Source organism: Aeromonas sp. YN13HZO-058 (assembly GCF_001921245.1).
GTDB classification, from domain to species: Bacteria; Pseudomonadota; Gammaproteobacteria; order Enterobacterales; family Aeromonadaceae; genus Aeromonas; species Aeromonas allosaccharophila.
Map to the genome: position 1 here is coordinate 1 of NZ_MQSY01000007.1, position 57,671 is coordinate 57,671.

The window sequence follows — 57,671 nt, forward strand, 5'->3', positions numbered from 1 at the left end:
CTAGGAAGCTGGCTCATCAGTCCGGCGTGTTCCGCCGTGCTGGTAGGGGCGCATTATAGGGAGCCGCGCCGGGATGACAAGAGCAAAACTGCAAAAAATGGCACTTTTTGCAGTTTTCCGGTTCAACCGTTGCTTTATTAAACAAAAGCCCCGCATCGGCGGGGCTGTTTAGGGCAATAAACCCTGAATTTACATCACACTGCTACCTTTTTGACCAGAATTCGCGTGCGAAGCTGCGCACCTTTTCCCAATCGGTAAACTCGAGGTCCTTGCTGGTATCGGTGCTACCACCGGTGATCTTCATGATCAGCTGGATGATGCGAGTCTGCCACCAGTTATAGCGGGAGTACTGCAGCGCACCGGCAAACACACCCAGAGTTTTCGGCTTCCAGGGTGAGAGGCGCAGGAACTTCTTCATATAGGCATTGGTTTGCGGCGTCTGCTTCTCTGGCTTGCGGGCAGTCAGGTTGACGCAGAAGAAGGCCGCATTGGCCACCTCCAACTGCTCCTGATGGGCATGAATAAAGCTGAACAGGCTGGGGTGGAAGTTGCCATAACGAATGGAGGCACCGATCAAGACCTTGGCATACTTGCTGAGGTTGCACATCGGCAAGGTGTGCAGGTCATGCATCACCACTTCACATCCCGGCATCTGCTCCAGCATGACATCGACTATTTTGCGGGTTTGGCCATCCCGAGAGGAATAAAGCACCAGAATCTTGTCCATAACAACCTCAACTACGCCAGAATGCAGGAGTAAACAGTACCAGAAGCGTGAAAATTTCCAATCGGCCAAACAACATGGCCACCACCAGCACCCACTGGGCCGCAGGCGAGATATTGCCGAAGTTGGCAGATACCTCTCCCAGCCCCGGACCTACGTTGGTGAAAGCCGCCGCCACGGCGGTGAATGCGGTCACTTCGTTCAGTCCCGTCATCAGCAACAGCAGCATGAATATAAAGAAGAGAATGATATAGGTAGCGAAGTAGCCCCACACCGCCTCGACGATGCGCTCGGGCACCGCCCGATTCCCCAGCTTCAAGGTATAGATGGCTCTGGGGTGGACCAGCCGCTTCAGTTCGCGCATCCCCTGCATAAACAGGATCATGAAACGCATCACCTTGATGCCGCCGCCGGTACTGCCCGCGCAACAGCCGATAAAGGCGGAGAACATCAGCAGCATGGGCAGGAACGAGGGCCAGTCGGCATAGGTAGTGGTGCTGTAACCGGTGGTGGTGCCCAGAGAGACCGCCTGGAACAGCCCGTGGTTGAGCGCCTCTTGCCAGGTGGCGTAGTGTCCGTGGGTCAGCAAGGCGACAAAGCAGATCATCACCAGGGTCGCCTGAATGGCCAGGAACACCTTGAGTTCCGAGTCATAAAGATAGCGCCCGATCCGAACCGGACGGTGGGAGAAAACGGTAAAGTGGAGCGCAAAGTTCACGCTGGCCAGCAGCAGGAACACCACGGTAATCAGGTTGATGACCGGACTGTTGAAGAAACCGATGCTGGCGTCGTGGGTAGAGAAGCCACCGACCGACAGAGTCGAGAACGAATGGCACACCGCATCGAACAACGTCATCCCGGCCAGCCAATAGGCCAGCGCACAGAGTGCGGTCAGCAACAGATAGATGAACCAGAGCGCCTTGGCCGTTTCGGCGATACGCGGCGTCACCTTGGTATCCTTCACCGGCCCCGGGATCTCGGCACGGTAGAGCTGCATGCCCCCGATACCCAGCAGTGGCAGAATGGCCACCGCCAGTACGATGATCCCCATGCCCCCCAACCACTGCAGCAGTTGGCGATAGAACAGAAACGCCTTGGGCAGGTTATCGAGCCCGGTCAGTACCGTTGCGCCTGTGGTGGTCAGGCCGGAAAAAGATTCGAAGAAGGCTTCCGAGACCGACATGTCCGGCACGTCGCTCATGATGAAGGGCACCGCCCCCACACTGCCCAGCACAGTCCAGAACAGCACCACGATGAGGAAGCCCTCTTTCGAGCGCATCTCCTTCTTGTGATAGCGGTTGGGAAACCAGAGCACCACGCCGAGCAGCAGAGCGATCAGAAAAGAGCTGACGAACTCGGCACCACCACCATCCCGATAGCCGAAGGCCACCAGTGCAGGCAACAGCATGGTCGAACTGAACAGCGCAACCAGCAGGCCAACAATGCGAATAATGCTCAGGATGTGCATTACAGCTCCCTTTCCCCAATTAAAGAGCGATGGATTCTAGCCATCTAAGGGACTGAGGGATACCCGCCCATGAGTCCGGTCGGTCAATTCACGGTCCACCTGAGCCCAAACAGCGGACTCCCAAGCCACCTGCAAGGTGACCTGCTGACCGTAATCTGCCGCCAGCAATTCGCCATTATGGTTGCTGATCAGCGACTCGACCGTCCCCATGTCACCGTAATCGCAGTGAATGAGAGAGGGGGTGCGCGGCACCTTGAGCAGGGTTGGCAGCTGCTTGAGGGCAGCACCGACACCGCCCCCATAGGCTTTGACCAGTCCACCGGTGCCAAGCTGGATGCCGCCGTAGTAACGCACCACCACGGCGCAGATTTCACCAAGCCCCGAGCCCATCAACTGGGCCAGGATCGGCTTACCCGCCGTACCGGAAGGTTCGCCATCATCGCTGAAGCCATAGACCTGACTATCTTGCGGCGCGCCAGCCACAAAGGCCCAGCAGTGATGGCGAGCGGTCGGATGTTGGCGCTTGATCTCGTTGACCCACCCCTTGGCCGCCTCGACAGTCGGGGTGTGGGCAATCAGGGTAATGAAGCGGCTCTTCTTTATCTCTTCGGTCAACTCCAGCGGGGCAGCCGGAATGGAATAGGCTGCCGCCATCAGAGCCCTGCTTGTCTGGTCATGTTCTCCACCCCGTTGGCGTGCAGCACAATGTTGTCTTCGATGCGGATGCCACCAAACGGCCGCAGTGCCTCCACCTTGTTCCAGTTGACCCGTTTGCCCTGTTCGCCCTGACGCAGCGGCTCCAGCAGGCTGTCGATGAAGTAGAGTCCCGGCTCGATGGTGAACACCTGATCCACCTCCATCACCCGGGTGCAGCGCAGATAGGGGAACAGCTCGGGCGCCGCCAGATGGGTACCGCGCTCATCCTGCATAAAACCACCGGCATCGTGTACCTGCAAGCCAAGGAAGTGGCCGAGACCGTGAGGGAAGAAGACGTTGGTCACCCCGGTGTGGATCATCTCGTCCACCGACATGTCTACCAGCTCGGTGGTCTGCAGCAGGCGCGCCAGCTTGTGATGCATCTGCAGGTGCAGCTCGCTGTAGCGGCGACCCGGCTTGATCTCCTTGATGATCTCCTGTTGCTGCTCGTCGAGGGCTGCAATCAGATCGGCAAACTCGCCGCGCCGCCACGCCCAGGTGCGGGTGATGTCGGAGGCATAACCGTGAAAATCGACCCCCGCATCGATCAGGAAAGAGTGGCGTTCCACATCCGGCACCCGCAAGGCAGACAAATGGGTGTAGTGCAGGATGGCTGCATTGCGGTTGATGGCGACGATATTGCCGTAGGGCGCCTCATTGGCTCCCTGTCCGACCGCTTTCATGTAGGCCAGATTGATCTCGAACTCGCTCGCCCCCGCCATAAAGGAGTCCTTGGCGGCGATATGGCCGCGCACCCCGATCCGGTTCGCTTCGCGCAGACACTCCAGTTCGTAGGGGGTCTTGTAGGCGCGGTGATAGTGCAGGTAGTTGAGCACAGCCTCCGGATTGGGCTGGGTCAGCCCCAGCAGCTCGGCCACTTCCAGATGGCCGCCCAGGTAGGCCCATTCCTGCTTGTTGGCAGGCAGATGGTCGGCCACCTGCTCCGGCCTTGTCAGGAAACGGATATCGAAGAACTCGACCCAGAAGGCATTGGGCAGATCCGCCACCTTGTGCCAAAAATCCACCGGGCGATAGAACAGCAATACCGGTTTGTTCACCCCGTCCACCAGCAGCCAGCAGTGGGGGTTGTCCAGCACCGGCAACCAGGCCTTGAAGTGCGGGTTTACCTTGAACGGATAATCCTGATCATCGAGGAAGATGCGGTGGGTCTGGCCGGAGTGGATGGCCAGTCCGCTGAGCCCCTGTTGTTGCAGAATGTCGCGGGTGCGCTGCTGCAAGGTATCGAGGTGCTGGGCAAAAAGTTGGCTGTAGCTGCTCATGGCGTCCTGCTCCGAGGTGAATGTGATAGCAGCATAACACCAAGCTCGGGGCTGCTCGACCCGTCAAGCTGCCGCTTCGTGAGGTAACGCATGCGTTACAACCTGTTTGTTATCAACACAAAACCAAACATTAACAAATCAAAAACAATTCAATACACTGCCGGTAGATACATGAAGTCAGGGATTACTCATGGACAACCTCTGCCTGTGGCAACCGGATCCGCTCGGGATGCAGCAATCCAACCTCTACCGTTTTATGGCGGAGGTGAACCGTTTCCACAGCTTGCAGTTGCAGAACTATCCGCAGCTTTACCAATGGTCGGTGGAGAAGACCACCCGTTTCTGGCCGCTGGTGTGGCAACACTGCGGCGTCAAGGGCGAGCTCGGCAACATAGTGGCGGAGAATCGTCAGGATATGCAGCGCACCCGCTGGTTCCCCGACAGCCAGCTCAACTTCGCCGAGAACCTGCTGCGCCGACAGGACGAGAGCCCGGCCATCATCTCCCGCATCGAAGGAAGCCCAAGCCGCACCCTCAGCTGGCGTGAATTGAGTGATCTGGTGGCCCGGCTGGCTCAGTGGCTGCGCCAGCAGGGGATTGGTCGTGGCGATGTGGTTGCCGCCTATCTGCCCAATATTCCGGAAACTGTCGTTGCCATGCTGGCAACCAGCAGCCTCGGGGCGATCTGGACCTCCACCAGTCCCGACTTCGGTGAAGCCAGTGTGGTGGAGCGTTTCGGCCAGACCCGGCCGCGAGTGCTGTTTGCGGTGGATGGCTATCGCTATAGCGGCAAGGCTATCGACATTCAGGACAAAGTGGCAGGGGTCGTCAGCCAGATCGACAGCATAGAGCAGACGGTGATGATCCCCCTGCTCGGCAACCCGCTGCAGCTTGGCCACGACTGGCAGCAGTTGCTGGCGAGCCAGCACGGTGCCCAGCTCGCCTTCGAGCCGATGGCTTTCAACGATCCGCTCTACATCCTCTATTCGTCAGGTACGACCGGCAAACCCAAGTGCATCGTGCACGGCATCGGCGGCACCCTGCTGCAACACCTGAAAGAGCACCAACTGCACTGCGATATCAAACCGGGGGAGCGGATCTTCTACTTCACCACCTGCGGCTGGATGATGTGGAACTGGCTGGTGAGCGCCCTCGCCTCCGGCGCAACTCTGGTGCTCTACGACGGCTCGCCCTTCTACCCGGACGGCAACGTGCTGTGGGATCTCGCCCGCGACGAGCAAGTCAGCTTGTTCGGCACCTCGGCCAAATATCTCGATGCGTTGCACAAACAAGGCTATGCCCCCATCAAGACCCACGACTTGCCACAGCTACGGCTCGTCTGCAGCACCGGCTCCGTGTTGTCGCCGGAGGGATTCGACTACGTCTACCAGCAGATAAAGCAGGATGTACAGCTCAGCTCCATCTCCGGCGGCACCGATATCTGCTCCTGCTTCGTCATTGGCAATCCGCTCAGCCCGGTCTATCGCGGCGAGAGCCAGGGGCGTGGCCTTGGCCTCGCGGTACAGGTATTCAACGAAGCGGGCCAGCCGGTGCAGGGGGAGAAGGGCGAGCTGGTGTGCACCAAACCGTTCCCGGCCCAGCCCATCTACTTCTGGGGCGACGAGAACGGCGACAAATACCACGCCGCCTACTTCGAGCGGTTCGACAACATCTGGTGCCACGGCGACTGGATCGAGCTGACCCCGACCGGCGGCATTCTGTTCTACGGCCGCTCCGATGCCACCCTCAACCCGGGCGGCGTGCGGATCGGCACCAGCGAGATTTACCGCTACGTCGAGCAGCTCGACGAGGTGGAAGAGAGCATCGTCATCGGCCAACAGTGGCAGCAGGACGAGCGGGTGGTGCTGTTCGTCAAACTCAAGGCGGGCTGCAAGCTGGACGAGCCGCTGCGCGAGCGGATCCGCCAGCAGATAAAACAGCACTGCACCGCCCGCCACGTGCCGGCCCGCATCCTGCAGGTGGATGCCATCCCCCGCACCAAGTCCGGCAAGATCGTCGAACTGGCGGTGCGGGAGGTAGTGCACAACAGACCCGTCAACAACACCCACGCCCTCGCCGATCCAGAGGTGCTGAACCAGTATCGCAACCGGCCGGAACTGGCCAGTTGATAACAAACTCACATCCATCGGAGGCGCCGCAAGGCGCCTCTCTTTTGCCCGTTTTGTGATGAGGAGCTTTTACTCGAGAACTGTTAAACAAATGTTTTAAATAGGTGTTGAAAATGTCTCCTTTTGGATCAATAGTGAGCCTCGCCCCCTGCTGGGGATAAAGGAGCAACACCCCCCACTGAGTGGGAACAAGGAGACACTCTCATGATCTACCAAGGCGAAACCCTGTCGGTCAGCTACCTCGAAAACGGCATTGCCGAACTGAGGTTTGATGCCCCGGGTTCAGTCAACAAGCTTGATCGCGCTACCCTGCTCTCCCTGAGCGAAGCGATCGCCGCATTACAGCAACAAGCCGATTTGAAGGGTCTGATCCTCACCTCTGGCAAAGACGCCTTTATCGTCGGTGCCGACATTACCGAATTTCTGGAACTGTTCGATCTGCCGCAAGAAGATCTGCTCGGCTGGCTGAAAAAGGCCAACGACATCTTCAACGCCATCGAAGATCTGCCGGTGCCGACCCTCTCCGCCATCAAGGGTCACGCCTTGGGCGGCGGCTGCGAGACCATTCTCTCCACCGACTTCCGGCTGGCTGATACCACAGCCAAAATCGGCCTGCCCGAGACCAAACTCGGCATCATGCCGGGCTTTGGCGGCACCGTCCGTCTGCCGCGAGTGATCGGTGCCGACAACGCGCTGGAGTGGATCACCACCGGCAAGGATGTCCGCGCCGATGACGCCCTCAAGGTGGGCGCCATCGACGCCGTGGTCGCCCCCGAGGCACTGCAGAGCGCTGCGCTGCAGATGATCAAAGACGCCATCGCGGGCAAGCTGGACTGGCAGAGCCGTCGCGCCGCCAAAAAAGCCCCGCTGCGCCTCTCCAAACTGGAAGCCATGATGAGCTTCACCACCGCCGCCGGCATGGTTGCCGCCGTGGCGGGCAAACACTATCCGGCGCCGATGACTGCGGTGAAAACTGTCGAGGCCGCTGCTGGCATGGGCCGTGACGAAGCGCTGGTAGTTGAAGCACAGGGCTTTATCAAGCTGGCCAAGACCGATGTCGCCAAGGCGCTGGTCGGTATCTTCCTCAACGATCAGCACATCAAGGCGCTGGCCAAGAAGGCGGCCAAGCAGGCGAGCAAGGCCACCGGCCACGCCGCCGTACTGGGTGCCGGCATCATGGGCGGCGGCATCGCCTACCAGTCTGCCAGCAAGGGCATTCCGGCGGTGATGAAGGACATCAACGAGAAGGCGCTGGCACTTGGCATGGGCGAAGCCACCAAGCTGCTCAACGGCCAGCTCGAAAAGGGCCGCATCGATGGCATCAAGATGGGCCAGGTGCTCTCCGCTATCACCCCGACCCTCAGCTATGACAACGTCAAGCATGTGGATGTGGTGGTCGAAGCCGTGGTCGAGAATCCCAAGGTGAAGGCCGCCGTACTGGGTGAAGTAGAAGGGATCATTGGCGAAGACGCCGTGCTCGCCAGCAACACCTCCACCATCCCTATCTCCCTGCTTGCCAAAGGGCTGAAGCGTCCGCAGAACTTCTGCGGCATGCACTTCTTCAACCCGGTACACCGCATGCCACTGGTGGAGATCATCCGCGGCGAGCAGACATCCGATGAAACCATCAACCGCGTGGTGGCCTATGCCGCCGCCATGGGCAAGTCGCCGGTCGTGGTCAACGACTGCCCGGGCTTCTTCGTCAACCGCGTGCTGTTCCCCTACTTCTTCGGCTTCAACAAGCTGGTCGCCGATGGCGCCGACTTCGCGGCCGTCGACAAGGTGATGGAGAAGGAGTTCGGCTGGCCGATGGGCCCCGCCTACCTGCTGGATGTGGTCGGCATCGACACCGGTCACCATGCCGGTGACGTGATGGCGCAAGGCTTCCCGGCGCGCATGAGCAAGGAAGGCCGCACCGCCATCGACGTGATGTACGAAGTGAGCCGCTTCGGTCAGAAGAATGGCAAGGGTTTCTACGCTTACGAGCAGGACAAGAAGGGCAAGCCGAAGAAGGTGGCCGATGCCGCCAGCTACGAGCTGCTGGCCCCCATTGCCAAGCCGAAGCAGGACTTTGACAAGGAAGCCATCATCGCTCGCATGATGATCCCGATGATCAACGAGGTAGTGCTCTGTCTGGAAGAGGGCATTGTTGCCACGCCAGCCGAAGCCGACATCGCACTGGTCTACGGTCTGGGCTTCCCTCCCTTCCGCGGCGGCGTGTTCCGCTATCTGGACACCATTGGTCTGGATCGCTACGTGGCCATGGCCGACCAGTATGCCGACTTGGGCCCGCTCTACCGCGTCAGCGACAAGCTGCGCGAGATGGCCGCCCAGGGCAAAACCTTCTACTGATTGCGGAAAGGAGATCCATTCATGAAAGACGTAGTCATTGTCGACTGTATCCGGACCCCGATGGGCCGGTCCAAGGGCGGCGCCTTCCGCAACGTGCGTGCAGAAGATCTGTCCGCGCACCTGATGAGCTCCATCCTGCTGCGCAACCCCAACCTCGACCCGAACGAGATCGAGGATATCTACTGGGGCTGCGTGCAGCAGACCCTGGAGCAGGGCTTCAACATCGCTCGCAACGCCGCGCTGCTGGCCGGTATTCCGAAGCAGGTGGGGGCGGTCACCGTCAACCGTCTGTGTGGCTCCAGCATGCAGGCGCTGCACGACGCCTCCCGCGCCATTCAGGTGGGTGATGGGGACATCTTCATCATCGGCGGCGTCGAGCACATGGGGCACGTACCGATGAGCCACGGTGTGGACTTCCACCCCGGCATGGCCAAGTCGGTGGCGAAAGCCTCCGGCATGATGGGGCTGACCGCCGAAATGCTCGGCAAGCTGCACGGCATCAGCCGTCAGCAGCAGGACGAGTTTGCCGCCCGCTCCCATCGCCGCGCATATGCTGCGACCGTGGAAGGGCGCTTCGCCAAAGAGATCGTCGGGCTGGAAGGCCATGATGCCAGCGGCGCCCGCTTCTTCTACGACTACGACGAAGTGATCCGCCCGGAGACCACGGTCGATGGCTTAAGCCAGCTGCGTCCGGCATTTGACCCGGTCAACGGCACCGTCACCGCTGGCAGCTCCTCGGCGCTGTCCGATGGCGCCGCGGCCATGCTGGTGATGAGTGCGGATCGCGCCAAGGCGCTCGGCCTCACGCCCCGCGCCAGAGTGCGTGCCATGGCCGTTGCCGGTTGCGATGCCGCCATCATGGGTTACGGCCCGGTGCCAGCCACCCAGAAGGCGCTCAAGCGGGCTGGTCTGACCATCGGCGATATCGATCTGTTCGAGCTGAACGAGGCGTTTGCCGCCCAGTCCCTGCCCTGCGTGAAGGATTTGGGTCTGCAGGATCTGGTGGACGAGAAGGTCAACCTGAACGGCGGCGCCATTGCGCTGGGCCACCCGCTCGGCTGCTCCGGCGCCCGCATCTCCACGACTCTCATCAATCTGATGGAGGAGAAGGATGCCACCCTGGGCGTGGCCACCATGTGTATCGGCCTGGGTCAGGGTATCGCCACCGTGTTTGAACGGGTGTGATAACCAGCCGGATCGACGGGATGCACTACTGAGAGTTGTCCCTTTTCGGGGTCAGTCTGACTGGCCCCTTTTCAAGTCTGTGACGATCGCCACACGGGGTGATCGTCAGTGGTCAGAAGCTGTCTGTTGGCCGTCCCGTTTGGGTCGGCCTTTTTTCGTTTTAACCTTATCAATAGGCTGTTATTGCCTTAAACCTCACATTAGATGGGGGGCTTGCTTGCTTTTTACTCCCCCGACAGGTTCAATCTGCACAAAAAAATGGGTGGATGCACATACATATGTCAATGAGCAAACAACTGCTGATCGTCGATGACGACCAAGAGATCCGCGAGCTGCTCAATGAGTACCTGACCCGGGCGGGCTTTCAGGTATTGACGGCAGCGGAGGGTAACGAGATGCGCCAGCAACTCGCCCAGCACAGCCCGGACCTGATTATTCTGGACATCATGATGCCCGGCGAGGACGGTTTTACCCTCTGCCAGCAGATCCGTCGTGACTCCCAGGTGCCCATCATCATGCTGACCGCCGCCTCCGATGAAGCGGATCGGGTGATCGGCCTGGAACTGGGTGCCGACGACTATATCGCCAAGCCGTTCAGCCCCCGTGAACTGCAGGCCCGCATCAAGGCGCTGCTGCGCCGCGCCGAATTCCGCCAGCCGGAAAAAGAGAAAGAGCCTAGCCGCCGCCTGCGTTTTGCCGAGTGGACCCTCGACACCCTGAGCCACCAGCTGACCCATGACGATGGCAGCCTGCTGGATCTCTCCGGCAGCGATGCCATGCTGCTCGGCATGTTCCTGCAACAGCCCGGCGTGGTGCTGGATCGGGACACCATCTCCGATGCCACCCGTGGCCGCGAAAGCCTGCCGATGGAGCGCGGCATCGATGTGCAGATCAGCCGTCTGCGCCAGAAACTGGGGGACAACGGCAAGAGCCCGCGCATCATCAAGACTATTCGCGGCAGCGGCTACATGCTGATTGCCGAGGTGCACGAACTGCCATGAGCAACAAGTGGTCCTGGGGGGCGCTGGTGCCCCGCTCCCTGCTGTCACGGATGATCCTGCTGCTGTTGCTGGCCATCCTGCTCTCCCAGACCATTCTGACCGGCATCTGGATGCAGCAGATCCAGAAGCGGGAGCTGGAAGGGATGATCAGCACCACCCGCAACCTGGCGCTCTCCGCTGCGTCCACCGTCAACTTCTTCAAATCCCTGCCGCTGCAGTATCGCCATATCGCGCTGGACCAGCTGCGCAACATGGGTGGCAGCCGCTTCTTCGTCTCGCTCAACGAGGAAGAGATCCACATCAACGCCATCCCCGAGAGCGAACGCAAGACGCTGGTGCTGCAGGAGGTGCAGGGGGTGCTGACCCGCAAGCTCTCCGATGCCATGGCGATCAAGGTGGACTTCTCCCGACCCGACGACTTGCACGTATTCAACAACGACACCTTGCTGGCAGACCTGCCCTCCTCCTGGGCCCGCTACACCCTGTCGCTGGAACCGCTCAACCCGCCGGTGCTGGTGACCCAGATCGAAATTGAAAAGGGGGAGTGGCTCTATCTGGCGGCCCTGCTGCCCGCCCCCTACATGACCCTCGACGATACCGTGATGCCGAGCAATCAGGTGCGCTTTATCGCCCTGATGACGGTGTTCCTCTGCTTCTTCACCTTTATGCTGGTGCGCTGGCAGACCCGCCCGCTGCGTCGGCTCGCCAAGGCGGCGGTCAACCTCGGCAAGGATATCGACCAGCCCTCGCTCAAAGAGGAAGGGGCATCGGAAATCGTGGCGGCCACCCGCGCCTTCAACATCATGCAACACCGCATTCGCCGCTATATCGACGATAGAGAGCGGCTGTTCAGCTCCATCTCCCATGACCTCAAGACCCCCATCACCCGGCTGCGGCTGCGGGTCGAACTGCTCGACGACGAGGTGCAGATCGGCAAGTTCAACAAGGATCTCGACGAGCTGGAGCTGATGGTGAAGGGGGCGCTGCAGACGGTGAAAGAGACCGACATCCACGAGAACATCGAAGAGATCGACATCAACGCCCTGCTGGAGCAGATGGCGGAGTCGATGAACCTGCACGACGAGCGGCTGACCATTGAAGGCCACTGCAAATGGCCCTATCGCGGCAAGCTGCTGGCGCTCAAGCGCTGCATCGGCAATCTGGTGGACAACGGCATCAAATACGGCCAGAAAGTGCGCATCATCATCATGGATGACGAGGAGATGCTGATCCTCTTCATCATGGACGAGGGCCCCGGCCTGCCGGACGATCAGTTCGAGCGCATCTTCGAGCCCTATTACCGGCTCAGCACCGATCAGGCGGGCACCGGCCTCGGCCTTGGCATCGCCCGTAACATTGCCCACGCCCACGGCGGCGATCTGGTGCTGGAAAACCGTCCGCAAGGTGGCCTGCAGGCCACGCTCTCCCTACCAAGGCAGTAACCTTATGAAGTGGTTGTCTTTTTCTGTCATCGCCCTGCTATCACTACCGGCGTGCGCCTCTCAGGTGGAGGTGCTGCACTGGTGGACCTCCGGCGGTGAAGCCAAGGCCGTGGAGGTGCTCAAATCCGAGTGGACCGAACAGGGCAACCAGTGGAACGACTTCGCGGTACAGGGCGGCGGTGGCAAGAGCGCCATGACGGTATTGAAGAGCCGGGCACTGGCGGCCAACCCACCGGAGGCGGCCCACCTCAAGGGCTATGAACTCAAGGAGTGGGCCGGACTCGGCTTTCTGCGCGATCTCAGCCCGATGGCCGAACACCTCGGCTGGTACGCCAAAATGCCCCCCATGGTGCGGGCCACCCTCAGCCAGAGTGACGCCCTGATGGCGGTGCCGACCGGCATTCACCGGGTCAACTGGTTGTGGCTCAACCGCAAGGTGTTCGAGCAGCAGAAGCTCACTCCACCCACCGACTGGGCCCAGTTCGTCACCATCGCCGACCAGCTTAAAAAACGGGGTATCACCCCGCTCGCCATCGGCAACGAGCCCTGGCAGCTGGCAGTGTTGTTTGAAACGGTGGCGCTCGGTGAGGGCGGCAAGGAGTTCTACCGCAAGGCATTCCTCGAACAGGACAGCACCACCCTGACCGGCCCCGACATGGTGCGGGTGCTGACCCGCTTCCAGCAGCTGCGTGCCTATGTGCCGCAAAAATACGCCGGTCTGAAGTGGCATCAGGCCACCAATCTGCTGGAGAGCGGTGGCGCCGCCATGCAGGTGATGGGTGACTGGGTGAAGGGGGAGCTGAGCGCGGGCAACTACCGGCCGGGTGAGGATATCGCCTGCCTGCCGAGCCCGGGCAGCGCAGGGCTGTTCAGCTACAACCTCGACTCCATCGCCATGTTCAAGCAGCGGGATCCGGCCCAGCTACAGGCCCAGGGCGAGCTGGCCCAGCTGCTGATGACGCCAACATTCCAGGCAGAGTTCAACCGGGTGAAGGGATCGATCCCGGCGCTGACCAACCCCGACATGAGCAAGTTCGACCGCTGCGCCGTGCGCTCCTATCAGGATTTCCTGCTGGCGGAAAAGCAGGACAACCTGCTGCCCAGCATGGCGGAGGGGATGGCGACGCCGACCAATATGCGTCAGGCGATCATGGATGTGCTGAGCAACTACTTCAACGACCCCAAAGCAAACCCGCAGCAGACGGCGCTGCATCTGGAGCGGGCGATGCGCTCGACCCGCTGATCCGGGCAAATGGCCGAGCGGCAGAAATGACAAAGGCGGAATTGCTCCGCCTTTGTTGTTGAATCGTCATCCGGTTCAGGATTGATCGTTTTCGTCCTCATCCTCGTCATAGTAATCGCTGAGCTCGATCCAGAGCCCCAACCCCACCATCACCATGGAGCCGAACCAGGTACCGGTGTTCCCGATCGGGCTGCCCATCACTATCATGGCGAAGGACAAGAACCCCATGCCTGCATAGGCTTGTAATCTGCCGTAGGAGACCTGCATATTCACCTCCTTGTTGAATATGGTTCAATTTTTATATTACTCGTCCGGCGCAAGCTGGATAGGGCCGAATAACATTTCGGTTACATATGCTGGTTAATGGGTCGTTTGTTTGATTATTTTTTAGCCCTGAGTATCATTGGCAGCCGAATAGGTTGAAGGTTGATAATAGATGAGTGATTTATTCTGCGATGCAACCCATGAGTTGGATGCAATCGGGCTTCGTTGCCCGGAACCCGTTATGATGGTTCGCAAGAAAGTGCGGCTGATGGCGGATGGCGAGACCCTGCTGGTTAGCGCCGACGATCCTTCAACCACCCGCGACATCCCCAGTTTCTGCCGCTTTATGGATCACACCCTGGTCGCCAGCGAGACAGAGCAGGCCCCTTACCGCTATCTGATCCGCAAGGGTCAATAAGCCCCCGAACCGGAGCACTCCATGACAACCATTACCCGAATCGGCACCACCCAGCGTTGGTCAGACGTGGTCATCCACAATGGCACCCTCTATGTGGTGGAAGTGCCCGTCAGCGAAGAGGCCGATATCCACCAGCAGACCCGCGAAGTGCTGGCGAGCCTGCAACGTCTGCTGGAAGCCAACGGCTCCGGCGTCGACAAGATCCTGATGGCCAACATCTATCTCAAAGACATTCAGGACATCGCTGCCTTCAACGAGCAGTGGGATGCCTGGATCCCGGCTGGCACTGCACCGGTTCGCGCTTGCGTACAGGCCCGTCTGGCCCACGACGGCTACAAGGTGGAAGTGCAGCTGACTGCCGCTGTCTAAGAGGCGGTTATCCCCCTCATCCCCGCCCCTTCTCCCGCAAGGGGAGAAGGGAGCAAAGAATAAGGAGCCATTGCTAGCCACGGCTCCAATAGAAAGGCCCCGCCATTACTGGCGGGGCCTTTTCGTTACCAAAACCTGAACGACTTAGGCGGTCGGGGTCAGGGTAATGGTCACGCGACGGTTCTGGGCTTTGCCAGCCGCGGTGCTGTTGGAGGCGATCGGCTGATCCGGGCCTACACCGGTGGTGGAGATGCGGCTGCCAGCGACACCCTGACCAATCAGCTGGGCGGCAACGGCATCGGCACGCTCGCGGGAGAGCTTCATGTTCAGATCGCGGGAACCGCTGCTGTCGGTGTGACCGACCACGTTCAGGCGGGTCTTGTCGAACTCGGCAACCACCATGGCCACACCGGAGAGGGTGTTGGCACCGGCCGCTTTCAGCTGGGCGCTGGAGCTGTCGAAGGTGACGTTGTTCGGCATGTTGAGGATCAGCTGGTCACCATTGCGGGTGACGCTGACGCCGGTGCCTTGCAGCTTCTCGCGCAGCTTGGCTTCCTGCACATCCATGTAGTAACCGATACCGCCGCCCAGCGCCGCACCTGCCGCCACACCAGTCAGGATCCCCTTCTTGCGGTCACCCTTGCTGGAGGACATGGCACCGATTGCCGCGCCGGTTGCGGCACCGGCCAGCGAACCCCAGACCGCCTTGGAGGTCTGCTGCTCACCGGTGTACGGGTTGGTAGTACAGCCGCTCAGGGCCACGGCCAGCGCAACCGCCGGAACAATTGTCTTGAAATGCATGAAAAAAAACCTCTGAAAAAACCGACTCAAAACCACAAAGCGCGCATTCTACCCCAGCCGCGTGCCAAGGTGTGACGTCAGGATACGGATTGCGCCCTCTTCTGGCGGATGGCCGCCATTATGCCGGGGAGCACTGGACAAGAGCTGAACACCGGACCATCCCCCATGACCGAGCCCCCGGCCACAAACGACAGCGGGCTGGCTGACGCCATTGACTACTATTGAAGGCACCATCAATAGATCTTTGAGGTCTCGCCATGTTTGCACTGCTTCGCAACCTCTCGATCCGCCATCTGCTGTTGGGCGCGAGCCTGGTTATCCTGCTGACCATGGTGCTGGGCGGCATCTGGCGCAGCACCCTGACCGATCGGCTCGGACAACTGCCAGAACAGCTGATCACCAGCGCCAACCGGCAAATTACCCTGCAGGAGCTGCGCTATCACACCACTCAGGTGCAGCAATTTCTGACCGATGCGGCCGTCTCGGGGGAGCAGGACTCCGTTGCCGAGGCGGAGCAGCATGCCCAGACTGCCCGGCAGCTGCTCGACACCCTGCCGCAGTTGCAGAGTGCCCTCACCCCCTTGCTGGCTCGCCAGTTGGAGACAGGCAAACGGATGGTCGATGCCTACCTCAAGGAGGGACGCGAAGCGGGCAACCGCCTGATGAAACAGCCTGGCGAGGGATTTGACGCGATAACCGATAGCATCGCCACTCAGGTGGCAGGGGCGCTGGAGCAGCAACAACAACAGCTGATGAGTCAGGAGCGGGAGATCGCCAGCCAAAGCAGCGCCCTGCAAAGCCAGGATCTGCTGCTGCTCGTGGTCAGCCTCACCATCATCATGCTGATGTTGCTGCTGATCCATCTCAAGACTGTGCGGCCACTGCAACAGCTGATGACCCAGCTGGTCGAGCTGGCCAACCACAGCCACAACCTCACGTTCCGGCTGCGCAGCCGCGGGCAGGATGAATTCGCCTACCTCGCCACCGTCTTCAACCGCTTCCTCGACAATATCGACAGCCTGATCGGCTCGGTGCAGCAGGTCTCTCACAAGACCCACGACAAGATGGCGCTGCTGATGAACCATTCCGGCAGCACCCTGAGCAGCATGCAGCGGGCGCAGCAAAGTACCGACATGCTGGCGACCGCCATCAACGAAATGACCGCCACCGTCCACAACATCGAACACAATACCGAGCAGGCCAGTCAGGATACCCTGCTCACCCAGCAGCAGGCCCACGATGGCCAGCAGCAGGTGAGCCAGACCATCGCCCTGATCCGTCAGGTGGCCACCCATATCGAGCAATCCGCCGGTGAGGTGACCCGGCTGGATCAGGAGAGCAGCCAGATCGGCAACATTCTGCAGGTGATCAGCACCATCTCGGAACAGACCAACCTGCTGGCGCTCAATGCCGCCATCGAGGCAGCTCGGGCTGGCGAACAGGGGCGCGGCTTTGCGGTGGTCGCCGACGAGGTGCGTCAGCTGGCAACCCGCACCCAGGCCGCCACCGTCGATATCCAGCAGCGGATCGAAGCGTTGCAGAACAACACCCGCCATGCCGTCAGCACCATGCATACCACCCGCAACGTCAGCGAACAGGCGGTCAACCAGGCCGCGGGCACCGGCGAAACCCTCAATGCCATTGTCTCGGCCATTACCCGGGTCGCCGACATGAATGGTCAGATCGCCACGGCAGCCGAGCAACAGGCTCAGGTCGCGGAAGAGACCAATCGCAACGTCATGCAGGTTGCCAATATTGCTCGTGAATGCCTCGAGCTGGCCCGCGAGAGTCGGGCCCACACGCGCGACCTGAACCAGTCCAATGAGGAGATCAGCCTGATCAGCGACCAGTTCGAGGTGAGCCAGCAGCAATCAACGGGCCATGAACACGACCTGCTGCGCTGGAACGAAACGTTCATGGTGGGTGTGGCGAGCGTGGATCGTCAGCACCAGGGTCTGTTCGATGCGATGAACCGCTTCTACCACGCGGTCAGTGATAACAGTCCGGTGCAGGTGCGCAAACAGCGGCTGGACGAGCTGCTCAAGCTGGCGATTCAGCACTTTGCCGACGAGGAGCGCAGTATGGAACAGGCGCGCTACCCCGAGCTGCAACGCCACAAACAGGAGCATGCCAGGCTGCTGGCAGAGCTGGGCAACCTGATCCACCGCGAAGATGGCGACGAACAGGATCTCAACATGGAGATGATCATCTTCCTCAAGAGCTGGCTGCTCAACCATATCCTGAAGGTGGACAAGCAATACAGCGAGTGCATGGTAAAGGCGGGAGTAGCGTAAGCCGCCACCCGGCGACCAGATGCAAAAAGGCTCCCGTTTTCGGGAGCCTTTTTCTTGTCACACTGTTTGGCTGCCAGCGGTTGGCCAGATCGGGCCACTGCCATGAAGCGAGGATCAGCGGCGGCGGATATCCCGCGCATCTTCCCGCACATCCTGCTTGAACTGGCGCTTGTCCTGACGGCAGTCGACGTTGTTCAGGTACTCTTCCTGACGGCAATCCTGCTTCATGTCGCGAGCCTGCGGGCGGCCATCCTGACGCACATCGCGGGCATCCTGACGGGCGTCCTGATGACCGGTGTAACTATCCTGACGAACATCCCGTGCGTCGCTGCGGGCATCCTGACGAATGTCGCGCGCCTCTTTGACCGCCAGCGCAGGCAGTGAGGTCAGCAGGGTGGCGCAAGCCAGGATCAGGGCGCGGCAGGCGCGTCCGCGAACAGTGATGAAAGACATGAATGACTCCTTGATTGGGGAGCGCAATTCTGAACGGCCATCACTGTATCCCGACTGAACCGGATGCCACAAAGGGGCTCAATCCGGCTTCTTTTGCTGCTCTTTTTGGCACTCGGCGTGGCAAGGACAGCTGACCAGATGATCGTTCACCATCCCCACCGCCTGCATAAAGGCGTAACAGATGGTGCTGCCAACAAAGTTGAAGCCGAGCTTCTTGAGCGCTTTCGACATGGCATCCGACTCCGGCGAGGTCGCCGGAATATCGCCGTTGCCCTGGCGCTGGTTGACGATGGGGGCGCCACCGACAAAGCCCCACAGGTAGTCGGCAAAATCGATCCCCTGCTCCTGCAACGCCAGATAGGCGCGGGCATTTATGATGATCGATTGCACCTTGAGCCGGTTGCGGATAATGCCGCTGTCCTGCATCAACCGCTCCACATCCTGCTCGTCGAACCGGGCGATCAGCACCGGATCAAAGTCGGCATAGGCGCGGTAGTAGCTCTCGGTACGCTTCAGGATGGTGATCCACGACAGCCCCGCCTGCTGGCCGTCGAGGCAGAGCTTGGCAAACAGTTCGCGGGCGTCATAGACCGGCCTGCCCCACTGTTTGTCATGGTATTCAATGTATTCCGGGTCTTTGGTCACCCAGGCGCAGCGCAGTTCCATTTTCTCTCCCTTATGATTTCAGCGGCTTCCCCGACCCTGCCCACTCTGCTGGCGGCATCGCTCACATCCTGTACCGGACATCCCGCCCGACCAGCCAGGGCGCAGTGCCATCCCGTGAATCCGCTGCAATTTCGCCTATTATCCGACCATGCCAGACGGTATACTCCCTCGGTTCACATTCAGCAAATCTTGCTCTGATTTTCACTTCGCGCGAAAAAAATTATGCAAAAATTCGATGTCAAAACCTTTCAGGGCCTGATCCTGCAGCTGCAGGACTATTGGTCCCGCCAGGGCTGTACCATCATTCAGCCGCTGGATATGGAAGTGGGTGCCGGTACTTCCCACCCCATGACCTGTCTGCGTGCCCTGGGCCCGGAGCCCATCGCCTGCGCCTACGTGCAACCGTCCCGCCGTCCGACCGATGGCCGCTACGGTGAGAACCCGAACCGCCTGCAGCACTACTACCAGTTCCAGGTGATCATCAAGCCTTCCCCCGACAACATTCAGGAACTCTATCTGGGCTCCCTGAAAGAGCTGGGCATGGATCCTGAAATCCATGACATCCGCTTCGTGGAAGACAACTGGGAAAACCCGACGCTGGGTGCCTGGGGTCTGGGTTGGGAAGTGTGGCTGAACGGCATGGAAGTGACCCAGTTCACCTACTTCCAGCAAGTTGGCGGCCTCGAGTGCAAGCCGGTGACCGGCGAGATCACCTACGGTCTCGAGCGTCTGGCCATGTACATTCAGGGCGTAGACAGCGTCTACGATCTGGTCTGGTCTGACGGCCCGCTGGGCAAGACCACCTACGGCGACGTGTTCCACCAGAACGAAGTGGAGCAATCCACCTACAACTTCGAACACGCCGATGTGGAGTTCCTGTTCCACTGCTTCGAGCAGTACGAGAAGGAAGCCCAGCACCTGCTGGCACTGGAAAAACCGCTGCCGCTGCCTGCCTACGAGCGCATCCTCAAAGCCGCTCACTCCTTCAACCTGCTGGATGCCCGCAAGGCCATCTCGGTCACCGAGCGTCAGCGCTACATCCTGCGCATTCGCACCCTGACCAAGGCCGTGGCAGAGGCATACTACGCCTCCCGCGAAGCGCTGGGCTTCCCGATGTGCCAGCGTAGCGACGACACGCGTGAGCGCAGTGAGAACAAGCAAGGTTAAGGAACGGACATGGCACAACATACATTTCTGGTAGAGATCGGTACTGCTGAGCTGCCGCCCAAAGCCCTGCGCTCCCTGGCCGAAGCCTTTGCCGACAACCTCAAAAGCGAATTGACCAAGGCCGATCTGGCCTTCGGCGACGTCGAGTGGTTTGCCTCACCGCGCCGTCTGGCCCTCAAGGTGAGCGAGCTGGCTGGCGAACAGCCGAGCAAGAGCGTCGAGAAGCGCGGCCCGGCCGTGTCTCAGGCGTTCGATGCCGAAGGCAAGCCGACCAAGGCTGCCGAAGGCTGGGCTCGCGGCAACGGCATCACCGTTGAGCAGGCCGAGCGTCTGGTCACCGACAAGGGCGAGTGGCTGGTTCACACCGCCAAGGTCGAAGGCCGTCCGGCCAAAGAATTGCTGGGCGAACTGGTTGCCTCCGCACTGGCCAAGCTGCCCATCCCGAAAATGATGCGTTGGGGCGACAAGACCATCCAGTTCGTGCGTCCGGTGTTCACCGTGACCCTGCTGCTGGATGGGGATCTGGTGCCCGCTCACATTCTGGGTATCGACTCCGCCCGCACTATTCGCGGTCACCGCTTTATGGGCGAGAGCGAATTCACCATCGACAACGCCAGCCAGTACCCGCAGATCCTGCAGGAGCGCGGCATGGTGATTGCCGATTTCATGGCGCGCAAGGCCAAGATCAAGGCTGACGCCGAAGCGGCCGCTGCCGCCTTCGGTGGCGTTGCCGATCTGGACGACGCCCTGCTGGAAGAAGTGACCGCACTGGTCGAGTGGCCGGTGGTGCTGACCGCCAACTTTGAAGAGAAGTTCCTGGCCGTTCCCGCTGAAGCGCTGGTTCACACCATGAAGGGTGACCAGAAGTACTTCCCGGTCTACGACAAGAACGGCAAGCTGCTGCCGAAGTTCATCTTCGTCACCAACATCGAGTCCAAAGACCCGAGCCAGATCATCAGCGGCAACGAGAAGGTGGTTCGCCCCCGTCTCTCTGACGCCGAGTTCTTCTTCAAGACCGACCTCAAGCAGACCCTGGCCTCCCGCCTGCCGCGCCTTGAAACCGTGCTGTTCCAGCAACAGCTGGGCACCGTCAAGGCCAAGGTCGAGCGCATCGAGACCGTCGCCGGCTTTATCGCCGAGCGTATTGGCGCCGATGTCACTCAGGCCAAGCGTGCCGGTCTGCTCTCCAAGTGTGATCTGATGACCAACATGGTCGGCGAGTTCACCGACACCCAGGGTGTCATGGGGATGCACTACGCCCGTCACGATGGCGAAGACGAAGCGGTGGCCGTGGCCCTCAACGAGCAGTACATGCCGCGCTTTGCCGGTGATGCCCTGCCGTCCGGTCTGGTTGCCTGCGCCGTCGCGCTGGCCGACAAGCTCGACACCCTGGCCGGTATCTTCGGCATCGGCATGCTGCCGAAGGGTGACAAGGACCCGTTCGCACTGCGTCGCGCCGCCATCGGTGCCCTGCGCATCATGACCGAGAAGCAGCTGGATCTGGATCTGGTTGAACTGGTTGAAGAAGCGGTACGCGTCTACGGCGACAAGCTGACCAACAAAACCGTCGTCACCGACGTGGTCGACTTTATGCTGGGCCGCTTCCGCGCCGCCTATCAGGACGAAGGCATCGGTGCCGACGTGGTGCTGGCCGTACTGGCCCGCCGCCCGACCCGTCCGCTCGACTTCGATCGTCGCGTCAAGGCCGTCAGCCACTTCCGCACTCTGGATGCCGCACTGGCACTGGCTGCCGCCAACAAGCGCGTGAGCAACATTCTGGCCAAGGTCGAAGGCGAGTTGCCGACTGCCGTCAAACCGGAACTGCTGGTCGATGCCGCCGAAAAGGCGCTGGCTACCCAGGTTGCCGAACTGCAAGCCGAACTGGCCCCGCTGTTCGCTGCCGGTGACTATCAGGCTGCCCTCACCCGTCTGGCCGCCCTGCGCGAGCCGGTCGATACCTTCTTCAACGAAGTGATGGTGATGGCCGACGACGAAGCCCTCAAGGCCAACCGTCTGGCGCTGCTGAACAACCTGCGCAACCTGTTCCTGCAAGTCGCGGATATCTCCCTGCTGCAGTGATTCTGGTTAAGTAAGTGATATTAAAAACGGCGCCATTGAGGCGCCGTTTTACTAGGAGGATTGATGGAAATAGTACTTAAATACATTTCACTTATCACAGCGTGTGGTACTGGGATCGCATTTGTAATTGGCTTATTCAAATGGATTGACCAACGAGCTCGTGATCAAGAGCAACGCGTATACGAGGCATTCCACAAAATGGTATGCCTCGCCTCTGGTGCAGATGAATCAGGTCGTACAGTCAAAATGGTTCAACAAATAGCAGCTATTTACCAACTGCAGAGGTATAAACAATACGCCTTCGCTTCCATTCCTATTCTTAAACTCATGCAGTTCGAATTTTCTCATTGCAAAGACAACGAGCCAAGATCACAACATTTGGAACAGGCTCTTAAAACAACTATTTATGTGTTGGAAAAAGAGTGATCTGTGTAGGTTAGATTAGCCGTTAGGCGTAATCGGATACTCGCAAAAATAGATTTACCACCATAAATACTTGCCATAGTTCCGTCAGCAAATTGACACCGCTGACTCATTAGTCATCCACGGTGCAAAGCAACTCTGAGGTTATTATCGCTAAGATGAATGAAATAATAACGACACTGTAAGTGTCCAATTTTTCGCTTTAACAATCAGAATGCCTATTTATCATTGACTTATGGAATATCCATAATCTCATCACTAGATATTAGGTTAAACTTAAATGCGATATAAACCAGCTTACCAAATAAATCTCTCTCAACGTCAGAGAATAAATTCACCCTCATCAGTGAATACTTATTATAATCTAATCTTTTGAGTGCATTCAATGTCAAATGCAATCCAATAATAGAGTGCATCAACTGAGATTTATTTTTATAAAAACTATACGCCAACTCACCAAGTATTGGATTATCTCCATTGTTTATAGAAACCTCAATCTCTTGATGAAGAACATGTATTGACTCCTTTCCTATATCATTTATATGAAGCTTTAGATTCAAGCTAAGCCTTGCAAAATCTTCCACCAATCTATTTATTTCATTGTTATTTGACGTGGACTTTATTTGGTATGCAACAAATGAAATCGAAATTGCTGTTAATATTGGCCCATATATTCCATTAAGATAAGACGCCATAATAGACCAATCTTCATGCGAAGACCATAATCCTACACCCCACTTTAATATATAAATAAATGCAGGGAACAAAAACAGCAATATAGCCACAAAAATCAATACAACTTTAAATGTGATTGTTTTCATAAAACTCATGGTTCATTTCATACAAGTAATTTATCGGCAATCATCATATCACAAGGCGTTACGTTATTATTCGACAACACGTACTGATTGGTGAAATTGAAAATTCGCATAAATTGATTCTCCCGCCATAACAGCCAGCCGAATCTCCCCTCCGGCTGGCCGCCTCTATTGCACGGCAACCACCGCAACCAAAGCCTCTCGTTCGTCCGATTACGCTGCGCTAATCGAACCTACAGGGGGGGAATGAGCTGTTATCATTTGAGACAGTGCCCAGCGCCGCCACGGCCAATCAGAGGAACGTCATGAACATACCTGCCGCCCGCGCCCCGTCAATCTGCCAGCAGTGTCAGGAGCAGGTGGATCTCGACTTCGATTTCACCGTGGCCTTCCAGCCCATCGTCGATTGCTGCAAACGCACCCTATTCGGCTACGAGGCGCTGGTGCGGGGGCTCAACAACGAATCTGCGCACTCGGTGATTGCCCGGGTCAACGACAGCAATCGCTATCGCTTCGATCAGTTGTGCCGCATCAAGGCCATCGCGCTGGCGGCCCGACTCGGGATGAAGGGGATGCTGAGCATCAATTTTCTGCCCAATGCGGTCTACCGCCCGGAGCGCTGCATCCGCACCACCCTGCAGGCGGCCCGCGAGCACAACTTCCCCATCGAGCAGATCATGTTCGAACTGACCGAGGTGGAGCAGTTGCTGGATAACCAGCATATTCGCGGCATCGTCGATCACTATCAGGCCCTTGGCTTCAAGACGGCGATGGATGACTTTGGCGCCGGTTACTCGGGCCTCAACCTGCTGGCCGATTTTCTGCCAGATACCATCAAGCTCGATATGCACCTGTTGCGCGGCATCGACCAGGACCCGACCCGGCAAGCCATCGTGCGCCACTGTCTGGCGCTGTTTGCGGAGCTGAAGATCACCCCGCTGGCGGAGGGGATCGAGACCCGCGAAGAGATGGCCTGCCTGCGGGAGATGGGTATCAGCCTGATGCAGGGCTACCTGTTCGCCCGCCCCGGCTTTGAAACCCTGCCCGAGGTGGATTTCGCCAGCCTTTGAGCCATCGCAGTCGGCACTGAGCGCCCGCTCCCTCCACCAGAATAAAAAACGGACACCCGAGGGTGTCCGTTTTCGTGCCATCTGGCCTTGCCCCAAGGGGCGGTTTACAGATAGCGGTCATCGACGCCGATATGAGCCAGTGCCGCCAGTTCGAGCGGCGTCAGCTGATCGGCAGAATCAATCTGGGACGCATCACTGTGAGCTGACAGGGGCAGCCCGAGGTGCTCCTTGATCTGGTCGATCAGGGTGCTCACCACAGTGCTCATGCGAGTCAGCCTGGAGGTCAATACGGCCTCCGGGACCGTGTCGGCAAAGGGCGAGACCAGCTCAACCGCTAGATCACAGATGCCCCGCACCCGATCACCAAAAGCCCCTTCCAGCTGTTGCAGCACTTGCCGCGCTTCGCTGGCGCCGAGACGCGCCACCGCCGCCTTCATGTTGTCACCATCAAAGCGCTGCCGCGCCCCGGCATCGAGCCGATCTTCCGGCTTGCCAGCGGTATGGTCAGCCCACGCCTGATCGCCCTGACTGGCAAACTGCATCAGACCGCCCAGCACCAGTCGCTGGTTGGGGCGCGCCGAGGCAAGGCTGTCGAGGGCATGACCAAGGGGAGCCCCCTTGGCATCGCTGCCGCTGGCCAGCGAGAGCGCCAGAGTGCGCAGGGTTTGCAGATCACCACGGGTCTGCAATTTGGCCATGTGGGAGCCGTTGATGGAGCCATCGGCAATGTGCTGATGCAGGGCGTTGAGATCGCTGCTGCTCAGGGTCACTGTCGTCGAGGTTTGATCCCGCAGCAGGTAGCTGGCCTGATAGCTGATGAGATCCAGCGCCAGCTTGTAGCCGGTGGCCGGAGTCTGGCGCGCCATGGCGACCTGCTCGCGGGCAGCCCCTTTGCTCTCACCCCGTTGGACCGGCGCCGCATCGGCAGTGGTGGTCGCGCTTTGCGCCGGTTCGCCAGCAATTTCAGCCTTTACGGCGCGCTGCAGGTCAGCCACTTCACCCATCGCGGTGTGCAGCTGGCTCATCGCCTCCTGCAACAGTTCGGGGGTGGCGCTGGCGAGCAGCTCGGTCACCTTGCCCCCCACCGTACCCCACTGCTGGAGCGGGATACCGGCGATGGGGCTGGCCAATAGCCCGGCAGCCAACTCCCGCAGTTGCGGCTGCTGGGAGCCGACGACAACGGCCTGCAACGCGGTGCAGAGAGAGCGCAGGGGGCCGTTGCCGGTCGCCAGAGTGGTGTGATCCTTGCCCAGTTGTTCGGCGGTGATGTTGTTCAACACGTCCGCCTTGGCAAAGCCACCCAGCGAGCTACCAAATGCAGCCTGCTTCATCAGACGCTGAAGATCCTCGGGGGAAACGGCGGTTTGCGCCTTCGGCGCAGCGGCACGCTTGTCCGTCCCCAGCAGGTTGCCGATCCACTCTTTCAGGGCCACGAACGGGCGGGCCAGCTGGGCCCCCAGTCGCGAGAGCAGCCCCTGTCCTTTTTGCGGTTCGCTGCGGCTGCCCAGCAGGATCGCATCTTGTCCGGTGGCGACCTGACGCGCCTCCAGCTGGCCCATCCGGCCAACCCCTGTGCTGGCATCACTGTGGTGAGCGACGGCCTGCAAGCCGCCGGTGTGTGTTTGAATCTGCATGATGATTGTCTTCTTGTGATGTTTCGCCGCCAGTCTAGGAGAGGCCATCAACAGGGACTATCGGGATTGGTCGCGATTTTTGTACTGAGCGCGGCGCGCTATCTCGCTGACCGGAAAGCTAAAAAAAGAGAGCCACCATTAACAGTGCCGCGGGCAGCGACATGCTCTAATGGCGCCATCACCAATCTGGAGCCATCAATGAACTCTCTTTATCACGCCGCCATCCACCAGCTGTTTCTCTCCCTCTCGCTGCCTGAGCCGCAGCAGGAGGAGAGCGTCACCAGCCTGCAGATCGGCGAGCTGACCTGCCATTTGACCGAACACCCTGCCAACTATCTGCTGATGTTTACCCGCCTCGACGCGGCCACCAGCGCCCAGGCTGCCGCCCAGAACCTGTTTAGTCAGGACCCGTGCAAGCCGGTGCTGGGGTTCGATGCCGAGAGCCTGACGCCGGTGTTGTGGAGTCGCCAGCCGTTGCAGCAGCTGGATCGCGCCCAGATCCACCACCAGCTGGAGCAGCTGGTGCACGCCGCAAGCGAGATCAACAAAGGCTGATTTCCCGCTAGATGCGGGTGCTGGTCGCGCGGCGGACCAGCTGCGGAGTTTCGCCGCTGATGCGGGCCACGTCGAGCTTGAGCTGGTCAACCCGCGCCGGGTCCTGCTCGCACAGATAGAGGAAGTAGTGGGGCTCGCCATCCCGGTTCTTTTGCACCGCCTCGAAGGTGACGTTCTGCTGGCGCGCCCAGCGCCGCCACTTCTCGACGTTATTCACCTGCTTGTAGACGCCGATCTTGAGCTTGGCCGGTCGCTCGCGGCGGGCGACCACCGGCTGCGGGATGGCAGTTTCCCGCGCTGGAAAGGCCAGATCCATTGAGTAAACCACCTCGGGCTGGTCAATATCGGCAACGCCAATCTCCACCAGCGGCTGCGCACCGCTGGCCACGAGCGGCGTTGCTGCAATATGGGAACGGGCAATAAAGACGAACGAGGCAACCAGCGCCAGACAGACACAGAACAGGGCGCCGACCAGCGTGTTGCGAGCGCGTGGCACGGATGGCAGCGCAACCGGTACCACCACGATCGGCGCTGCAGGCATCACGGTAGCGGCCAATCGGGATGGCGGGATGGACGGCTCGGCAGACACTGCGGGCTGCACGGTTGGCGCCGAGGTCTCTGCCGCAGACGGCGCATGCCCGCCCTCATCAGGCTGCGGTTGCGGGATCTGGCGCTCGGGGAGGGACAGCAGGGATTTGTTGGTCGGTTTCACGCTCTCGGTTCCAAATTTGGCAGCTGGCGCAGGGGGCCAGCTCGGGGCGGCGGTATTATCGGCGAGCCCCCTTGTACCGGAGCTTAAGGAGCGGTCGATTTTCGCGCGGCACAGCATGAAAAAGGGCTGACATCGCTGTCAGCCCTTTGGCTATCCGGCCCGCGCATGACTAGCGTGCGGGCTTGGTCATCTCCTGCAACAGCTGATCGATGTAGCCCACCACCTGCCCGGAGTTCTGTTCAATCTCGCGGTAGAGGGCCTCTGCCGCCTCATGCTTGTGCTGGTTTTTCAACTCGATGACCTGCTGGATCACCTGATGCAGTCTGGCGTGGGGAGTGGCAATCGCCTTGAAGGCCGGATGCGAACTGCAACAGGATGCCCCCTCGCTGAAGTACCAGCGGCCAAGGCGGCACTCCTTGTCACTGACCGCTTCACTGCGCGACAGCCCCTCCTGCCCATCCAGATAGGCGCGCACCCGGGTCTTCCAGCCCATGTGGGCGGCGCGGGCGCGGGTCAGCACCATCCTTACGTTGGAACCATCCTGGAACTGCCCGGCCAGATCCCCCAGCTTGTCCACCAGGGTCGCCACATGGGTGGCAATCTGGGCGGTATCCCGCGCCACCAGCGTGGTGGCCTGGGAGATCTCGTGGACGCTGACGATATTGCGGGTGATCTCGTCGCTCACCGAGGATTGCTCCTCGGAGGCAGCGGCGATCTGGGTGTTCATGTCGCGAATGCTGTTGACCGCCCCCTTGATCCGGCTGAGGGCGTCCCCCGCCTGATTGGCCCGCTCCACCGACTCCCCCGCCCGCGAGACGCTGTGCTCGATCATGGTCACAGTAGTGCCCACCGCCCGTTGCAACTGCTCGATGGTGCCGCGGATCTCGGCGGTGGAGTGCTGGGTGCGGCCCGCCAGCGAGCGCACCTCGTCGGCCACCACCGCAAAACCGCGCCCCTGCTCACCGGCCCGGGCCGCCTCAATGGCGGCGTTGAGGGCCAGCAGGTTGGTCTGCTCGGCGATGGACTGGATCACCGCCAGCACCGAACCAATCTGCTCGCTGGCCCTGGCGACCTCTTTCACCGTGTCGCCCGCGCTGGCGATCTCCGCGGCCAGCTGCTCAATCATGCTGACGCTCTGCTGCACCACCTCATCGCCGGTGACCGCCTGATTGTCTGCCTCGCTGGCCGCTTCGGCCGCTTGCACCGTGTTGTGTGCCACCTCATGCACCGTGCTGGTCATCTCGGTCATGGCGGTGGCGAGCTGGGTGGTCTGCTCCTGCTGGCGCGTCATGCTGCCAAGGTTGCCCGCCGCACTGCGCGATAGCCGCTCGCTCTCGCCAGCCAGATCGCCCAGGGTGGCGGTAAGCTGGCTGATAGTGTCGCGGATCTTGCCGACGAAGGCATTGAACGCCGTGCCGAGGCGGCGGATCTCCTCCGGCCCGGCCACCGGCAGCTTGCTGCCGAGATCGCCGGAACCATTGGCCAGCGCCTCCAGCGCCTTGACGCTGTCGAGCAGCGGGCGGTTAAGGCGGCCCAGCAGCCACACCAGCGCCACCGCAATCAGGGCGGTGCCGAGCAGCGCGATCATCACCATCTGCCAGCTCTGGCGCGCCAGCGCGGCGACGACCTCACTGTGATCCCGCGCCAGCTCGATCACCCCGACCGCCTTGCCGGAGAAGTCGCGCAGCGGCGCCGCCATCACCAGAAAATCGCTCCCCTGCTGCTTGATGGTGGCGAAGCGGCTTTCGCCCGCCAGCACCCCCTGATACCAGTCCGCCGACTCGCCGAGCATGGCGGTGCCGGTCAGCAGCACGGGTTTGCCCTGTTCAAACAGATAGATGGCCAGCCGACTGTTCTTGCCCAGCAGATCGGCAAACAGCGAGGCATCGAGGGCGCGGCCAAACTCCACCGAGCCGACCGGCTGACCGTTGAAGGTGACCGGCACCACGCCACGGATCCCGGTGCCGCCCTGACCGGTCTCCAGCCCGCCGACCGGTTGATGGTTGCGGTTCACCTCGACCACCGCCAGCCGGGTGGTGGAGAGGTCGTCGCCATGGCTTGCGGGCTTGTGTACCCGATAAAGGGAGGTAGCCGGGGGAACGTGGAAGTGAAACTGCTGGATCCCCTGCGCCTTGAGGGCAGGCCAGAGCGGGTCGAACAGGCTGGCGAGGGCCTGCCAATCCTGATCGGCCACCGCCCTGGCCGCATCCGGCCGCTGGGCAATCAGGGTCGCCGCCAGCATGGTTTCATGGCTGGCATTGCGGATCACCGATTCGATATTTTGCAGCTCTGTTTGCAGTGCGCCCTGTTCGGCCGTCACCGCCCGCTGGCGGTTTTCAAACAGGTTGAAGGTAAGCAGAACCACGGCGAGCAATACGATGCCGCTGATTGCCAGCAGCGTGATCTGGTGACCCAGCTTGCGAGGGGGGAACATAAGACACCATCCTTGATAGTCATATCCAACTTACAGGATGGAACGGATAAGGTGGGAGTCCATCAGAACTCGTTTGTTTGTTGATAATGATCAAACGATTGGCAGACAAAATGCGAGGTGGATCAAACGGATGGAATATTCGCCAACGAGGTTGAAATCGGGTCTACGGGTCACTGATTCAAGGTAAACCGCCCATAAACAAAAACCCCCTCGTGACAGAGGGGGTTTTTCGTTTTGGCAGCGGGTGCGGGATTAACGCAGCGGTTTGACCGAGCGACGGATAATCAGCTCGGGCTGAACCGTCATCGATTCCACTTCCAGCTCCTTGTTGCGGATCCGGCTGACCAGATGCTTCACCGCCAGCTGGCCCAGTTCGGCCTTCGGGTGACGGATGGTGGTCAGCGGCGGGCTGGAGAAGCGCGCCATCTCCACATCGTCGTAGCCGATGACGGAGATATCGTCCGGCACCTTGACTCCGGCTTCCCAAGCAGCGCAAATCGCGCCGATCGCCATGGGATCGTCGAAGGCAAAGACCGCGGTCGGACGAGGCTGCAGGGCCAAGATGCGCTGCATGGCATCGAAGCCACTCTGGCTCTCGTAATCCCCTTCAAAGATCTGGTCATCTTTGAGGGTCAGACCTTGCTCGCCCAGCGCATCACGTACCCCGTCCAGTCGCTGCTGGGTGGTCGGCTTGGAGAGCTGGCCCGTGATGCAGACGATGTCGCGGTGCCCCAGCTCCAGCAGATGGCGTACGGCCATGCGGGCGCCGATGCGGGCGTTGTCGTTGATGACGTTGGCGAAATCGCACTCCGTGCCCCAATCCAGTACCACCTGCGGTACGTTCTTGTGGATGCGCAGCATGTCGCGCAACGGGGTGTCGATATCGGTACCCAATACCAGCAGGCCATCCACCCGTTTTTCCATCAGCATTCTTAAGTAATGCTGTTGGCGAGGCGGCTGGTTTTCGGTGTTGCAGAGGATCAGGCTGTAGCCCTGTTCGAAGCAGTACGCTTCAACCCCTTGCACCACTTCTGCGAAGAAGGGGTTTACGCTGGTGGTGACCAGCATGCCAATGGTCTTGGTCGAATTTATTTTAAGACTGCGCGCTACCGAGTTGGGCGCGTAGTTGAGTTCTGCCACCGCCTCAATCACTTTCTGGGTCGCGTCTTCGCTGACCCGCCGAGTGTGGTTGAGCACATGTGAGACGGTGGAGATGGATACGCCTGCGCGCGAGGCGACATCCTTGATAGTGGCCATCTCTGTCTCCTGACTGTCAAAGGCGGAACATTAGCAGATTTCCCGAATAAAGGCTTGGTTTTAACGAGCTCTGCCACGGAATTGTCAATGCTGGCTAATCTAGGCGCTCATTTCTGTTTGCGCAAACAGGTTGTGGTCAAAATGGGAGCGCTGTCAGAGTAAAATATCGCCAGATTAATCCTCTGGCGTTTGTCAGAATCGCCTGTCGTTACCAAGATGTTAAGTCAACAAATCGATATTAAGCTCTATTCTGCAGAAAATAACAGGTCATTTGTTTCAAAATAAGCCCATTAAACCCCCTCTGGTTAGTATCTTTAACAGCTTGTTATTGCCCCGTGAGGAATGATAGAACCATACCTATAGCCGGATGCACGGGATGTAGATCCGGAATGACACACGGAAATGAAACAATCCACTGATTAAGGGACGAATCAATGCATAAGTTGAGCAAAATAACAGTAAGCGCAGCGGTTTCTTTGGCTCTGTTTGGATCGATCTCCATCGCCCACGCGGCAGACACCATCAAGATCGGTATCGCGGGCCCGGTCACTGGCCCGGTCGCCCAGTACGGGGACATGCAGTTCACCGGCGGCAAGATGGCGGTCGAGCAGATCAACAAGGCAGGCGGCATCAACGGCAAGCAGATCGAAGCGGTCGTCTATGACGATGCCTGCGATCCCAAACAAGCCGTAGCAGTCGCCAACAAGGTGGTGAATGACGGCGTCAAGTTCGTGGTCGGCCACCTCTGCTCCGACAATACCCTGCCCGCCTCCGATATCTATGAAGACGAGGGGATCCTGATGATTACCCCCGCCTCCACCAACCCCAAGATCACCGAGCGCGGTTACCAGCTGACCCTGCGCACCATCGGTCTGGATAGCGATCAGGGCCCGACTGCCGCCAAATACATCATCGAGCAGGTCAAACCCCAGCGCGTGGCCGTTATCCACGACAAGAAACAGTACGGTGAAGGGATCGCCTCCAGCGTGAAAGCAGCGCTCGACAAGGCTGGCGTGAAAGTGGTGGCCTTTGAGGGGATCACCGCCGGTGACAAGGACTTCTCCGCGCTGATCGCCAAGCTGCAGAAAGAGAACGTCGATTTCGTCTACTACGGCGGCTACCACCCGGAGCTGGGTCTGATCCTGCGTCAGGCTGGCGAGAAGGGGCTGAAAGCCAAGTTCATGGGCCCGGAAGGGGTGGGTAACAAGGATATCTCCGCCATCGGCGGCCCAGCTTCCGAAGGCCTGCTGGTGACCCTGCCGAACAAATATGATCTGGTGCCGGCCAACGCCCCGCTGGTTGCGGCGTTCAAGGCCAAGGGTCAGGACTCCTCCGGCCCGTTCGTCTGGACCACCTATGCCGCGGTGCAAACCCTGGCAGCCGGTATCGCCAAAGCGGGTGAAGATGACCCGGCCGCAGTGGCCGCCGCCATCAAGGCCACCCCGGTCGAAACCGTGATGGGCCCCCTGAGCTGGGCACCGAACGGTGACCTGAAAGGCTTCGAGTTCGGTGTATTCCAGTGGCACGCAGACGGTACCTCCAGCCAACTCAAATAATCTGCCGATTGGGGGGTGAGTACGCTCACCCCCTCCTCTCTTTGCGGGCAAGTACAGGGAACGCAGTATGTCCGAACACCTCCTCTATCTGGTTCAGCAACTGCTGAACGGATTAACCATAGGCAGCACCTATGCGTTGATCGCCATCGGCTACACCATGGTCTATGGCATCATCGGCATGATCAACTTCGCCCACGGCGAGGTTTACATGATCGGCTCCTATGTCGCTTTTATGGTGATGGCAGGGCTCATGATGATGGGCATCGACAGCACCGTTTTGCTGCTGGGCGGCGCCTTTCTGGTCAGCATCGTCATCACCGGCACCTATGGCTGGACCATAGAGCGGGTCGCCTACCGACCGCTGCGCGGCGGTAACCGGCTGATCCCCCTCATCTCCGCCATCGGCATGTCGATCTTCTTGCAGAACATGATGCGGATGGCCCAGGGCTCGCGCGATATCGCCATGCCCACCCTTATCTCCGGTGGCTGGACCCTGGGGGGTGAGGATGGTTTTCAGGCCAGCCTCTCCTACATGCAGCTGATCATCTTCGTGGTGACCTTTGTCACCATGCTGGCGCTGACCCAGTTCATCAACCGCTCCCGCATGGGCCGCGCCTGCCGCGCCTGTTCGGAAGATATCAAGATGGCCAACCTGCTGGGGATCGACACCCACGTGGTCATCTCCATCACCTTCGTGCTGGGGGCTGCGCTGGCCGCCGTCGCCGGGGTGCTGCTCGGCATGTATTACGGCGTCATCAACCCCTACCTCGGCTTTATGGCCGGTCTGAAGGCCTTCACCGCCGCCGTGCTGGGCGGTATCGGCAGCATTCCGGGCGCCGTACTGGGCGGCCTGCTGCTCGGCGTGGTTGAAGCGCTCACCGCCGGTTATCTCAGCACCGAGTACAAGGATGTGATGGCGTTTGCCCTGCTCATCTTTGTGCTGCTGTTCATGCCCACTGGCATTCTGGGTCGTCCGGAAGTGGAGAAAGTGTGATGAGAAATCAATTTATCCACGCCTGTATCGCCAGCCTGGTGCTGCTGGTGCTCTCCTTCTGGCTGCTCGGCTTCAAGCTGGAGACCGAAGGCTCCCGTCTGCTGGTGGTGAGCCGCCTCGATGTGTCGCTGGCCTGGCTGATGGGGGGCGCCACCCTCGTATTCTGGTTCCAGATGCTGCGCGGCCAGATTGCCAAGCTGTTTCAGGCCTCTATCAGCGGCTTCTCGGTCGGCTTCACTAAGCTGGTGCTGCCGAGCCCGGAAGAGGCGCCCAAGCTCTATAACCTCACCGCCGTGCTGGTGCTGCTGTTTGCGGTGCTCTGGCCCTTTATGGCCTCGCGCGGTGCCATCGATCTGGCGACCCTCACCCTGATTTACATCATGCTGGGGCTGGGGCTGAACGTGGTGGTCGGCCTCGCCGGTCTGCTCGATCTCGGCTATGTCGGTTTCTATGCGGTCGGTGCCTACAGCTATGCCTTGCTCAACACCTATTTCGGCCTGAGCTTCTGGGAGTGCCTGCCCATCGCAGGGCTGATGGCAGCTACCTTTGGCTTCCTGCTCGGGTTCCCGGTATTGCGGCTGCGGGGGGACTATCTGGCCATCGTCACTCTGGGTTTTGGCGAGATCATCCGCATCCTGCTTAACAACATGACCACCCTGACCGGCGGCCCGAACGGGATCTCCGGCATCCCCAAACCGACGCTCGCTGGTCTGGAATTCAACCGCACCGTCAAGGATGGCGGCTTTGATACCTTCCACAACTTCTTCGGCATTACCTACAACGCCAACCACAAGGTGATCTTCCTCTACCTGATGGCACTGGTGCTGGTGGTGGCGACCCTGTTCGTCATCAACCGCCTGCTACGGATGCCGCTGGGTCGCGCCTGGGAAGCGCTGCGGGAAGACGAGATCGCCTGCAAATCGCTGGGGCTCAACCCCACCATCATCAAGCTGACCGCCTTCACCATCGGCGCTACCTTTGCCGGTTTCGCAGGCAGCTTCTTTGCCTCGCGGCAGGGCTTTATCAGCCCGGAATCCTTCGTCTTTATCGAGTCGGCCATAGTGCTTGCCATCGTCGTGCTGGGTGGCATGGGCTCCCAGATCGGGGTGGTGCTGGCCGCCATCGTGATGACGGTGCTGCCGGAGCTGGCCCGCGAGTTCAACGAGTACCGCATGCTGATGTTCGGCCTCTTGATGGTGTTCATGATGATCTGGCGGCCACAAGGATTGCTGCCGATGACCCGTCCGCATCTGGAGTTGAAGAAATGAGTACTCATCAGAAGTTATTAGAAGTCTCTGATCTGTCGATGCGATTCGGGGGCCTGCTGGCAGTCAACGGGGTAAAACTGGATATCGACAAGGGCGAGGTGATCTCCATCATCGGCCCCAACGGTGCAGGCAAGACCACCATCTTCAACTGCCTGACCGGCTTCTACTGCCCGAGCGGCGGCACCATCCGCTACAAGGGTGAGGAGATCCAGGGGCTGCCCGGCCACCTCATCGCCCGCAAGGGGATTGTGCGGACCTTCCAGCACGTGCGGCTGTTCAAGGAGATGACGGCGGTGGAGAACCTGCTGGTTGCCCAGCACCAGCACCTCAACACCAGCTTTATCGCCGGTCTGTTCAAGACCCCGGCCTTCCGCCGTGCCGAGCAGGAGGGGCTGGAGCAGGCCGCCTTCTGGCTGGATAAGGTGGGGCTCAAGGATCTCGCCAACCGCGCCGCCGGTAATCTGGCCTACGGTCAGCAGCGCCGCCTCGAGATCGCCCGCTGCATGGCGACCCGTCCCGAGCTGCTGATGCTGGATGAACCGGCCGCCGGTCTCAACCCGAAGGAGACCGACGAGCTGGATGAGCTGATCATGAGCCTGCGGGACGAGTTCGGGGTCTCGGTGCTGCTGATCGAACACGACATGAAGCTGGTGATGGGCATCTCCAACCGCATCTTCGTGGTCAGCCAGGGCACGCCGCTGGCCCACGGCAAGCCGGATGAGATCCGCAACAACCCGGCAGTGATCAAGGCCTATCTGGGCGAGTCGTAAGGAAAACAAGATGTTAGAACTTCGCAACGTATCGACCCACTACGGCAAAATTCAGGCGCTGCACGATGTCAGCGTCGAGGTGAAAGAGGGGGAAATCGTCACCCTGATCGGCGCCAACGGCGCGGGCAAGACCACCTTGCTGATGACCCTCTGCGGTGAGCCCAAGCCCAGCAGCGGCTCCATCTGGTTTGAGGGGGAACAGATCAGCTCCCTCACCACCGCCCGCATCATGCGCAAGGATATCGCCGTGGTGCCGGAGGGGCGCCGCATCTTCGCACGCCTGACGGTGGAGGAGAACCTGCTGATGGGCGCCTTCTTCGTTGACAAGGCCGAGCAGCACGGCCTGCTGGATCAGGTGTTCACCCTGTTCCCGCGCCTGCACGAACGGCTGGAACAGCGGGCGGGCACCATGTCCGGCGGCGAGCAGCAGATGCTGGCCATCGGCCGCGCCCTGATGAGCAAACCGCGCCTGCTGCTGCTGGATGAACCCTCGCTGGGGCTGGCCCCCATCGTCATCCAGCAGATCTTCGACACCATAGAGCAGCTGCGCCAGAAAGGGATGACCATCTTTCTGGTGGAGCAGAACGCCAACCAGGCGCTCAAACTGGCCGACCGCGGCTATGTGCTGGAGAACGGCCACGTGGTGCTGCAAGACACCGGTGCCGCCCTGCTTGCCAACCCGGCGGTGCGACAAGCCTATCTCGGCGGCTGATCGGCGTGTCTATCCTCACCCGTCACCACAAGGGAGCCACCGGCTCCCTTATCTTTTGTGGGGTTAGTTTGCGCCCAAGCTTGCGGTACACTGGCCCGTAATCAACCTATTCGCAGGACATCCAGATGGACCAGTTTGCCCATATCAATGCCCATGATGCCCACCAGAAACTGAGCGCGGGTGAAGCCCGTCTGGTGGATATTCGCGACCCGCAATCCTTTGAAGCGGCCCACGCGGTCGGCGCCTTCCACCTCACCAACGGCACGCTGGTGCGCTTTATGAACGAAGTGGATTTCGATACCCCGGTCATCGTGATGTGCTATCACGGCAACAGCAGTCAGGGCGCCGCCCAATACCTGCTGCAACAGGGTTATGACGAGGTCTACAGCATGGATGGTGGCTTCGAGGCGTGGCGCCGGGAGTTTCCCATCGAGGCAGGCGAGGCATGATCCAGCTGCTGGTGCTCGATAACGCCCGCATGGCGCAGGCGCTGGTGGACTATCTGGCGACGCTGGGCATCTCCTGCGAGCTGACCCAGTCCGAGCTGGGAGTCACCATCTGGCTGGCGGACGAGCCGCGCCTCGCTCAGGCCCAGCTGGAGGTGAAGCGCTTTCTGGCCGAGCCGGGCCACCCGCGCTACATGGAGGCCTCCTGGCAATCCGGCCGCGCCGATGCCCGCATCGACTACAGCAAGGGGATGACGGACCCCATCACCGACTTTCTCCATCAGGCGGGACCGCTGACGCTGGTGGTGATCATCGCCTGCCTCGCCATCTACGGCATCGATGCCATCGGCCTGCCGATCTACGATGAACTGGCGTTCCACCCGACGCTGGCCCAGTTCACCGACTGGCAGGCGTGGCGCTATTTCACCCCCGCCCTGATCCACTTCTCAGTGCTCCATCTGGTGTTCAACCTGCTCTGGTGGTGGTATCTGGGGGGCCAGATCGAGCAGCGCCTCGGCAGCGGCAAGCTGCTGATCCTGTTGCTGGTGGGTGCCGCCCTGCCCAATATCGCCGAGTTTTTCGCCAGCGGCCCGCTGTTTGGCGGACTCTCTGGCGTGGTCTATGCCCTGCTCGGCTACTGCTGGCTGCGCAGCAAGCTGCAACCGGCCTGCGGCCTCACCCTGCCGCCAGCGCTGATGGGCTTCATGCTGTTCTGGATGGTGCTCGGCTTCTTCGACATGCTCGGCACCAGCACCGCCAACATCGCCCACCTGACCGGCCTGCTGGTCGGCCTGCTGCAAGGCTGGCTGGATCGCAACCACCAGCCAGCCTGACTTTTCAGCTATCGCAGAAACAACAACGCCGCCCCGAAGGGCGGCGTTTTTTTACACGACAGGCAGTTACTGCTTGATCAGGGTGTCGTCAGTTACCTTGACCGCCGCACCGCCACTCATAAAGAAGCTGGCGAACTGGGTCTGGATCTCGGTGGTGACCGCGCCAACCTGATCGAAGTTCTCGTCAGGGGCCAGTAGCGAGCTATGGCCCCCTTTCAGGAAGCGTGCAGCATGGTGACCCGCCGGGAGCACACCGGAACCCTTCAGCTCTTGCAAACCCAGCACCCGGAACAGTGGCTCGGTACCACCCAGCGGCGCGGAGGCGATGTTGTTGGGGATCACCTGATCCGGCAAGCTGAGCGCACCATCGCCAACAATTTCGGTGGCGAACAGCGGGAAGCTCTTGGCGACGCCACTGCCCAGATTGATCGGGTCGGCAGAGTCCAGCACTGACTGGGCGGCAAAGGTATAGCTCTGCAAGGTGCTCGCAGCCCCCGCCTGAGTGGCCGCATCCAGACTGGGCAGGAACTCGTTGACGAAGCAAGTGGCGGCAGCCGTTCTGCAATTCGGTGCATAGGCGGTAAAGCCCGCTTTCAGCTCCGGACTGCCCGAGGTGAGCACGCTCATCTTGATGGTCGGCCCGAAGCTCGGCGAGTTGAGCAGCAACGGCGCTATGCCGCCACCCGGCATCGCCAGACCGCCGGTATCGAACTTGAACAGGGCATCAGCCAGGGCACTGCCAGTGGTCTGGTTGGCGACCGCCAGCAGATTGGCTCCGGCAATTGCCCCCAGCGAGTGGCCGAGGAAATGTACCTTCAGACCGGCGCCGCCCAGCTGGCCACCTATCCCCTTGGCATTGGCCAGACCGACGGCCAGTCGCAGTCCCAGCAGATCGGCCACACTCTGTTTCAGGTTGTCCCGCGCCACCGTCAGATAGCCCAGATTCAGGTAGGGAGTCGGGTTCTCGGAGGTGGTGACGGTATCCGTGCTGCCACTCAGGGCATAACCACGCTCACCGTGCAGCGGATGATCGATAACAACCACAGCGACGCTCTTGCTGGCAGTCGCGCCAGCGCCGATTTGGCCCAGTGCCAGCGCATAGGCGTTCTCCTTGATGGAGGTGACCCCGTGCTGATAGATGATCACATCGGTGACATTGGCCAGTGGCCCGGCGGCAAAGATCCGCAACGGCACGGATTGCACTTCGGTCAGGGTCGGCAGCGGGTTGAAACGGCCGATATTGCGCTCGGCATCCAGCGGTTTGCCACCGGAGGTAAGGGTCACCCCGATCAGCTTGCTCGCCTCGGTCAGCAGTTCACTCTGACGGCTCGGGTCGGCAATCAGCTCACCCAGCAGTGCCGGGTCCCCCCCCGCCCCGACCAGTCCGCCGATCACCTCGGTATCGCCCGCTTTCAGCGCGTTGGCGATGGCATAGAGGCTGGGAATGGCACCATGCCAGGATTGGGTCTTGGCCTTGTCCCAGGAGCCAGCCAGCGCGGGTGTAGAGAGGAAGTAAGGGAGCTTGACGGTGCCGGTATACACCTTGGTCACCGCTGCAACTCCGTTTAGGGTGGCATTAGCCGCCACAGCGGCAGCAATCGCATCACGATCTTTCTGCGGCAGGAATGGCTCAGCAGCCAGCTGGGTCAGAAAATCCACGCCGCCATTAAGACCGCTGATGGTATAGGTTGCCGGCAGGCTGGTGTTGCCCCTGGCATCCTGTTTCCACAGCGACGCGGCGTCAAGGCTCGGGCTCTTCAACACGGAAGCGGCGGCACTCTTCACCGCCAGCAGCACATCGGCACCGGACTGGGTGGCAAACCAGTCGGAGAAGATCACCCGATCGCTGGTGATCCCGGTGGCCGCCTTGAACAGACCTTCCTGCAGCGAGATCAGGCCGTTGATGGTCTGCTCCTGCGTGGTTGCGCCAGCAGCCGATTTGAAGTTGCTGTAATCACCCCCCGCTTTGAGCGGTGTGCCGCGACTGTCCTTGAGGGAATCGGTCGCCACAATCATGTAGTAAGAAGAGGGATTAAGCGGCTTGAGTGGAACCAGATTGAGTTTGCCGCCGCCATCGCTCACCACAAAATCGGTGCCATAGGTCAGAGGCTTGTTGTTCTTCACCCCGACAGGTCGCTGAGTCACCGGATCCAGCACCAGCTCCAGCAGATAGAGGGGCGCAACGGCAGAGGCATACTCGCTGGCCGCAGGTGCTGGCACAGATACACCGGTCACGGTCGCCGGTACCAGCTGGACAGGTTGCGTTGTAGACCAGCCATCCAGGGTGGAGAGGGCAGACACCGGGTTCGACAGATCCGCACTCTCGGTCGAAAACTTCAGGGTGCCGTCACTGGCACGGGGGGCCAGCACGCTCGGGCGGATACCGCTGGCGCCACTCAGGGCGTAGTCGAGGGAGCTGGTGGTATCTCCCTTGTTGTCATCCCCACCACATCCGGCCAGCAGGGCGCTGAGCACAGCGGCATAAATTAGCTTCTTCTTCATTTTTTGTTCTCTTTATAGGTTGTTGTCCATCACAAGCCAACGAAGCATTCACCGCTTCGACCGCACAAAGTTAACATAAAACCAACAACCAACGAGACTCATGTTGGTCATCTTCTGCTCAGGTTTGTGGCGAGAATCAAGGTTTTACGTCAACAAGGGGGCGCAAGGGTAACAACAGCGGAGGATTAACCAGACCCGACCAGCCAGCAGCCATTGTCACGACTAAAAAGCCGCCGCGATCTCGGCAAAGTGAGGGAATTGTCGGTAGAATGTCCGCCAACGCTTAAGGAGGACATCATGATCGACCCGAAGAAACTGGAAGAGATCGCCAAGCAGGTGCACAACTCCCTGCCGCCCGGCATTCGCAGCATGGGTGAAGAGGCCGAGAAGAAGATGCGTCAGGTACTGCAAGCCCAGCTGGGCAAGCTGGATCTGGTCAGCCGCGAAGAGTTCGACGTGCAGACCAAGGTGCTGCTGCGTACCCGGGAAAAACTGGCCGCCCTCGAAAGCAAGCTGGCTCAGCTCGAGCAACAGCTCGGCGCCAAAGGCGAATAACAGAAACCCCAGCTCGGCTGGGGTTTTTGCTCTGGGCTGACTCTGTCAAAGCGATCACATCTGAAGCAGATACCAGGCTCGCTTGCCGCGCGCCTTGGCCTCGTACATGGCCCTGTCGGCCACCTCCAGCGCCTGCCGGAAGGTCAGTGCCTCCCCCTCCCATAACGCGATGCCGATGCTCAGTCCCACCCGTTGCGAGCAGCCGGGTTTGGGCACATAGCCGTGCATCCGGCTGATCAGCGCATCGGCCAGTTGCGCCAGCCTATGGTGCGAGACATCCCGGTGCAGATGCACCACAAACTCGTCGCCGCCGTAACGGCCGCATAGCGCCGAGCCCGGCATGATGAGGCGCAACCAGTCCGCCATCTGCTGCAGCACCTGATCACCGCAGGCATGGCCCAGCTGGTCATTGATCCCCTTGAAATCATCCAGGTCGATAAAGAGCAGCGCCCCCGCCCCTTGCGGTTTCTGCTGGGCGAACGCCTTGCCAAATCCCTGCCGGTTGAGCAGCCCGGTGAGGGCGTCGCTGTTGGCGCGATCGGCCAGCCGCTGTTCATAGGCCTTGCGCTGGGTGATATCGATATGGGCGCCCATGATCCGCAGCGGCTTGCCATCACTATCCCGATCGACGACACGGCCCCGATCCCACAGCCAGGTGATCTCGCCAGCCGGGCTAACGGTGCGGTATTCGGCCTCGTAGAAGGGGGTTTTGCCCTCAAGGTGGGCGAAATAGCTGCCTATGGCGTGCGCGCGATCATCGGGATGGAGTTTGGCGCTCCACTGCTCGAAATGGGGGGCCATGTCACCGACCTGAAAGTTCTGCAGATTGAAGACCCGCAGCTCACCGGTGGGGATGGTGCCCTGCCAGAGGCAGATGCCTGTGCCATCGAGGGCGGCGTTGAGCTTCTCCTGTAGCAGGCCGTTTTCATGCTTCAGCGCGGCGATTTCAGCCTGCAAACGGGCCACGTCACCACCATGAGAGCACGGGAACAGGGTCGCGCCCCGCTCCGCAGCGCCGCCCACCGCCTTGTCATCCGTTGCCGATATCCTGCCCTGTTCGCCCAACCCGACCTCTCCTTGCGCTATCACTACGGATATCCTTACCCTGCTTGCTGACAATCTTCACAAAGATGCCACTAGCCACGGCTGATTAGTAGCCATTCATGTCCAGAATGACGAAAAATCACGAGATAATGCGACTGTGAATGCGCCATTTGACGCCATTTTTATGGCCGCAGGCGAAAAAACAAAAGCCCCCGGCACAACCGGGGGCTCCATCATCCAAACGGGGATCCCGTCAGATAAATTCGTAGGCGTCACCGAAGATGCGCTCCGGCTCGGCGCCGAGGATCTTGAACTCCTCCCGCGCGGCACCGGCCATCTCGAAGCGACCGGCGACATAGATGTCGTAATCGTGGAGGCTGACGAAGTCATCCATGATCGCCTTGTGTACCAGCCCGCTCTTGCCGGTCCAGTCAGCGTCCGGCTCCTGCACCACAGGGATAAAGGTGAGCGGCGCGTAGTCACGCTCCCACTGCTGCATCTGCTCCAGCTCGTAGAGCCAGTGAGCCTGACGCACGCCCCAGTAGAAGAACACCGGGCGCTTGCTGCCAGTGTCGATCAGATACTCCAGAATGGAGCGGGCGTAAGAGAAGCCGGTGCCGCCCGCCATCAGGATCAGCGGACGGGGGGATTCATCGCGCAGGAACGCCTTGCCAGCCGGCAATTCGACCTCGATCTCGCCCTGCTCGCGCATGCGGGCCAACACCTGACCGGCGTAGGCATTTTCGGGAGTGGCACCAATTTGCAGCTCCAGCACGCCCGGGCGGGTCGGCGAGTTGGCGATGGAGAAGGGGCGCTTGTCCGAATCGCTCATCACCACCAGCAGATACTGGCCCGGCTTGAAGCTGATCGCTTGCTGCGGCGCCAGGGCCACATGCCAGATGGTGTCGACATATTCGCGCAGTTCCTCTACGCGGCATTTGATACGTTGCATTCTTGTCCTTGTGGCGGGCTCGCTCGGCCCGCTTCGCTCATTGTTTCACTATGGAGTGACGACCAGCAGCCCTGGCCCCGTCAGTCGAGAATACTCAAATAACTGCGGATCGCATCACTTTTTGCAGCAAATGCAACAAAGCAGCCATGTTTGCCTCAGTCGAGGATCTTCAGCTCATCCCAGATGGCATCGACCTTCTGTTTCACCGCCTCGTCCTGCACGATGGGCTGACCCCACTCCCGATTGGTCTCGCCCGGCCACTTGTTGGTGGCATCCAGCCCCATCTTGGAGCCGAGACCGGAGACCGGCGAGGCGAAGTCCAGATAGTCGATCGGCGTGTGCTCGATCAGGGTGGTGTCCCGTGCCGGGTCCATCCGGGTGGTGATGGCCCAGATCACATCCTTCCAGTCGCGGGCGTTGATGTCGTCATCGCACACCACCACAAACTTGGTGTACATGAACTGGCGCAGGAAGGACCAGACCCCCAGCATCACCCGCTTGGCATGGCCCGGGTAACGTTTCTTGATGGTGACCACCGCCATCCGGTAGGAGCACCCCTCCGGCGGCAGATAGAAGTCCACAATCTCGGGGAACTGCTTCTGCAGCAGCGGCACGAACACCTCGTTCAGCGCCAGCCCCAATACCGCCGGTTCATCGGGCGGACGGCCGGTGTAGGTGCTGTGATAGATGGCATCGCGCCGCTTGGTGATGTGGGTGATGGTGAAGACCGGGAACTCGTCCACCTCGTTGTAGTAACCGGTGTGATCGCCGTAGGGCCCTTCCGGCGCAAGCTCACCCGGCTCCAGATAGCCTTCCAGCACGATCTCGGCGCTGGCGGGCACCTCCAGATCGCAACTGATGGCCTTGATCACCTCGGTACGGCTGCCGCGCAGCAGACCGGCAAAGGCGTATTCGGAGAGGGTATCCGGCACCGGCGTCACCGCGCCGAGAATGGTCGCCGGATCGGCGCCGAGCGCCACCACCACCGGGAAACGCTCACCCGGATGGGCCTCCTGCCACTCGCGAAAATCGATGGCACCGCCGCGGTGATCGAGCCAGCGCATGATCAGCTTGTTTTTGGCGATCTTCTGCTGACGGTAGATACCGAGGTTCTGCCGCTTCTTGTAAGGGCCGCGGGTGATGGTGAGACCCCAGGTGACCAGCGGCGCCACATCGCCGGGCCAGCAGTGCTGGATCGGGATCTGGTCGAGATCGACCGCATCCCCCTCCTGCACCACCTGCTGGCAGGGGGCGGAAGAGAGGCGCTTGGTCGGCATGTTGAGCACCTGTTTGAAGATCGGCAGCTTCTCCATCAGCTCCTTGAATCCCTTGGGCGGCTCGGGCTCCTTCAGATAGGAGAGCCAGACCCCGACCTGACGCAGGGCACCCACATCGGGCTGACCCATGCCCATGGCAACCCGATCCGGCGTACCGAACAGGTTGGTCAGCACAGGCATGGTGTAGCCTTTGGGATTTTCGAACAGCAGAGCCGGACCGCCCGCACGCAGGGTGCGATCGCTGATCTCGGTCATCTCCAGATAGGGATCTATCTCGCGGGTGATGCGCTTGAGTTGTCCGTTTTGTTCCAGCTGCGCGATGAAATCACGCAAATCCTTGTATTTCATGCAAGTTCCCAACCGGGTTCAGGAGGTCAGGCATTATAACCCTGGCCGTCCATCGGGTGTACCCGAATCGGGCAGCAGGCTCGGAGCAATGGGGGGCGTGTCACGCTGGCCGAGCCGTCTGGCCAGCGCGGAGAGCAGCTGGGGCTCGTCCACCTCCATCAATAGACCGGCCACCAGTGCGCCGTATTGGCGGTTGGAGAGTTCGGCCAGCAGGTATTTCTGGGCCTGCGGCGGCAAGGGCGAGAGCGCACTGAGCTGGCGCAAGGCCGATGCTTTCAATCCGGGATTGTCACTGGCGGCGATCAGCAGGTCGCTGGCAACATTGCCCTGATGGAAACGGTTGATGGTGAGCAACGCCGTGAGTGCATCCTGATCCACCGGCCGGTGCCACAAGCGGGCATACAGCGCAGGCTCACCGGTACCTTGCAACAGATACAGCAGCAGGCGGTTGTCGGGCAGATAGATATTCTGCGCCGCCAGTTGGCGCGCTTCACGTACCCAGACCGACTGCGGCTGGGTGTCGAGGGCCCGCAACAGGGCTTGCTGCTGCTGGGCAAGCGCGGGATTGCCACGGTAATAGATGCTCTTGAAGCGGAAACTGCCGAGCTCCAGCTGGCGGCGATAGCTGGCTTGCAGCGCCTGCACCTGCCACTCCCCCAGCAACTGCCGGGCGCGCGCGGCAAAATCGTAGACCGGCTGCTGCACCAGAAAACCGTCGACCTGCTGCTCCACCAGCCACTTCGGGGCCTTGCCAGCCTGAGCCTCGACCCACTGTTGCAACGCGGGGGAGGCCGGTTCGGCCGCCGGAATATCGCGCAGTAGTTGCAGCAGCAGGAACTCCCGCTGCTCGCGGCTGAGGGTCGCCAGCAGAGAGTCGATGGCGGCAAATTGCCCCTGTTGCAGACGGCTCGCCAGATAGCGCTGGTGCGTCTGCAGCGTCTCGGCGGTCACCGCAACCGGTGCAGCCTGCGCATAGGCCGGAATTGCGCTCAGCAACCCCAGCAACAACCAGAAAACAGGCTTCATGACGTCTCCATCCTTGTGACATCGGGATCTCATACTACTAGGGCGACCGGAAAACAGATAAACAAAAACCGCGACCAGGGCCGCGGTTTCGTCATTTTGTGACCGGACTTACTTCTGCTGACGCCGCATGGAGTCAAAGAATTCGTCGTTGGTTTTGGTCGCTGCCAGCTTGTCGATCAGGAACTCGATGCTGTCGATCTCGCCCATCGGGTGAATGATCTTGCGCAGAATCCACATCTTCTGCAGCTCGTCAGGCGCGGTCAGCAGCTCTTCCTTACGGGTGCCGGAGCGGGTGATGTCAATAGCCGGATAGACGCGCTTCTCGGCAATCTTGCGCGAGAGGTGCAGTTCCATGTTGCCGGTACCCTTGAACTCTTCGTAGATCACCTCGTCCATCTTGGAACCGGTATCGACCAGCGCGGTGGCGATGATGGTCAGGCTGCCACCCTCCTCCACGTTACGCGCGGCGCCGAAGAAGCGCTTGGGACGGTGCAGGGCGTTGGCGTCCACACCACCGGTCAGGACCTTGCCGGATGACGGGATGACGGTGTTGTAGGCACGGGCCAGACGGGTGATGGAGTCCAGCAGGATCACCACGTCTTTCTTGTGCTCGACCAAGCGCTTGGCCTTCTCGATCACCATTTCGGCAACCTGAACGTGACGGGAGGCAGGTTCGTCGAAGGTGGAAGCGATCACTTCACCCTTCACCATGCGCTGCATTTCGGTCACTTCTTCCGGACGCTCGTCGATCAGCAGAACGATCAGTTCACAGTCCGGGTGGTTGTAGGCGATGCTCTGGGCGATGTTCTGCAGCAGCATGGTCTTACCGGCCTTGGGCGGCGCCACGATCAGGCCACGCTGGCCTTTACCGATGGGGGAAGCCAGGTCCAGTACACGAGCGGTGATATCTTCGGTAGAACCGTTACCCCGTTCCATACGCAGACGTTCGTTGGCATGCAGGGGGGTAAGGTTTTCAAACAGGATCTTGTTGCGGGAGTTTTCCGGACGGTCGTAGTTGACCTCGTTGACCTTGAGCAGCGCGAAGTAACGTTCGCCCTCTTTCGGTGGCCGGATCTTGCCGGAGATGGTATCGCCGGTACGCAGGTTGAAGCGGCGGATCTGGCTCGGGGAGACGTAGATATCGTCCGGGCCTGCCAGATAGGAGCCGTCTGCACTACGCAGGAAGCCGAAACCATCGGTCAGGATTTCCAGCACACCGTCGCCAAAGATATCTTCGCCACCCTTGGCGTGTGCCTTGAGGATTGCAAAAATAATATCTTTCTTGTGCGCCCGAGCCAGATTTTCCAACCCCATGGATTCGCCAAGCTTGACCAGCTCGGACACAGGAGTGTTCTTTAATTCAGTCAGATTCATAGTGGTGAAAGTCTGTAAGCAAGGATTGAATGAGGAGACAGTCTGCTGGATTGATGCTGATCGGATTTGATTGCCAGGCTGTAGTTAGCAAAGAGTCAGGCAAAAAGGTTAGCAAACGAGCGATAAATTAGCACCAATCGGGGTGAGCGTCTAGGTGATAAAACACAAGGAGCGCATTATTGCAATGCGCTCCTCTTTGATTATTACAGGTTGCCGTCCAGGAACTCTTTCAGCTGAGTCTTGGACAGTGCACCGACCTTGGTCGCTGCCACTTCGCCATTCTTGAACAGCAAGAGGGTCGGGATACCACGAATGCCGTACTTGGGCGGAGTATCAGAGTTATGGTCGATGTTCAGTTTGGCTACGGTCACGCGACCTTCGTACTCTTGGGCAACTTCTTCCAGGATCGGGGCAATCATCTTGCACGGACCACACCACTCGGCCCAGAAGTCGACCAGAACGGCGCCATCGGCTTTGATTACATCTGCCTCGAAGCTGGCATCGCTCAGCTGAACAATCTTGTCACTCATCTCCAACTCCAGTCAGTAATTAAGGCTTTATTGACATATCAACAAAGGCAATAGTTGCCCTATTTGAAATGATCCTGTTTATTATTGCAAGCCTAACCTGATAACCTACCGCCATGAGCAAAACACACTTAACGACCGACAAATTCGCCCAAATGGGCCTCGAACCCGAAGTTCTGGCTGGTCTGGAATCAAAGGGATTTCACTATTGCACGCCCATCCAGGCACTGTCTCTGCCACTGCTGGTAGAAGGTCATGACCTCGCCGGTCAGGCCCAGACCGGAACCGGCAAGACCATTGCCTTCCTGGCCGCGACATTCAACTATTTGCTGACTCACCCGCTGACCAAGCCCCGTCTGGTTAACCAACCCAGAGCCATCATCATGGCGCCCACCCGGGAACTGGCAGTACAGATCTATAACGATGCCGACAGCATCGCTGCTTCTACCGGCCTGAAACTCGGCCTCGCCTACGGTGGCGAAGGTTACGACAAGCAGCTGGCCGTGCTGGAGCAGGGCGTCGACATCCTGATCGGCACCACCGGCCGCATCATCGACTACTTCAAGTCCAAGGTGATCGACCTGAGCAACATTCAGGTCGTGGTACTGGACGAAGCGGATCGCATGTTCGATCTGGGCTTCATCAAGGACATCCGCTTCCTGTTCCGCCGCATGCCTGCCCCGACCGAGCGTCTGAGCATGCTGTTCTCCGCCACCCTCTCCCTGCGGGTGCAGGAGCTGGCCTACGAACACATGAACCACCCGGAACATGTGCAAGTCGAGCCGGAGCAGATGACCGGTGTGCGGATCAAGGAGGAGCTGTTCTACCCCTCCAATGAAGACAAGATGTTGCTGCTGCTCTCCCTGATGGAAGAGGAGTGGCCAGAAAAAGCCATCGTCTTCGCCAACACCAAGCATGTCTGCGAAGACGTGCATGCCTGGCTGGAGAACGACGGCCACCGCGTCGGTCTGCTGACCGGTGATGTGCCGCAGAAGAAGCGGATGAAGATCCTCGAGGATTTCACCAAGGGTGCGCTCGATATTCTGGTCGCCACCGACGTGGCCGCCCGTGGTCTGCACATCCCTGACGTGACCCACGTCTTCAACTATGACCTGCCCGACGATGCCGAAGACTATGTACACCGTATCGGTCGTACCGGTCGTGCCGGCAAGAGCGGTCACTCCATCAGCCTGGCCTGTGAAGACTATGCCTTCAACCTGCCGGCCATCGAGGAGTACATCCACCACGCCATTCCGGTCAGCAAGTACGACCGCGAAGCGCTGCTGGATGATGTGACCCCGCCGAAACGGGTGTTCCGCAACCGTCAGCCGGTGAACCGCAACATGCGGGATCGTCAGGGCGGTGGCAACAGCAACAACCGTCGTCGTCCGCCACGCAAGAGCTAAGGACAGGCCCAGTTGCACAACTCGCCTCTCTATGCCGCCATCGACCTCGGCTCCAACAGCTTTCATATGCTGGTGGTGCGCGAGGTCGCCGGTGCCCTGCGCACCGTCGCCAAGGTCAAGCGCAAGGTGCGCCTCGCCGCCGGGCTCGATCAGGAATTTCGTCTCAACCGCGCCGCCATGGAGCGGGGCTGGGACTGCCTGCGTCTGTTCTCCGAGCAGTTGCAGGACATTCCGGCCGACAATATCCGGGTCGTGGGCACCGCCACCTTGCGCCTTGCCACCAACGTCGATGAGTTCCTCAGCGAAGCGGAACGGGTGCTCAACCACAGCATCGAGATCATCTCGGGCGAGGAAGAGGCCAAGACCATCTACGAAGGGGTCTCCTGGACCTCTGCCGGGGAAGGCAACCGCCTGGTAATCGACATCGGCGGTGCCAGTACCGAACTGGTGATCGGCGAACATAGCGAAGCGAAACTGCTCAACAGCCTGCACATGGGCTGCGTCACCTGGCTCAACAATCACTTCGGTGATGGCGAGCTCTCCGAAGCGCGCTTCGCGCAGGCGATTGCCGCCGCCAAGGCGGTGCTGGAGAAGGTGGCGGAAGATTACCGCGCCCTCGGCTGGCGCACCTGCGTCGGCGCCTCCGGCACGGTACAGGCGCTGCAAGAGATCATGCTGGCGCAAGGAAAGAGCGAGCGGGTCACCCTGCCGAAGTTGCAGGAGCTGATGGGTCAGGCTATCGCCTGCGGCAAGCTGGACCGGCTGCAACTGGAAGGGCTGGCGGCCGAACGGCTGACCGTGTTCCCCTCCGGCCTCGCCATCCTGATCGCCATCTTCGAAACCCTGAATATCGAGAGCATGACCCTTGCGGGTGGCGCCCTGCGTGAAGGACTGATCTACGGTCTGCTGGGCAACAATCACGACTGTGATGCCCGGGATCGCACCGCCGACAGCCTGATCAGTCGCTATCAGCTGGATAAAGAGCACGCCGAGCGGGTACGCGATACCGCCGTCGAAGCGTTCAACCAGCTGCAACCGGCCTGGCGACTCTCCAAACGCTACGGTCGCCCAATCTTGCGTTATGCCGCGCTGCTGCACGAGATCGGCCTCTGTATCGAGTACAAGAAGGCGCCGCAACACGCCGCCTACATCATCGACAACATCGACATGCCGGGCTTTACCCCTGCGCAAAAGAAGCTGTTGTCGGCCCTGCTGTTCAACCAGCGGGACGAATTCAAGCTGGAACCGCTGGAGAAACAGGGTGCCGTCACCGCTCGTCAGGCGATCCGGCTGGCCCGTATCCTGCGCATCGCGCTGATCCTCTGCATGCGCCGCACCCAGGGCACAGTGCCCAGCTTCACCCTGCAGGCAGAAGAGGAGTCATTGACCCTGACCCTGCCCAAGGGCTGGATGGATGAACACTACCTGCGCGCCAGCGAGCTGCGGCTCGAGGTGGAACGCCAGCAGAAGATGGGCTGGCCGACCCGCGTACAGGAAGCCTGACTCAGCAACCTGGCTGTTTTGGAGCCGATCATGCCGGATTATCAACCCATCAGCTGCGATCTCTACGACTGGCTCGAAATTGCTGCCAGCTGGCAACTGCCGGTGACCCTCACCAGTCGCAATGGTCATCAGTGGGATGACAAGATCCGCACCATCGAAGCCAGCGAGGGAGTCGAGTATCTGTTGCTGCACAGTGGCGAGCGGCTCAGCCTGGCGGAGTTGGCGACTCTGCGCCTTAACTGGCAAGGGGAAGAGAAGCTGATCCGCTTCGCGCCTACCCGCTGAATCCGCTACGAAAAAGGAGGGCCAACATGACGTTGGCCCTCCTTTTTTGCATCCGCAGCTCACTCCGGCTGTTAACCCGCGGCCAGCGCCGCCATCACGTAGACATCGAAGCGGTTGCTCTTGGTCTCGATGGCCATACTGGGTTTGTGCTCGTTGAGCCAGCCCGCATAGTCCGGCCGCTTCACCACCACCCGCTTCTCAGCCATCTTGAGCGCAGCAGGCAGCAGGACATCCGCATCAAGATCCGGCCCTACCAGCGACTGGAACACCCGCATCTCCTTTTTCACCAGCGCCGACTTCTGCTTGTGAGGGAACATGGGGTCGAGGTAGATCACCTCGGGCCGCTCCGGTAGCGCCAGCAAATTGTCCACCGCCGGGCCTTGCAGCAGGTTCATCCGCTCGCTGACCCAGGAGCCAATCTCGGGATCTTGCGCCGCCCGCGTCAGCCCGTCTTGCAACAGAGCGGCCACCACGGGGCTGCGCTCGATCAGGGTCACCTTGCAACCGAGGGACGCGAGAACGAAGGCATCGCGCCCCAGACCGGCAGTGGCATCCACCACGGTCGGTGTGGCACCGGCCTTCAGCCCCACCGCCTTGGCGATGGACTGGCCGCGACCGCCGCCAAACTTGCGGCGATGCGCCACTGCCCCTTCCACGAAGTCCACATAAACGGCACCCAGCTTGGGTTCATCCAGCTTTCGCAGCTCCAGCCTCTCTTCAGTCAGTACCAGCGCAAACGGGGCAGGAAACTCCACGTCGGCAAGGCGTAAACGCAGGGCGTCGAGCTCGCCATCACGGGCGGGGACTTCACTGAAAACCTGAATATGGGGCATAGGTTGCAGACTCATGGCACGTACAGAAGCGGCCATGATAACAGAAGCGATGGATCAGCTCACGACAGTGAGGTTCATCCCCTGACGGTTGAGGGCGAGGTAATCGGTGAGGTCGTCATAGGCCAGCGGGCGGCTGAGCAGATAACCCTGGGTGAAAGCACACCCCTTCTGGCAGAGGAAGTTGAGCTGCTCGCGGGTCTCCACCCCTTCAATCACCACCTGCATACCGAGGTTGTGCACTATGTTGATGATGCCGTCGAGCAGCAGCCGATCCTGCTCGTTGAAAGGGATATGGCGCACGAAGGAGCGGTCGATCTTGACCAGATCGACCGGGAAGGTACGGAGATAATTGAGGGCCGAATAGCCGGTACCGAAATCGTCGATGGCCAGCTTGCAGCCCGCCTCGCGCAGGGCAGCGATCCGCACCCGGTGCTGATCGCTGCTCTCCATCAGCAGAGATTCGGTGATTTCGATGACAATGTCGGCAGGATCGAGCCCGAAGTGCTGGATCACCTTGAGCCACTCGCTCGCCTCGGGGTCGATGGTCTGAAACTCCATGGTGGAGCGGTTGATCGACATCTGAAGATCCGGGAAGCCGGACTGCTGCAACCTCGCCAGATCCCGGCACGACTGCCACAGCACCAGCGCCCCCAGCCCCTGAATCAGGCCAGCCTCTTCCGCCAGCGGAATGAATTCGGCAGGGGAGACCTGTCCCCATTGGGGGTGATACCAGCGCACCAGCGCCTCCAGCTTGGCCACCCGTCCGCTGCGGTTGTCCCAGATCGGCTGGTAGGCCATGGTCAGCTGCTCCAGCTTGATCGCTTCGGCCAAATCCTGCTGCATCTGGTGGCGCTGGCGCACCTCTTCCCGCATGGAGGAGCAGTAAGAGCCTATCAACCGCCCCTGCCGCTTGGCCGCAAACAGCGCCTGCTCGGCATTGCGCAGCAGCTCGTCGCTCTCGCTGCCATCGATCGGACAGAGGGTCATGCCGACGGTGGCCGTGACGTAAAGATGTTGATTCGCCAGCATAAACGGACGGGCAAAGCTGCCGATCACCTGCTTGGCAAACACCTCGGCCTGACGGCGGGTGACGATACCGGGCACCAAAAAGGCAAATTCGTCGCCGCCGATGCGGGCCACCAGATCTTCGGTGCGCACCCGGCTCACCAGCCGATCCGACACCTCTCGCAGCAGGGCATCACCAGCATGGTGATCCATGCTGTTGTTGACCGCCTTGAAGTTGTTGAGGTCGAGCACCATCAGCGCGAAGCGCTCGCCCCGCTCGCAGAAGCGGGTGAGGCAGCGGCCAAACAGCCAGCGGTTCGGCAGGCTGGTGAGGTTGTCGTAGTTGGCCTGGGTCGCGATCTTCTGCTCGGCCTGTTTGGTCTGGGAAAGATCGCTGAAAATGGCGATATATTGCTGAATCTTGCCGGCTTCGCGCAGGGTGCTGATCATCAGCTGCTGGGGATAGAGCTTGCCGTTCTTGCGCTTGTTCCACACCTCGCCACGCCATACCCCCACCCGCTCCAGCGCATGGTACATGTCGGCATAGAAGGTCTGATCATGCAGCCCGGACTTGAGCATGCTGGGCCGCTGGCCCCGCGCCTCGTCACCGCTATAACCGGTGATCTGCTCGAACGCCGGGTTGACCGAGACGATGCGGCTGTCGGCATCGCACACCAGAATAGCTTCGGAGAGGTTGTCGTAGACCCGGTGAGAGAGCTTGAGTTGCTCCGCATGACGCTTGAGAGGATCGATATTCTCCAGCAGCACCATCAGGTAGTCCGGCTGCTGCTGCTCATCGCGGATCAGGGTGACGGTTACCCGCCCCCACAGGATCTCGCCCCCCTTGCAGAAGTAGCGCTTCTCCTGGGTGAAGCTGCTGCGCTCGCCACGGTGGATCTGCTCGTAACATTCGAGACTGCGCTGCCAATCTTCGGGGTGATTGATGTCGGAGATGGAGCGATACAGCAGCTCGTCGAGGGAATAACCCAGCATCTTCTCGATGGCCGGATTGGCCCAGAGAATCCGGCCGGTGAGATCGAGCTTGCCGATCCCCACCGGCGCCTGAAACAGCATGCTCTGCAGCAGCTGGGGAGCATCGGGCACAGGTTGCGGCAATTGCCGTTGCAACATCAGTGCCAGTTCGCGCCCGGCCAGCGGCCCCAGCAACCTGAGCAGCCCCATCACCTTGCCCATATTGGCTTGCGGCTGGTGATAGAGCAGGCAGCAGACACCGATGGTCTCGCCATCCGCATCCTTGAGGGCAATCCCGGCGTAGGCCTGGGCTTGCCACGCCTCGGCGAGCGGCATCGCGGGGAACAGCTGCAGCAGACGATCGCTGAACCAGGCCTCTCCCTCCTGCCAGGTAATGGCATCAGGGGTGTCAGTCAGGGGCAGCGTCAGGGTATCGGGGTCAAGGGAGGAGGGGTAGGCAGCCTGCACCGTCAGATGGGAAGCATTTGATTCCCTGCTGGCGATCAGGACGACATCAGCCATCACAGCAGCGGCGATTTCACTCACAAAAGTATCGAAATATCCCTGGCCGCTCGAATGAGCCAGACTGGAGATGATTTGATAGACGGAATCGAGTGCTCGCCTCATGGCAAGTGGCTTTCTCTCCTTGAAGGTTAGAACACGACTCTACTGAAGAGCCGTGGGCAGTGCAAATATGCAATCAGCAAGATATTAAAAAGCCTTGAAAAAAGGGACCAAAAGGTCCCTTTTTGTCGTGAAAATCACGGTTTGATCCCACTATGCCGCAAAAAAGTATCTACTTGAAGCTCAGTGCGGTCCGGGGCCCTCAGCCTCAGGCGGCAATCCCGCTGTGTCTGAGCAGGGCATCCACCTTGGGCTCGCGACCACGGAAGGCACGGAACAGCTCCATCGGCTCCTTCGAGCCCCCCTTCTCCAGAATATTCTTCAGGAAGGATTGGCCGGTCGCCGGGTTGAAGATCCCCTCCTCCTCGAAGCGGGAGAAGGCATCGGCAGAGAGCACTTCGGCCCACTTGTAGCTGTAGTAGCCCGCCGCATAGCCGCCCGCGAAGATGTGGGAGAAGCTGTGCTGGAAACGATTAAACGCCGGTGGCGTCATCACGGCCACCTGACTGCGCACCTCATCCAGCAGCGCCGGAAGCTGCGCCGGATTGGCCGGGTCAAACTCCTGATGGAGACGGAAGTCGAACAGGGCGAACTCCAGCTGACGCAGCATCTGCATCGCCGCCTGGAAGTTGCGGGCAGTCAACATCTTCTCCAGCAGATCGGCAGGCAGCGGCTCGCCGGTCTCGTAATGGCCGGAGATAAAGGCCAGCGCCTCGGACTCCCAGCACCAGTTCTCGAGGAACTGGCTCGGCAGCTCCACCGCATCCCAGGCCACGCCGTTGATACCGGCGACACCAGCCACGTCGATGCGGGTCAGCATGTGATGAATGCCGTGGCCGAACTCGTGGAACAGGGTGACCACTTCGTTGTGGGTGAACAGGGCCGGTTTGCCATCCACCGGGCCGTTGAAGTTGCAGGTCAGGTAGGCCACCGGTTTTTGCAGCGAGCCATCCTGACGATAGCGACGACCCAGACAGACATCCATCCAGGCGCCGCCCTGCTTGTGTTCGCGGGCGTAGAGGTCGAGGTAGAAGCTGCCGCGCAGCTCGTCGTCGGCATCAAAGATATCGTAGAAGCGCACGTCAGGGTGCCAGGTGTCGATGCCGAGGCGCTCGCGCACCTTCATGCCAAACACCCGCTTCACCACTTCGAACAACCCCTTCACCACCTTGCTGGCGGGGAAATAGGGGCGCAGCTGCTCATCGGAGATGGAAAACTTGTGTTGCTTGAGCTTCTCGGCGTAGTAGGCGAGATCCCAGGCGGCCAGCTCGCTCTGACCGTGCTGCTCGGCGGCGAAGGCGCGGATCTCCTCCAGCTCTGCTTTGCCTTGCGGCAGGGATTTGGCCGCCAGATCGGTGAGGAAGCTCACCACCTGTTCGGTCTTGTCCGCCATCTTGGTGGCCAGGGAGAGCTCGGCATAGTTGGCAAAGCCCAGCAGCTGGGCCAGTTCGCGGCGCAGGGTGAGCAGCTCGCTCATGATGGCGGAGTTGTCCCACTTGCCCGCATTGGGGCCCTGATCGGAGGCGCGGGTGGTGAAGGCTTCATACATCTCGGCACGCAGTTCGCGGTTGTCCGAGTACATCATCACCGGCAGGTAGGAAGGGATATCCAGGGTGAACAGCCACCCCTCTTTGCCCCTGAGCTCGGCCATCTGACGGGCAGCGGCACGCACGCTGTCGGGCAGGCCGGCCAGTTCGGCTTCATCGGCCACCAGCTTGTGCCAGCCCTGGGTTGCATCCAGCACGTTGTTGCTGAAGCGGGAGGCCAGCTCGGAGAGGCGGGCCTGAATTTCGCCGTAACGCTGCTGCGCCTCGGCAGGCAGACCGATACCGGAGAGGCGGAAGTCACGCAGGGTATTCTGGATCTCCTTGCGCTGGGCGCCGCTCAGCAGCGGGAAATCATCGCTCTGGGAGAGGGCCAGATAGGCCTGATAGAGCCCTTCATGCTGACCGACATAGGTCTGGAATTCGGAGAGCAGCGGCAGGCAGGCGTCATGGGCCTCGCGCAGTGCTTCGCTGTTGAGTACGGAGTTGAGGTGGCTGACCGGTGACCAGATCCGTGACAGACGGTCATTTACCTCTTCCAGCGGGGCAATCAGGCTATCCCAGGTATGGGGTTCACGCTGGGCCAGCACATCGCTGATCTTCTGCTTGCAATCAGCAATCGCCTGAATCACGGCAGGCTGTACCTGCTCCGGCTTGATCTGGCTGAAAGGGGGCAGCGAATCCATTGTCAGCAAAGGGTTATTCATCCCGGTTACCTCTTGTTTGGTCTTGAACAGACCGCTTTAGCAGCTCTGTATGGCTTTCTAACATGTGGGCAACCCATGCAATAATCAAGCTGGAATCACACTCCCGCCCCCTTTTTGCCATTCGTCTCACAACCGGCACTCCGCCCGCCCCCTGCGCGTCAACTCATGACACAAGCCGCCGGGCCTGTGACCCATATTTGCCGCGCGACAAATCGGGAGTTCGCTCGCGCCGATTGCGATGGCCAAAGTCCTCACCAAGCCTGTGGCCATCAGCGTTGGCACCTTGTCGCGCATCTCGTTATTTAAGCAAACATCGTATGGAACACATTGAATTATTAAATTTTTCCAAAATGTGACATACAGAAGAGCACATTGATTAATTTATCTTCCCCCTCCTACCATATGTGGCTAATTTGGGGGCTGCTTGATTCTCTGTACCAGACAGAGGTCGGGTGAAAAAGGCAAGGTGGTTCGAAAGGCCACCACGCAAAGCCACCGGTCTAAGGGATTTTCCTATGACAGCGGGGCTGCCCCCGAAGCCCATCCCCTGATGGGCCTCCTTTTGCAATGTACGGAGCAATGATGAACAAGTTCAAACTCTCCCTGCTGGGCTGCCTGATCGGCGCCACCAGCCCCATGCTGCACGCAGCAACCGCTGGCCAGAGCATGGTCAACCCGCAATCCGGCGTAGTGGTCGGCTACTGGCACAACTGGTGCGGCGGCGCCGGTTATCAGGGCGGCACCGCCCCCTGCGTCAAACTCGATCAGGTCAACCCGCAATACAACGTGGTCGATGTCTCCTTCATGAAGGTCTATGGCAGCAATCCGATCCCGACCTTCAAGCTGGATACCGCCACCGGCATGAGCGAAAGCCAGTTCATCGAGCAAATCGCCGAGCTGAACCGCCAGGGCCGTGCCGTGCTGCTGGCACTGGGTGGTGCCGATGCGCACATCGAACTGCGTACCGGTCAGGAGCAGGCCTTCGCCGACGAGATCATCCGCCTGGTGGAGACCTATGGCTTCGACGGTCTGGATATCGATCTGGAGCAGGCTGCCGTTACCGCCGCCAACAACCAGACCGTGATCCCGGCCGCCCTGCGTCTGGTCAAGGATCACTACCGCGCCCAGGGGAAAAACTTCCTCATCACCATGGCGCCGGAATTCCCCTACCTGACCGCCAACGGCCTCTACACCCCCTATCTGCGGGCGCTGGAAGGCTACTACGACTGGATCAACCCGCAGTTCTACAACCAGGGTGGCGATGGCATCTGGATCGACGGTATCGGCTGGATTGCCCAGAACAACGATGCCCTGAAAGAAGAGTTCATCTACTACATCGCCGACTCGCTGATCAACGGCACCCGCGGCTACTACAAGATCCCCCATGACAAGCTGGTGTTCGGCATCCCGACCAACATCGATGCCGCTGCCACCGGTTACGTCAAGAATCCGCAGGATCTGTTCGATGCCTTCAACAAGCTGAAGAGTCAGGGTCAGCCCCTGCGCGGCGTGATGACCTGGTCCATCAACTGGGACATGGGTCGCAATGCCGCCGGTCAGTCCTACAACGAATCCTTCATCAAGAGCTACGGCCCCTTCATTCACGAGCAGGAGATCGCCCCGCCGATCGACAACGGCAAGCCGGTGTTCAGTGGCGTGAGCGATACCCGCATCA

Annotated in this window: 49 protein-coding genes and 1 riboswitch (1 of these 50 running past the window's edge); of the genes, 26 read left to right on the forward strand and 23 right to left on the reverse strand. The window is 60.2% G+C overall.

All coding sequences use genetic code 11. The annotated features are described in order from the left end of the window. Nucleotides 1-202: 202 nt before the first annotated feature. From hemG to pepQ, 4 genes are read right to left on the reverse strand one after another with little or no spacing between them, the layout of a single operon-like run. On the reverse strand, nucleotides 203-727 hold the full coding sequence (gene hemG / locus BSP75_RS00560; RefSeq protein ID WP_058053211.1) for a menaquinone-dependent protoporphyrinogen IX dehydrogenase: 525 nt from the start codon (nucleotides 725-727) through the stop codon (nucleotides 203-205). Nucleotides 728-734: 7 nt separating this feature from the next. Further along, entirely contained in the window at nucleotides 735-2,192 is a 1,458-nt protein-coding gene (locus BSP75_RS00565) for a TrkH family potassium uptake protein (protein ID WP_042656824.1), read from the reverse strand. A gap of 36 nt (nucleotides 2,193-2,228) precedes the next feature. Beyond that, a complete protein-coding gene (locus BSP75_RS00570; RefSeq protein ID WP_075111864.1) occupies nucleotides 2,229-2,846 on the reverse strand; it encodes a YigZ family protein in 618 nt (205 codons plus the stop codon). Continuing rightward, nucleotides 2,846-4,168, reverse strand: coding sequence for a Xaa-Pro dipeptidase (gene pepQ, locus BSP75_RS00575; protein WP_075111865.1), 1,323 nt, complete (start codon nucleotides 4,166-4,168; stop codon nucleotides 2,846-2,848). Before pepQ ends, BSP75_RS00570 begins: the two co-directional genes overlap by 1 nt. A 190-nt stretch (nucleotides 4,169-4,358) precedes the next feature. On the opposite strand from pepQ, the gene BSP75_RS00580 reads away from it, so the two are divergent. The 6 genes from BSP75_RS00580 to BSP75_RS00605 all read left to right on the forward strand — a co-directional run bounded on the left by BSP75_RS00580 (nucleotide 4,359) and on the right by BSP75_RS00605 (nucleotide 13,519). Beyond that, nucleotides 4,359-6,296, forward strand: coding sequence for an acetoacetate--CoA ligase (locus BSP75_RS00580; protein WP_075111866.1), 1,938 nt, complete (start codon nucleotides 4,359-4,361; stop codon nucleotides 6,294-6,296). Between the two features lie 204 nt (nucleotides 6,297-6,500). Beyond that, nucleotides 6,501-8,648, forward strand: a complete 2,148-nt coding sequence (fadB, locus tag BSP75_RS00585; RefSeq protein WP_075111867.1) for a fatty acid oxidation complex subunit alpha FadB — start codon at nucleotides 6,501-6,503, stop codon at nucleotides 8,646-8,648. Beyond that, nucleotides 8,649-9,833: an acetyl-CoA C-acyltransferase FadA gene (gene fadA, locus BSP75_RS00590; protein WP_204799113.1), complete on the forward strand. Its 1,185-nt coding sequence runs from the start codon at nucleotides 8,649-8,651 to the stop codon at nucleotides 9,831-9,833. Between the two features lie 278 nt (nucleotides 9,834-10,111). Continuing rightward, nucleotides 10,112-10,834 carry a response regulator transcription factor gene (locus tag BSP75_RS00595; RefSeq protein WP_005339475.1) on the forward strand — a complete coding sequence of 241 codons (723 nt, stop codon included), beginning with the start codon at nucleotides 10,112-10,114 and terminating at the stop codon, nucleotides 10,832-10,834. Beyond that, a complete protein-coding gene (locus BSP75_RS00600; protein ID WP_042060719.1) occupies nucleotides 10,831-12,276 on the forward strand; it encodes an ATP-binding protein in 1,446 nt (481 codons plus the stop codon). The genes BSP75_RS00595 and BSP75_RS00600 overlap by 4 nt, the downstream gene beginning before the upstream one ends. A gap of 4 nt (nucleotides 12,277-12,280) precedes the next feature. Further along, entirely contained in the window at nucleotides 12,281-13,519 is a 1,239-nt protein-coding gene (locus tag BSP75_RS00605; RefSeq protein WP_075111869.1) for an ABC transporter substrate-binding protein, read from the forward strand. A 75-nt stretch (nucleotides 13,520-13,594) separates the two neighbouring features. On the opposite strand, the gene BSP75_RS00610 is transcribed toward BSP75_RS00605, so the two are convergent. After that, on the reverse strand, nucleotides 13,595-13,786 hold the full coding sequence (locus BSP75_RS00610) for a hypothetical protein (protein ID WP_005339471.1): 192 nt from the start codon (nucleotides 13,784-13,786) through the stop codon (nucleotides 13,595-13,597). A gap of 169 nt (nucleotides 13,787-13,955) precedes the next feature. On the opposite strand from BSP75_RS00610, the gene tusA reads away from it, so the two are divergent. Together tusA and BSP75_RS00620 are read left to right on the forward strand one after the other, a co-directional pair. After that, nucleotides 13,956-14,201, forward strand: a complete 246-nt coding sequence (tusA, locus tag BSP75_RS00615) for a sulfurtransferase TusA (RefSeq protein WP_005342448.1) — start codon at nucleotides 13,956-13,958, stop codon at nucleotides 14,199-14,201. Nucleotides 14,202-14,222: 21 nt separating this feature from the next. Continuing rightward, nucleotides 14,223-14,570 (forward strand): RidA family protein, encoded by a 348-nt coding sequence (locus tag BSP75_RS00620; protein ID WP_075111870.1) that lies wholly within the window; start codon nucleotides 14,223-14,225, stop codon nucleotides 14,568-14,570. Nucleotides 14,571-14,714: 144 nt separating this feature from the next. Here the strand turns inward: BSP75_RS00620 and BSP75_RS00625 are convergent, their stop codons facing one another. Continuing rightward, complete coding sequence (locus tag BSP75_RS00625) at nucleotides 14,715-15,371, reverse strand: OmpA family lipoprotein (RefSeq protein ID WP_042060728.1); 657 nt, start codon at nucleotides 15,369-15,371, stop codon at nucleotides 14,715-14,717. Between the two features lie 257 nt (nucleotides 15,372-15,628). Here BSP75_RS00625 and BSP75_RS00630 point away from each other — a divergent pair, with 257 nt between their 5' ends. Then, entirely contained in the window at nucleotides 15,629-17,665 is a 2,037-nt protein-coding gene (locus tag BSP75_RS00630) for a bacteriohemerythrin (RefSeq protein ID WP_075111871.1), read from the forward strand. Nucleotides 17,666-17,779: 114 nt separating this feature from the next. Here the strand turns inward: BSP75_RS00630 and BSP75_RS00635 are convergent, their stop codons facing one another. Both BSP75_RS00635 and BSP75_RS00640 read right to left on the reverse strand, forming a co-directional pair. Beyond that, complete coding sequence (locus BSP75_RS00635; RefSeq protein WP_042060731.1) at nucleotides 17,780-18,118, reverse strand: hypothetical protein; 339 nt, start codon at nucleotides 18,116-18,118, stop codon at nucleotides 17,780-17,782. Between the two features lie 78 nt (nucleotides 18,119-18,196). After that, a complete protein-coding gene (locus BSP75_RS00640; RefSeq protein ID WP_075111872.1) occupies nucleotides 18,197-18,784 on the reverse strand; it encodes a DNA-3-methyladenine glycosylase I in 588 nt (195 codons plus the stop codon). A gap of 222 nt (nucleotides 18,785-19,006) precedes the next feature. On the opposite strand from BSP75_RS00640, the gene glyQ reads away from it, so the two are divergent. From glyQ to BSP75_RS00655, 3 genes are all read left to right on the forward strand, one after another. After that, complete coding sequence (glyQ, locus tag BSP75_RS00645) at nucleotides 19,007-19,951, forward strand: glycine--tRNA ligase subunit alpha (protein WP_075111873.1); 945 nt, start codon at nucleotides 19,007-19,009, stop codon at nucleotides 19,949-19,951. Between the two features lie 9 nt (nucleotides 19,952-19,960). Then, nucleotides 19,961-22,030, forward strand: a complete 2,070-nt coding sequence (gene glyS / locus BSP75_RS00650) for a glycine--tRNA ligase subunit beta (RefSeq protein ID WP_075111874.1) — start codon at nucleotides 19,961-19,963, stop codon at nucleotides 22,028-22,030. Nucleotides 22,031-22,093: 63 nt separating this feature from the next. Then, nucleotides 22,094-22,456 (forward strand): hypothetical protein, encoded by a 363-nt coding sequence (locus BSP75_RS00655; protein ID WP_075111875.1) that lies wholly within the window; start codon nucleotides 22,094-22,096, stop codon nucleotides 22,454-22,456. 230 nt (nucleotides 22,457-22,686) lie between these two features. Here the strand turns inward: BSP75_RS00655 and BSP75_RS00660 are convergent, their stop codons facing one another. Beyond that, nucleotides 22,687-23,274, reverse strand: coding sequence for a hypothetical protein (locus tag BSP75_RS00660; RefSeq protein WP_075111876.1), 588 nt, complete (start codon nucleotides 23,272-23,274; stop codon nucleotides 22,687-22,689). 302 nt (nucleotides 23,275-23,576) lie between these two features. Between BSP75_RS00660 and BSP75_RS00665 the strand changes: the two genes are divergently transcribed. Beyond that, the gene (locus tag BSP75_RS00665; RefSeq protein WP_075111877.1) at nucleotides 23,577-24,341 is read left to right on the forward strand and encodes an EAL domain-containing protein; all 765 of its coding nucleotides are present in this window, start codon (nucleotides 23,577-23,579) and stop codon (nucleotides 24,339-24,341) included. A 104-nt stretch (nucleotides 24,342-24,445) separates the two neighbouring features. Here the strand turns inward: BSP75_RS00665 and BSP75_RS00670 are convergent, their stop codons facing one another. Beyond that, nucleotides 24,446-25,975: an ADP-ribosyltransferase gene (locus BSP75_RS00670; RefSeq protein WP_075111878.1), complete on the reverse strand. Its 1,530-nt coding sequence runs from the start codon at nucleotides 25,973-25,975 to the stop codon at nucleotides 24,446-24,448. Nucleotides 25,976-26,173: 198 nt separating this feature from the next. Here BSP75_RS00670 and BSP75_RS00675 point away from each other — a divergent pair, with 198 nt between their 5' ends. Continuing rightward, nucleotides 26,174-26,530, forward strand: a complete 357-nt coding sequence (locus BSP75_RS00675; RefSeq protein ID WP_058053198.1) for a CesT family type III secretion system chaperone — start codon at nucleotides 26,174-26,176, stop codon at nucleotides 26,528-26,530. A gap of 7 nt (nucleotides 26,531-26,537) precedes the next feature. Here the strand turns inward: BSP75_RS00675 and BSP75_RS00680 are convergent, their stop codons facing one another. From BSP75_RS00680 to BSP75_RS00690, 3 genes are all read right to left on the reverse strand, one after another. After that, nucleotides 26,538-27,242: a hypothetical protein gene (locus BSP75_RS00680; protein ID WP_075111879.1), complete on the reverse strand. Its 705-nt coding sequence runs from the start codon at nucleotides 27,240-27,242 to the stop codon at nucleotides 26,538-26,540. Nucleotides 27,243-27,411: 169 nt separating this feature from the next. Further along, complete coding sequence (locus tag BSP75_RS00685; RefSeq protein WP_075111880.1) at nucleotides 27,412-29,676, reverse strand: methyl-accepting chemotaxis protein; 2,265 nt, start codon at nucleotides 29,674-29,676, stop codon at nucleotides 27,412-27,414. Nucleotides 29,677-29,928: 252 nt separating this feature from the next. After that, a complete protein-coding gene (locus tag BSP75_RS00690) occupies nucleotides 29,929-30,933 on the reverse strand; it encodes a substrate-binding domain-containing protein (protein ID WP_042060838.1) in 1,005 nt (334 codons plus the stop codon). A gap of 434 nt (nucleotides 30,934-31,367) precedes the next feature. Here BSP75_RS00690 and BSP75_RS00695 point away from each other — a divergent pair, with 434 nt between their 5' ends. From BSP75_RS00695 to glpG, 7 genes are all read left to right on the forward strand, one after another. Then, on the forward strand, nucleotides 31,368-32,489 hold the full coding sequence (locus BSP75_RS00695; RefSeq protein ID WP_075111881.1) for a branched-chain amino acid ABC transporter substrate-binding protein: 1,122 nt from the start codon (nucleotides 31,368-31,370) through the stop codon (nucleotides 32,487-32,489). A 67-nt stretch (nucleotides 32,490-32,556) separates the two neighbouring features. Beyond that, on the forward strand, nucleotides 32,557-33,483 hold the full coding sequence (livH, locus tag BSP75_RS00700) for a high-affinity branched-chain amino acid ABC transporter permease LivH (RefSeq protein WP_075111882.1): 927 nt from the start codon (nucleotides 32,557-32,559) through the stop codon (nucleotides 33,481-33,483). Beyond that, on the forward strand, nucleotides 33,483-34,751 hold the full coding sequence (locus BSP75_RS00705; protein WP_075111883.1) for a high-affinity branched-chain amino acid ABC transporter permease LivM: 1,269 nt from the start codon (nucleotides 33,483-33,485) through the stop codon (nucleotides 34,749-34,751). Before livH ends, BSP75_RS00705 begins: the two co-directional genes overlap by 1 nt. After that, complete coding sequence (gene livG, locus BSP75_RS00710; protein WP_042656771.1) at nucleotides 34,748-35,521, forward strand: high-affinity branched-chain amino acid ABC transporter ATP-binding protein LivG; 774 nt, start codon at nucleotides 34,748-34,750, stop codon at nucleotides 35,519-35,521. The genes BSP75_RS00705 and livG overlap by 4 nt, the downstream gene beginning before the upstream one ends. 10 nt (nucleotides 35,522-35,531) lie before the next feature. Further along, complete coding sequence (locus tag BSP75_RS00715) at nucleotides 35,532-36,233, forward strand: ATP-binding cassette domain-containing protein (protein ID WP_005339433.1); 702 nt, start codon at nucleotides 35,532-35,534, stop codon at nucleotides 36,231-36,233. A gap of 125 nt (nucleotides 36,234-36,358) precedes the next feature. Then, the gene (gene glpE, locus BSP75_RS00720) at nucleotides 36,359-36,682 is read left to right on the forward strand and encodes a thiosulfate sulfurtransferase GlpE (protein WP_042060826.1); all 324 of its coding nucleotides are present in this window, start codon (nucleotides 36,359-36,361) and stop codon (nucleotides 36,680-36,682) included. Continuing rightward, nucleotides 36,679-37,512: a rhomboid family intramembrane serine protease GlpG gene (gene glpG / locus BSP75_RS00725; protein ID WP_075111884.1), complete on the forward strand. Its 834-nt coding sequence runs from the start codon at nucleotides 36,679-36,681 to the stop codon at nucleotides 37,510-37,512. The genes glpE and glpG overlap by 4 nt, the downstream gene beginning before the upstream one ends. A gap of 66 nt (nucleotides 37,513-37,578) precedes the next feature. Here glpG and BSP75_RS00730 read toward each other — a convergent pair whose 3' ends face one another. Continuing rightward, nucleotides 37,579-40,014 carry a VolA/Pla-1 family phospholipase gene (locus BSP75_RS00730; protein WP_075111885.1) on the reverse strand — a complete coding sequence of 812 codons (2,436 nt, stop codon included), beginning with the start codon at nucleotides 40,012-40,014 and terminating at the stop codon, nucleotides 37,579-37,581. Nucleotides 40,015-40,311: 297 nt separating this feature from the next. Between BSP75_RS00730 and BSP75_RS00735 the strand changes: the two genes are divergently transcribed. Then, on the forward strand, nucleotides 40,312-40,569 hold the full coding sequence (locus BSP75_RS00735; protein ID WP_005339429.1) for an accessory factor UbiK family protein: 258 nt from the start codon (nucleotides 40,312-40,314) through the stop codon (nucleotides 40,567-40,569). Nucleotides 40,570-40,623: 54 nt separating this feature from the next. On the opposite strand, the gene BSP75_RS00740 is transcribed toward BSP75_RS00735, so the two are convergent. From BSP75_RS00740 to trxA, 6 genes are all read right to left on the reverse strand, one after another. After that, nucleotides 40,624-41,658 carry a sensor domain-containing diguanylate cyclase gene (locus BSP75_RS00740; protein ID WP_232100215.1) on the reverse strand — a complete coding sequence of 345 codons (1,035 nt, stop codon included), beginning with the start codon at nucleotides 41,656-41,658 and terminating at the stop codon, nucleotides 40,624-40,626. Nucleotides 41,659-41,866: 208 nt separating this feature from the next. After that, nucleotides 41,867-42,565, reverse strand: coding sequence for an NAD(P)H-flavin reductase (fre, locus tag BSP75_RS00745; RefSeq protein ID WP_058053186.1), 699 nt, complete (start codon nucleotides 42,563-42,565; stop codon nucleotides 41,867-41,869). A gap of 155 nt (nucleotides 42,566-42,720) precedes the next feature. Next, nucleotides 42,721-44,190 carry a 4-hydroxy-3-polyprenylbenzoate decarboxylase gene (gene ubiD / locus BSP75_RS00750; protein WP_075111886.1) on the reverse strand — a complete coding sequence of 490 codons (1,470 nt, stop codon included), beginning with the start codon at nucleotides 44,188-44,190 and terminating at the stop codon, nucleotides 42,721-42,723. Nucleotides 44,191-44,223: 33 nt separating this feature from the next. After that, complete coding sequence (locus BSP75_RS00755) at nucleotides 44,224-45,216, reverse strand: hypothetical protein (protein WP_075111887.1); 993 nt, start codon at nucleotides 45,214-45,216, stop codon at nucleotides 44,224-44,226. A 108-nt stretch (nucleotides 45,217-45,324) separates the two neighbouring features. Further along, nucleotides 45,325-46,590 carry a transcription termination factor Rho gene (gene rho, locus BSP75_RS00760; protein ID WP_042656764.1) on the reverse strand — a complete coding sequence of 422 codons (1,266 nt, stop codon included), beginning with the start codon at nucleotides 46,588-46,590 and terminating at the stop codon, nucleotides 45,325-45,327. A gap of 203 nt (nucleotides 46,591-46,793) precedes the next feature. After that, the gene (gene trxA / locus BSP75_RS00765) at nucleotides 46,794-47,120 is read right to left on the reverse strand and encodes a thioredoxin TrxA (RefSeq protein WP_005339416.1); all 327 of its coding nucleotides are present in this window, start codon (nucleotides 47,118-47,120) and stop codon (nucleotides 46,794-46,796) included. A 113-nt stretch (nucleotides 47,121-47,233) separates the two neighbouring features. Here trxA and rhlB point away from each other — a divergent pair, with 113 nt between their 5' ends. The 3 genes from rhlB to BSP75_RS00780 are packed head-to-tail and all read left to right on the forward strand — an operon-like array spanning nucleotide 47,234 to nucleotide 50,311. Continuing rightward, nucleotides 47,234-48,523, forward strand: coding sequence for an ATP-dependent RNA helicase RhlB (rhlB, locus tag BSP75_RS00770; RefSeq protein WP_042656763.1), 1,290 nt, complete (start codon nucleotides 47,234-47,236; stop codon nucleotides 48,521-48,523). Nucleotides 48,524-48,535: 12 nt separating this feature from the next. Then, complete coding sequence (gene gppA / locus BSP75_RS00775) at nucleotides 48,536-50,026, forward strand: guanosine-5'-triphosphate,3'-diphosphate diphosphatase (protein WP_075111888.1); 1,491 nt, start codon at nucleotides 48,536-48,538, stop codon at nucleotides 50,024-50,026. A 30-nt stretch (nucleotides 50,027-50,056) separates the two neighbouring features. After that, a complete protein-coding gene (locus BSP75_RS00780; protein ID WP_075111893.1) occupies nucleotides 50,057-50,311 on the forward strand; it encodes a Rho-binding antiterminator in 255 nt (84 codons plus the stop codon). A gap of 71 nt (nucleotides 50,312-50,382) precedes the next feature. Here BSP75_RS00780 and BSP75_RS00785 read toward each other — a convergent pair whose 3' ends face one another. The 3 genes from BSP75_RS00785 to prlC all read right to left on the reverse strand — a co-directional run bounded on the left by BSP75_RS00785 (nucleotide 50,383) and on the right by prlC (nucleotide 55,996). Next, complete coding sequence (locus tag BSP75_RS00785) at nucleotides 50,383-51,135, reverse strand: class I SAM-dependent methyltransferase (protein WP_075111894.1); 753 nt, start codon at nucleotides 51,133-51,135, stop codon at nucleotides 50,383-50,385. A gap of 63 nt (nucleotides 51,136-51,198) precedes the next feature. Further along, nucleotides 51,199-53,748 carry a GGDEF domain-containing phosphodiesterase gene (locus tag BSP75_RS00790; protein ID WP_075111889.1) on the reverse strand — a complete coding sequence of 850 codons (2,550 nt, stop codon included), beginning with the start codon at nucleotides 53,746-53,748 and terminating at the stop codon, nucleotides 51,199-51,201. A 205-nt stretch (nucleotides 53,749-53,953) separates the two neighbouring features. Continuing rightward, entirely contained in the window at nucleotides 53,954-55,996 is a 2,043-nt protein-coding gene (gene prlC / locus BSP75_RS00795; protein ID WP_075111890.1) for an oligopeptidase A, read from the reverse strand. Between the two features lie 450 nt (nucleotides 55,997-56,446). Continuing rightward, nucleotides 56,447-56,531, forward strand: a riboswitch (cyclic di-GMP riboswitch). 47 nt (nucleotides 56,532-56,578) lie between these two features. On the opposite strand from prlC, the gene BSP75_RS22050 reads away from it, so the two are divergent. After that, nucleotides 56,579-57,671, forward strand: the start of a protein-coding gene (locus BSP75_RS22050) for an immunoglobulin-like domain-containing protein (protein WP_075111891.1). The gene runs 1,103 nt beyond the window's last position; only the first 1,093 of its 2,196 coding nucleotides appear in the window; its start codon is at nucleotides 56,579-56,581; the stop codon falls past the right edge of the window.

Bases quoted from the DNA above. Each gene is read 5' to 3' on its own strand.
- hemG (WP_058053211.1), bottom strand. From the start codon at position 727: ATGGACAAGATTCTGGTGCTTTATTCCTCTCGGGATGGCCAAACCCGC.
- BSP75_RS00565 (WP_042656824.1), bottom strand. From the start codon at position 2,192: ATGCACATCCTGAGCATTATTCGCATTGTTGGCCTGCTGGTTGCGCTG.
- BSP75_RS00570 (WP_075111864.1), bottom strand. From the start codon at position 2,846: ATGGCGGCAGCCTATTCCATTCCGGCTGCCCCGCTGGAGTTGACCGAA.
- pepQ (WP_075111865.1), bottom strand. From the start codon at position 4,168: ATGAGCAGCTACAGCCAACTTTTTGCCCAGCACCTCGATACCTTGCAG.
- BSP75_RS00580 (WP_075111866.1), top strand. From the start codon at position 4,359: ATGGACAACCTCTGCCTGTGGCAACCGGATCCGCTCGGGATGCAGCAA.
- fadB (WP_075111867.1), top strand. From the start codon at position 6,501: ATGATCTACCAAGGCGAAACCCTGTCGGTCAGCTACCTCGAAAACGGC.
- BSP75_RS00595 (WP_005339475.1), top strand. From the start codon at position 10,112: ATGTCAATGAGCAAACAACTGCTGATCGTCGATGACGACCAAGAGATC.
- BSP75_RS00600 (WP_042060719.1), top strand. From the start codon at position 10,831: ATGAGCAACAAGTGGTCCTGGGGGGCGCTGGTGCCCCGCTCCCTGCTG.
- BSP75_RS00605 (WP_075111869.1), top strand. From the start codon at position 12,281: ATGAAGTGGTTGTCTTTTTCTGTCATCGCCCTGCTATCACTACCGGCG.
- BSP75_RS00610 (WP_005339471.1), bottom strand. From the start codon at position 13,786: ATGCAGGTCTCCTACGGCAGATTACAAGCCTATGCAGGCATGGGGTTC.
- tusA (WP_005342448.1), top strand. From the start codon at position 13,956: ATGAGTGATTTATTCTGCGATGCAACCCATGAGTTGGATGCAATCGGG.
- BSP75_RS00620 (WP_075111870.1), top strand. From the start codon at position 14,223: ATGACAACCATTACCCGAATCGGCACCACCCAGCGTTGGTCAGACGTG.
- BSP75_RS00625 (WP_042060728.1), bottom strand. From the start codon at position 15,371: ATGCATTTCAAGACAATTGTTCCGGCGGTTGCGCTGGCCGTGGCCCTG.
- BSP75_RS00630 (WP_075111871.1), top strand. From the start codon at position 15,629: ATGTTTGCACTGCTTCGCAACCTCTCGATCCGCCATCTGCTGTTGGGC.
- BSP75_RS00635 (WP_042060731.1), bottom strand. From the start codon at position 18,118: ATGTCTTTCATCACTGTTCGCGGACGCGCCTGCCGCGCCCTGATCCTG.
- BSP75_RS00640 (WP_075111872.1), bottom strand. From the start codon at position 18,784: ATGGAACTGCGCTGCGCCTGGGTGACCAAAGACCCGGAATACATTGAA.
- glyQ (WP_075111873.1), top strand. From the start codon at position 19,007: ATGCAAAAATTCGATGTCAAAACCTTTCAGGGCCTGATCCTGCAGCTG.
- glyS (WP_075111874.1), top strand. From the start codon at position 19,961: ATGGCACAACATACATTTCTGGTAGAGATCGGTACTGCTGAGCTGCCG.
- BSP75_RS00655 (WP_075111875.1), top strand. From the start codon at position 22,094: ATGGAAATAGTACTTAAATACATTTCACTTATCACAGCGTGTGGTACT.
- BSP75_RS00660 (WP_075111876.1), bottom strand. From the start codon at position 23,274: ATGAAAACAATCACATTTAAAGTTGTATTGATTTTTGTGGCTATATTG.
- BSP75_RS00665 (WP_075111877.1), top strand. From the start codon at position 23,577: ATGAACATACCTGCCGCCCGCGCCCCGTCAATCTGCCAGCAGTGTCAG.
- BSP75_RS00670 (WP_075111878.1), bottom strand. From the start codon at position 25,975: ATGCAGATTCAAACACACACCGGCGGCTTGCAGGCCGTCGCTCACCAC.
- BSP75_RS00675 (WP_058053198.1), top strand. From the start codon at position 26,174: ATGAACTCTCTTTATCACGCCGCCATCCACCAGCTGTTTCTCTCCCTC.
- BSP75_RS00685 (WP_075111880.1), bottom strand. From the start codon at position 29,676: ATGTTCCCCCCTCGCAAGCTGGGTCACCAGATCACGCTGCTGGCAATC.
- BSP75_RS00690 (WP_042060838.1), bottom strand. From the start codon at position 30,933: ATGGCCACTATCAAGGATGTCGCCTCGCGCGCAGGCGTATCCATCTCC.
- BSP75_RS00695 (WP_075111881.1), top strand. From the start codon at position 31,368: ATGCATAAGTTGAGCAAAATAACAGTAAGCGCAGCGGTTTCTTTGGCT.
- livH (WP_075111882.1), top strand. From the start codon at position 32,557: ATGTCCGAACACCTCCTCTATCTGGTTCAGCAACTGCTGAACGGATTA.
- BSP75_RS00705 (WP_075111883.1), top strand. From the start codon at position 33,483: ATGAGAAATCAATTTATCCACGCCTGTATCGCCAGCCTGGTGCTGCTG.
- livG (WP_042656771.1), top strand. From the start codon at position 34,748: ATGAGTACTCATCAGAAGTTATTAGAAGTCTCTGATCTGTCGATGCGA.
- BSP75_RS00715 (WP_005339433.1), top strand. From the start codon at position 35,532: ATGTTAGAACTTCGCAACGTATCGACCCACTACGGCAAAATTCAGGCG.
- glpE (WP_042060826.1), top strand. From the start codon at position 36,359: ATGGACCAGTTTGCCCATATCAATGCCCATGATGCCCACCAGAAACTG.
- glpG (WP_075111884.1), top strand. From the start codon at position 36,679: ATGATCCAGCTGCTGGTGCTCGATAACGCCCGCATGGCGCAGGCGCTG.
- BSP75_RS00730 (WP_075111885.1), bottom strand. From the start codon at position 40,014: ATGAAGAAGAAGCTAATTTATGCCGCTGTGCTCAGCGCCCTGCTGGCC.
- BSP75_RS00735 (WP_005339429.1), top strand. From the start codon at position 40,312: ATGATCGACCCGAAGAAACTGGAAGAGATCGCCAAGCAGGTGCACAAC.
- fre (WP_058053186.1), bottom strand. From the start codon at position 42,565: ATGCAACGTATCAAATGCCGCGTAGAGGAACTGCGCGAATATGTCGAC.
- ubiD (WP_075111886.1), bottom strand. From the start codon at position 44,190: ATGAAATACAAGGATTTGCGTGATTTCATCGCGCAGCTGGAACAAAAC.
- BSP75_RS00755 (WP_075111887.1), bottom strand. From the start codon at position 45,216: ATGAAGCCTGTTTTCTGGTTGTTGCTGGGGTTGCTGAGCGCAATTCCG.
- rho (WP_042656764.1), bottom strand. From the start codon at position 46,590: ATGAATCTGACTGAATTAAAGAACACTCCTGTGTCCGAGCTGGTCAAG.
- trxA (WP_005339416.1), bottom strand. From the start codon at position 47,120: ATGAGTGACAAGATTGTTCAGCTGAGCGATGCCAGCTTCGAGGCAGAT.
- rhlB (WP_042656763.1), top strand. From the start codon at position 47,234: ATGAGCAAAACACACTTAACGACCGACAAATTCGCCCAAATGGGCCTC.
- BSP75_RS00780 (WP_075111893.1), top strand. From the start codon at position 50,057: ATGCCGGATTATCAACCCATCAGCTGCGATCTCTACGACTGGCTCGAA.
- BSP75_RS00790 (WP_075111889.1), bottom strand. From the start codon at position 53,748: ATGAGGCGAGCACTCGATTCCGTCTATCAAATCATCTCCAGTCTGGCT.
- prlC (WP_075111890.1), bottom strand. From the start codon at position 55,996: ATGAATAACCCTTTGCTGACAATGGATTCGCTGCCCCCTTTCAGCCAG.